Here is a 57,399-nt window from a genome sequence, read left to right on the forward strand (position 1 = left end):
TTTCGGGGGCTGCGCCGGTGGTATGGCTGACCAGGGGCCCCGCCGGCGCGGGCGCCCCGATATCGCGCCCGCGCGACGGTGGGGACGGCAGGGCGGATGTGTTACCCATGTTTGACAGGACTACAAATCCTCTGGCCTCGTGTAGGCCAGAGGATACGAAGACGGGATTTCTGATGAGACCTGAGACCCGCGCCGCGGGCTGTCTAGTGCTTTCAGCCTGACCCTCGTTTGCGGAAGACGATCAGGTATGCGAGAATTCCAACGAGCACAATTCCGCCTAGCTGCCACAGCAGATTTTGCATGCTCACCTCCTAGGCCGTAGCCTTGATAGTGTAGTTCAGCATCCCACCGGCCAGGACGATATCTACCTCCCGAGCGGTAAGATCATGCCTGACCACGAACTCCGTCTCTTTGGTGACATTGCTTACGACAACCTGCTGTCCCCCTCGGATCTGCTCGGCTACGCGCTCAATTCGCAGGTGATCCCCCTGGTCGATACCATCATAATCCCGCTCATTCGCAAAGATCAACGGCAGGATCCCAAAGTTGATCAGGTTGGCGCGGTGGATGCGGGCGAACGAGGTGACGATGGCCCCTTTCAGGCCCAAGTACATCGGCGCCAGTGCCGCGTGTTCTCTGCTCGAGCCCTGGCCATAGTTGCTGCCCCCGACCACGAAGCCGCCGCCCTTCTCCTTTGCGCGCCTGGCGAACTCCGGATCGACCCGGCTGAAGGCATACTCCGAGATGGCCGGGATATTGCTGCGGAGCGGCAGGATCTTGGAGCCCGCCGGGAGGATATGGTCGGTGGTGATGTTGTCGCCCATCTTCAGGAGGAGTTCGCCCTCGATGGTGGAGGGGAGCTCGCCTCGGATCGGGACCGGCTTGATGTTGGGACCGCGCGTCACCTCGACCTGTTCCGGATGCGGCGATGGCGGGACGATCAGGTTGTCGTCAAGGACGAACCGCTCCGGCGGGAGAACCGACACCGGTTGGCTGACGCGCCTAGGGTGGACGATTTCGCCGGCCAGAGCAGAGGCCGCGCAGACCTCCGGGCTCGCCAGGTAGACCTTGTCGTTGGGCGCGCCGCTCCGTCCCTCGAAGTTGCGATTGAAGCTTCGGAGTGAGGCAGTGCCGCTGGCAGGGGCCTGACCCATGCCGATGCACGGGCCGCAGGCCGCCTCTAGAATCCGCCCCCCGGACGCGATCAGGTCGGTGAGCGCCCCGTTGGCGGCGATCATGGTGTAGACCTGCTTAGAACCTGGTGTGACCGTGAAGCTGATGTTTGGGTGAACCGTCTTCCCTTTCAGCATCATCGCGACCGTCATCAGATCTCGGAAAGATGAGTTGGTGCAGCTTCCGACGCAGACCTGCGAGATCTTGGTCCCCTCAACCTCAGAGACCGGGCAGACGTTGTCCGGGCTCGATGGCCGGGCCACCATCGGCTCGAGTCGGTCCAGATCGATCTCGATCACCTCGTCGTAGGTGGCATTGGGATCGGGCGCCAGGGGGACCCAACTGCCTTCCCGTCCCTGCGCCGCGAGATAACGATGGGTCTGCTCATCGCTGGGGAAGATGGAGGTGGTCGCGCCAAGCTCAGCGCCCATGTTCGTGATCGTAGCCCGCTCCGGTACGGTGAGGCACGTCACCCCGTCGCCCCCATACTCCAGGATCTTCCCCACGCCACCTTTCACGGTGAGTCGCCGCAAGACCTCCAGGATAATGTCCTTGGCCGCCCCCCAAGGGCCCAGCCGGCCGTTGAGTCGGACCAGTAGGACCTTTGGCATGGGGAGATAGAACGGCCCGCCCCCCATGGCTACGGCGACATCCAGGCCGCCCGCTCCGATGGCGATCATCCCGACGCCACCGCAGGTCGGAGTGTGGCTATCGGAGCCGAGCAGGATCTGGCCCGGCGTGCTGAACCGCTCCAGGTGGACCTGATGGCAGATGCCATTCCCTGGACGCGAGAAGTAGATGCCGTACTTGGCCGCGATGCTCTGCAGGAACCGATGGTCGTCGGCGTTCTCGAAACCGGTCTGCAGCATGTTGTGGTCCACGTAGCTGACGGATAGCTTTGTTCTGACACGCGGGATGCCCATCGCCTCGAACTGCAAATAGGCCATCGTCCCGGTGGCGTCCTGGGTCAGCGTCTGATCGATCCGGATCGCGACCTCTTTGCCAGGGATCAGCCCTCCAGCGACTCGGTGAGCCTCAAAAATCTTCTGCACCAAGTTCATGCCCATCGCTTTACCCTATCGGTCAGTGGCATAGTCCTATTCAAGAGATATGATCTTGTAGCAGCCGATACAACCAACCGTGCACACATTTCATATTCATCGTAATTGCAACCGCACACAGCGTCAACGAAAAAGGGGCGGCAATGGTATCGGTAGCGCCTTGCAGAGGAGAATGATCGCAACACTGGGCGAAGGGCAGGGCCTTGAGGCAATGCACCACTTGAGCTTTCGTCCAACGCAAACCGTATAGCGTAAAAGGGAATGTGGGTGCGCCCGTCGCCCACACCCCCCTCGACGGCCCAAGCAAGCCTCGAAAAATCCGTGAGTTGGCGCTTGGACCATAGAGCCTCTCTGATCTGGCATGGCGATTGCTTCTTCCTCAGGTAGACGGATCTCAAGTAGCACGATCGAGATCAGATCACCGAGAGCCGCCATAGTGCGGTATGATCTGTGCTCTATCACTCAAAGGAGGCGGGTCAGATGAAAAGGTTCGCGAAGCAGTTCGTTCCCGCGCTGATCGCCGTTCTACTCTTGAGCGGCCTACTCCTCGTTCCAGCCGAGCCCGTGCTGGCAAAGACGCATTTCTTCTTCGGGCTGAACATCGGGATTCCCATGGTGCCGCACGCGGTGTATCCCTATCCCGCTCCGTCGCGCGTCTATTACCCACCGGCCTACCGGGCCTATCCGCCATGCGCACAGGTCTGGACCCCGGGGTACTATGACCCCTACGGAAACTGGGTCTTCGGCTACTACCGGTATGCTTGTCCCCCATACGGCTACTGACTACGCGGTTTAGACTTGACGGCTACTGGTTGGCATGGCGCTCAACAACCCTAAGGAGGTCACATCGATGGACAAGAAAAAAGCTGTTGCGGTAGCACTGGCGGCTGCCTTCAGTCTCTCCCTCCCGCTCTTCACCATCGCGGATGCGCAAGCCCAGGCCCCCACGCCAAAGGCGAAAGTGCGCCAGGCCCCGGCGAAGAGCAAACAGGCTATTGCAGCAAAAAAGGGCCACAAAGGAACCGCCAAGAAGCAGGTAAAAAGAGCGCCGCACAGGAAGACAGCGAGAGGAAAATCCTGACAGACGACGATTCCTGTTGCCGCCGCCCCTCGTAGTCCTCCTACTGTGGAGCGTAATACCGGGCGAAGGGCAACGTTTTCAGGTGTGAGACTGGATCTCCTCGCCCTGCACCGAGGCGCGGTATGATCTGATGTAGTGCAGGGTCCGGTCTCTGGACCGTGATGGGGATGGGATGCCGCGCGAAGGGCCCTGCCGCCAAGGAGAGCAATGGGGTCCATGCAGGCGGGTGGCGATCGATCAGGCGAGCACAGGTGGATCATCCACATTGACATGGATGCCTTCTACGCTTCGGTCGAGCAGCGCGATCACCCAGTCTATCGCGGGCGTCCCGTGATCGTGGGGGCCGATCCCAAAAGCGGAAAAGGCCGCGGGGTCGTGTCCGCCGCCTCGTATGAAGCCCGCGTGTTCGGCATCCACTCGGCCATGCCGATCAGCCAGGCCTACCGGCGGTGTCCGGAGGGAGTCTTCCTTCCCGTTCGGATGTCGCGCTATCGGGCCGTCTCCGTACAGATCTTCCAGATCTTTGCCCGCTACACCGACCTCGTGGAGCCACTCAGCCTGGATGAGGCCTTCTTGGATGTGACCGGAAGTCTCCGGCTCTTCGGTCCTGCAGAGATCATCGGACGGCGGATCCAGGCGGAAATCCGGGCCGGGACGGGGCTTGGGGCCTCCGTCGGTATCGCCGCCAACAAGTTCGTCGCCAAGGTCGCCTCCGACCTACGGAAACCGAACGGCTTCGTGATCGTTCCGCCCGGACAGGAGGCTGGCTTTCTCCAGGGCCTGCCGATCGAACGGCTTTGGGGCGTTGGGCCGAAGACCGCAGGACGTCTGCGCCGGATGGGGTGTATGACCATCGGCGAGGTGGCGGCTCGATCCCAGATGGAGCTGGCGGCCACCTTCGGGCAGCTTGGCGCGCACCTGTGGGAGTTGGCCCAAGGAATCGATACGCGAGAGGTGATCCCGGAGGAGTCCGCCCAGTCGGTGGGAGCCGAAACCACATTTGCTGAGGATACGGCTGATCCCGTCCGGATCCGTCAGACGCTGTTGGCCTTATCGGAGCGGGTGGCTCGACGACTGCGTGTGGATGCTCTCCAGGCCGGTGTCCTTACTCTGAAACTGCGGGATGAGACCTTCCGCACCCAGACCAGGTCGGTCTCGCTCTCAGAGCCGACCGATCAATCGCAGGACCTCTATTGGACGGCGATGATGCTGTTGGAGCGGCTTCCCTCCTCGGGCCGCAAGGTGCGGCTCCTGGGGGTGACGGCCTCAAAGCTGTCTGATCGCGCGGGATCAGGACAGCAGCTCTCGTTGGAGCTCGATCCTGCCGGCGCCAAGCAGCGCCGGTTGACGGAGGCCGTGGATCGTATCCAGGCGCGATTTGGGAAGAAGGCGATCCGTCCAGCCAGCCTGCTTTCCTCTTCGTGACCGTAGGTTCTTGTATAGACTTTAGTCATGGCCCTTGTCGTCCGTTCTCAGGGAGCCGTCATTCGAGTCGTCAGATTCGCCATAGCCGAAGGCTTCCTTGGTGGTGTGGCGACGCGGGGAGGCGATGTTTAAGTAGCTCCGCATGGTGTCCTCCATGATACTGGTGCGGAGGTTGTCGTTGCGACTGAACAGACACTCACCACGCAAGACGTAGAGGCGAAAGGAAATCGGCGCCGTATTAAGGGTGCGGACATCGACTGGGAGTTTGATCTTGCCGCTCAGATGGGCCGACAGATTCGCGGCCATGGCGTTGTTGAAGTGGCTGCTGGAGAGGTAGACGCCGATATCTACGTTGTGGAATACTTCAGATTTGAGAAATGAGCCGTAAACGTAGGCGAAAAGTACGTCGGGGTAATGTAGTAACTCGGCGGCGATCTGTTCCCGAATAGCGCAACGTTCAGTAGGGCTCAGTCGATGGGCCCGTTTCATCAGACTTGTCCCCGCTTCATCGCTTTTCTGCTTCCCACTCTTCCTGGCAGGCAGCGCAACGTTGGGCGAAGGGTAATGCCTGCAGGCGGGCGAGGGGGATCTCCTCGCCGCATCCGGCACAGCGGCCGTAGGTCCCGGCCTTGGTACGCTGGATGGCCGCGTCGATCTGCTGAAGCTGTTGTTGTTGCTGCGCCACCATGGCTAGGCTGATGTTGCCCTCAGGGGCCGCCGCCCAGCCGTGAGAACCTGGCGCGTCCCGCATTTGGGACTCCTCCTGCCGCTCACGGAGCGCTTGGCGGATCCGCGCAGCGAGCCGCTCACGTCGTTCGGTCAGTAACGCCAGGAGTTGTGAACTTCTACCCTCCGAGTCGGTCTCTGTCTGATTGTGCTCGTTCATCGGTAACCCTATTCGGAAAGCGCCAGCGAAAGGATTGGCTGCTGGCATTCCTTGAGCAGTCGACCGGCGAGTCCGGTATAACGCTGCTGGATCTTCTGGTTTTTTACGGCGATGGCGATCGCCTTCTTGGTGCCAACCAGGACGACCAGGCGCCTGCCTCGCGTGATGGCGGTGTAGAGGAGGTTTCGCTGAAGCATGACATAGTGCGCCGTGTGAACCGGGATGATGACCACCGGATACTCGCTGCCCTGGCTCTTGTGGATCGTGACGGCGTAGGCGAGCACCAGCTCATCCAGCTCATTGAAGTCGTATGTGACCTGGCGGTCGTCAAACCGGACGGTGACCTCGCGGTCCTCCAGATCGAGCGTGACGATCCGGCCGATGTCGCCGTTGTAGACGTCCTTGTCGTAGTTATTCCTGATCTGCATCACGCGGTCCCCACGCCGATAGAGGCGACCGGCGCGAAGCAGTTCCGGCCCTGACGGGTTCAGGAGCGCCTGCAGCGCCTGGTTCAGTTGCATGGCGCCGATCGGTCCTTTCTGCATCGGGCTCAGGATCTGCAACTCCTCCATCGGGTCCACGCGATGCCGTGTCGGCAGACCGCGTGCGGCCAGCTCCAGGATCGCCGCCTGGACCTCCAGGGCGTCTTGTTTGGCAAGCAGGTAACAGTCGCCTTGCTCCTGCGCCTCCCAATCAGTGCAGAACGGCATCTCCCCCCGATTGATCCGGTGGGCATTGACCACAATCTGGCTCTCCTTGGCCTGCCGGAAGATCTCGGACAGTCGGATGACCTGGACAAGGCCAGACGCGATGATGTCGCGCAGTACGGCGCCCGGCCCGACCGATGGGAGTTGGTCCACATCGCCCACCAGAATCAGCCCGGCAGCCGGAGGGATGGCCTTCAGGAGGGAGTTCATCAGTACCACGTCGATCATCGAGGCCTCGTCTACGATCACCAGATCGGCCTCCAGCGGTCTGTGCTGGTCCCGCTTGAATCGGCCATCCTTTGGGCTGAACTCCAGGAGGCGATGGATGGTCTTGGCCTCCCGCCCCGTGGCCTCACTCATCCGCTTCGCCGCCCGCCCAGTGGGAGAGCAGAGGAGCATTCGGCGATGCTTCTTGTCCAGGATCTGCAGGATGCACCGTAGGATGGTCGTCTTACCGGTGCCGGGACCTCCGGTGATGACCAGCAGCTTCTGCAGGAGAGCCTGACGAATTGCCTCTTGCTGCTGCGCTGCCAGGCTCAGCCTGTTCATCTGCTCTACCCAGAGGATGGCACGTTCGATGTCGATGTCCGGCGGGAGTTCGCCGCCTTCAGCCAGGGCCTGCAGGCGCCGAGCGACCCCTTCTTCCGCGGCATACAGCGAGGCGAGATAGACCGCCACCTCTTGCGGCTCTGGCGCACCTGTCTGCGTGCGGTCACGCACAGGCAGGCAGATGATCTGCTCCTCGTGTCGAAGCCGCTCAACCGCCTGGGTGACCAGATCCTTGTCCACCTCCAGAATACCGGCGCTTGCTTTCGTCAGGTCGCCGAGCGGGTAGTACACATGGCCTTCACTAGCCAGCTCGTTCAGGACATGGATCACGCCGGCCTCTACCCGGAGGGGCGAATGCAACTCGATCCCGATCGCCTGGGCGATCCGGTCGGCGGTCTTGAATCCGATTCCGTAAATGTCCTTAGCCAGCCGGTAGGGGTTTTCCTGGACAACAGCGATGGAGGATTTTCCGTAGGTCTTGAAGATCTTGGCGGCATAGGCGGAGGAGACGCCATGGCCCTGCAGGAAGATCATCACCTCCCGGATCTCTTTCTGCTCTTCCCAGGCGGTCCGGATTCGCTGAAGCCGGACCTCGCCGATCCCATCCACGGTGAGCAGGCGGGAGGGCTCCTCCTCGATGATGCGCAGGGTGTCGATGTCGAAGGCCTCCACCAGCCTTTTGGCGAAGATCGGACCGATCCCTTTGATGAGGCCTGAGCCCAGATACTTCTCGATGCCGGTGAGTGTTGCGGGGGTGATGGTCTCGAACGCCTCGACCTTGAACTGTTCGCCGTATCGGTTGTGCTGGACCCACTCGCCGGTCAGCTTGAGGGTTTCGCCCGGCGTGACGGTCGGCAGGTTCCCCACAATGGTGGCCAGGTCTCGCCGTCCGGAGACCTGGAGCCTGGCCACCACATAGTGGTTCTCTTCATTGACATAGGTGATCCGCTCCAGCGTCCCCTGGAGCGTGTCGTATGATCGCGCAGGCATCTGGGCGCCACTCCGACCTGAGAGTTTAGCCTGTCGCCTCCTCGTACCAGGCCATCTGAATCGCCTCCAACTTAGACTCCGAGGCGCCGTTAGGGTCGTCGTCGAAATCCGCGAGTTCAGTGACCCACTTCTGCAGGGTGGTGAACGGGACCTCCAGGGGATCCTGCTCAGGATGCGACTGGATCAGGGCCGTCGCGATCTCGTACGTGTCGTCCCAAAACAGGCTCATTGTCCTTCGTCCACCTCTATAAGGTTACTTTCGGTGCGTTGGCGAACCGTGCCGTCACAGCCGACCAGTCAATGGCTCGAAAGAAGGTCTCGATGTAATCGGCTCGCTTCAGCCCGTAGTCGATCATAAACGCATGTTCGAAGACATCCATAATCATCAGGGGAATGCCCCCGGCCAGGTGCCCCGCGTCGTGCTCATTGATCCAGACATTACACGTTCGATTGGCGATCGGGTCAAGGCACAAGACCACCCAACCGATCCCCCTGATGGCGCCTGAGGCTTTAAAATCCTTTTGCCAATTGTCGTATGAACCCCAATCGGCTGCAAGCTTTTGAGCGAATCCTGAGGCCGGATCAAGTCCCTTCCCACCTTTCACCATATTCCCAAAATAGTACTCATGCAAGCGCATTCCATTGAATTCCCAGCCAAATCGCCGCTTCAGCTCTGCGTACTCCGCAACGGCTATCTTGCCCTCTTTGAGCATTTGACCCAGCGCGTCGGCCAGCTTATTGGTATTGGTCACATACCCCTGATAGAGCGTAAAATGATTCTTCAAGATCTGATCACTCAATCCGTCAATCCCCAGCAACTGCTCATAATTCCTTGCCTCATAAGCCATCGGCTACTCCTCCTCTGACGAACTGATAAGGGTTGACCTGAAATCCAGTGCCTTTGCGGATTCCCGCTTCAAGTGTGCGGGGACAAGCTTTGCGAAAATGACGTTCGTTGTTGCGACTGACGACCTACGCACAGAAGGGAGCATAGACACGCAGGGTGGGAATGTCAAGATTCAAGGATGAGTCAGTCCCGCCTAGTCGACGAGCGGACGATGGAAGGCGCAGGCGAAGTGTCGCCTGTGGAGCCGTCTCCGTATTGACGGATGCAGGCCAGAAAGCGCTGGCCGAGATCCTGGAGCTTGCGCAGGCCGACCCCCTTGATCTGCAGGAAGGCTTCCTCGGTGGTGGGTCGCTCTCGCGCCATCTCACGCAGGCTGGCGTCACTGAAGATGAGATAGGGTGGGATACCTCGCTCTTCGGCCATGGTCCGACGGAGGGCGCGGAGCGTCTCGAACAGATCCTCATCACCCGTTCGGCCAAGGCCCGGCGGCACGGCCTGACGCGCAGGTCGGGACGGCGTCTCGCGCGCGGGGCGGGCGACCGTGCGGAGAAGCGGCGCTGCATCTTCTCCCCGGAGGGCCCGATGGCCCCGTGCGGTGACGTCGAGCGTCGGGTACTCTCCCTCGCCGCGCGCCAGATACTCCTGTCCCTCGAGCTGCTCAATCCAGTTCCGCACCGTCGCCTTCGGGTACTGTCGCAGGACGCCGTAGGTGTCCAGCCGGTTGTGGCGCATCCTTGCGATCCGGGCCGTTTCGGCCCCACGCAGGACGTCCGCCACGTAGTCGGCGCCGAACCGTTCCCCCATCTCTGTGACGCAGGCGAGGATCTGTCGCGCCAGCGCCGCCGAGCCGTCCTCGACGGCCACCTCGCCGAGGCAGATGTCGCAAGCTCCGCACGTGTCCGCGCGGTATGCCTGGCCGAAGTAGTTCACGAGAAAGCGGTGTCGACAGGCGCCGCCCTGGCAGTAGTCATACATCTCCCCGAGCTTCGGCAGGGCGCCAGGCGACGGCAGCCCCTCCGCCATCAAGATGGACCGCCACAGACCGAAGTCGCCGCCGGAGTAGAGCAGCAGGCACTCCGACGGCAGGCCGTCGCGCCCGGCCCGGCCCGCCTCCTGCTGGTAGTGCTCGATGGACTTGGGCATTCCGGCGTGGATGACGTAGCGCACGTCGGACCGGTCAATGCCCATCCCGAACGCTACCGTGGCCACTATGACATCCGCCCGTTCTGTGATGAAGTTATCCTGAGCGCGCCGTCGTTCGGCATCGGCCAACCCGGCGTGATATGCCACTGCCCGGTATCCCCGCCGTCGCAGCGCGTCGGCGAGCTGATCTACCTCCGCCCGGCGGATGCAGTAGATGATCCCGGCTGTTCCCCGGTGCCGCTCCAACGCTTCTGTGACCTGCCGCAATCGATCCGTGCGCCGGCGCACCCGGTAGATCAGGTTCGGACGGTCGAAGCTCCCGACCAGGATCTCGGGCTCCCGCAGCGCCAACTCCGTGGCGATGTCCGCCCGAACACGCGGCGTGGCCGTGGCCGTAAAGGCATGGATGGCCACGTCCGGAAAGGCCTCCCGCACTACTCTGAGTTGCCGATACTCCGGCCGGAAGTCGTGCCCCCATTGGCTGATGCAGTGCGCTTCGTCGATCGCGAAGAACGCCACCCCGGCTTGCCTCAGCAACCTCAAGCAGGGCGGAAGCGTCAGCCGCTCAGGGGCCACGTACAGGAGGTGGTACCGCCCGCGGGCCACATTGGCCTCCACCAACCGTCGCTCGTCGGTCGTCAGGCTGCTGTTCAGGAAGGCGGCCGGCACCCCCGCGGTGGTGAGCCCGTCCACCTGGTCCTTCATGAGGGCGATGAGGGGCGACACCACCACGGCCAGCTTCCCCATCGCCGCCGCCGGCGCCTGATAGCAGAGCGACTTCCCACCCCCCGTCGGGAGGATGACGATGGAGTCTCGCCCCGCCAATACCGCCCCTATGGCCTCTTCCTGCAATGGGAGGAGCGTGTCGTAGCCCCACACGCGCTTTACGGTTCGCCTGATGTTCTCCACGCGTACCCCCACTCCTTGCCTTCGACCGGGAACCCGCGCCCAGGCAACTACCCGAGGCGTTCGGGATACTTATTCAACAAGCGGCAAAACTCCTTATTATAAGTCAGATGGTTATACCAAAATCCTTTTTAGAATGACAGGCCAATGAACGGGTTGCGCTGTCAATCCATTCTTGAGGGGCGCTTCAGGTTGACGGGAGGGGACCTTTATGTCTACCATAAGAGTGGTCCAACTGTGCCATGGGCCAGAGACGGAAATCAACATAGGCGTAAAGCCTCAGAGGAAGGAATATATGCTCACGATCACTGAATCGGCAAAAAAGAAGATCCTCGAGCTTATGGAGGCCGAGGGGCAGCCAGGCGTGGGGGTGCGTGTCGTGGTGACAGGGGGAGGCCCTGGGAGCTTTCACTATGGGCTTGGGTTCATGGCCGAGAAGGACAAAGGGGCCGACGATACTGTGATCGACGCTGACGGATTCAAGGTCTATGTCGATGCCGAGAGCGCGCCCAAGCTTCAGGGCGCCACGGTGGACTTCATCGAGGGGGTCTACGAAAGCGGCTTCAAGATCGACAACCCGAACTCCGGGTGGAAAGACCCTATAGCGGCGGCCGTCCAGCGGGTAATAGATATCCGAATCAATCCGGGCGTGGCGGCTCACGGCGGATCCGTGACGCTCCTCGACGTCAAGGATGGTATCGCCTACATCACCTTTGGGGGTGGGTGCCACGGCTGCGGGATGGCCGACATGACATTGAAGCAGGGGGTCGCTGTAGCGATCCAGGAGGCGGTTCCCGAGATCCGCCAGGTCCTCGACACAACCGACCATGCGGGTGGCACCAACCCATACTACAAGGGGTCTCAGCGAGGGGCTCCCCCCTGGTCTGACGAGCAGGTAGACCCGTTCACTCAGTACTAACCGAGCTTACCTGATATCTGGTGAAGCGGCGATCTTGTCGGCCAGCACTGTTTTAATGTCGTTCATCATGACCTGTGGCACCAGGGAGCCTGTGCTGTAGATGTTGCGAACATTCCCCGCCTGATCCACCAGGAATACCTTAAGGACGTGACGGTATCGGCCGGTAAAGTGCCCGCGCTCGTCGTAGACCTTCGCCCGATCCTGCCCATAACTCTTCAGCGTCGTCCTGAGAACTTGCTCCGAGGGGGCCGTCAGCAGATGCCAGAGCGATGACTCCGCCCCAAAGACGCGAGCGTACTTGGCGAGCTGAGCAGGCGTATCGCGTTCAGCATCCAGGCTGATGGATAGCAACACCGCCTGATCTTGAAGACCCTCCTGCAGGAGTTTCGCCTGGAGTTCTCGGAGCGCCATGCCGGCCAGTGGACAGCCAAGCCGGTCGGAGCAGGCCGTGTAGATGAAGCTGACGACCGCCACCTTGCCATGCATGAGGGACGCAGTGTTGACGCGGCGGCCGGCGGTATCGATCAGGACGACTGGCGAGACGCGCGTGATGACCGGAAGGTCATAGGTTCCGGCAACGGGCGGGGTAAACCTGGGCGAGAATACGCCCTGAATGTATGTTTCCTCAAATCCCACGCTCTCGTGGGCATTGGCCCATGCGAAATCTGCTAGAAGGGTAACCGCCGCCAACGCTGCACCGATCAGGACAGCACCCATGCCTACTCCGGTCCGCGCAGCCCCTTGCTTCCAAAGTTCATCAGGTGAGCCCGGCCCACCGCGTTGAAGTCGGTGGTGAATGCGGGCGTGAGCTTCCCATCGCGCCAGGCATAGGCCTTGAGCCAGTAGTCTCCCGGCTTATCCCATTTTGAGAGGAGCGAGTTGGTGACGTAGAGGCGCGTGCCATCCCATGATTCGGATACCATATTCGCCATTTCGCCCAGCTTCACCTGCTCGATCAGCTTGGCTTCGAAGGGATTGGAGATGTCGTACACGCGAAGCGTACCGGCCATAAATGAGGTGACGTAGATCTTGCTGTCATCTGGGGCGATGCTGATATCGACGGGAAGGTTCTCGCCGAGATCGGCGATCGCCTTGGTCGCCCAGGTTCCGTCCTCTTGCTGGTAGATGAGGACAAGTTGGTGAGCGAGGGCCGTTGCTGTAAAGGCGTAATAATGGTTCGGCATCAGCGCCCAGCGCAACTCCAGCGGCGCGCCGGGGACTTGCAAGATCTGCAGCGGCTTGCGGGCGTGGAAGTCCCAGACCACCACCGAATCGCCGAAAGTTTTCATCGCCTCCGCATCCTTGACCAGCTCACCGAGGGGCCGCATGTAGTTCTTCTTGCCGGTGAAGGAGGAGGTGAGCATGCGATTCAGGTTCACATTGACCCGCACGTCATAGCCATAGGGCGCCTCCTTCGGCATCCAGATCGTCCGGATGAAGCGTCCCTCGTTGGAGTATTCCGCCAGCCCCGTCCTGCCTGAGCTATCGTTCGCGTTCGAGAGGGCCGTGATGAGCATCCGCCCCGGCAGGGCATAGAACGTGTGGGGACCGACGAGGCCGCCCGTGTCCTTCACGAAGCTCTTGATTGTCTTGACTAACTTGGGCTTGGCCGGGTTCGATGCCACATCGAAGATGAAGATATAGCTATCGTCCAGACCTCCGGCCCACAGATACCGCCGGTCGTCAGTGAACCCGGCATGGTGAGCCTCATGTTGCCCCGGCACGGGGGCCCGGTGGATGATCTGCCCGTAGGTCTTGGACTTGGGGTTCGCGTCAACAGTCACCAGGCTGTCGTTTCCGTCGGCCACTCCCTTGATCCCCAGCGTCCAGACATAGATATAGTCCTCCTGCCCGGTCACCTTAGGGAGGAAGGGCGACTGGCAGGTCTCATCGGCTAGAGCATGGCCACTCATCAGCATAATGGCCACAAGCCACAGCATTCCTATCAGGCGATATAGCGTTTTCATGCTCGTGCCCCTCTTTTGGCTTTTTGGATTGTCGCAACCCAAGCGTATTCTTTCATACCCCCCCAACTCGGGTCAAGCCACGCTCCCACCAACGCTACCGTAGGCAACCTCACTAATCATCATTTTTACAACTCCTTGATGCTTCGAGTGTCAATCTTAACGGCCTTTTGATTTGACCTGACCCTCTCTCAGCTCTAGGTTGATGATAGAGGGTAGGAATCCGAGGAAGAGTAGGCGGAGGGACGAATGCGAAATCCTTGGCCCATAACGAAGGAAGAGACTGAATCCAACGTATTCGAGCGTGTCGCAGAGTACCGACCGCCCTTCTCGTGGCGCACGCGGCTCTTTGGCCGCCCGCTTTCCAGTGCGGACGCGCCTCACCAGACCATCGGCAAGACGATCGGTCTGGCCGTGTTCGCCTCCGACGCGCTGTCATCGACGGCCTATGCCACTGAGGAGATTCTACTTGTGCTGGCCGCGGTGGGTGCAGCCGCCTTCGTCTACGCCTTTCCGATCGCAATCGCGATTGTGGCGTTACTGACGATCCTCACCCTCTCGTATGAGCAGACCATCCACGCCTATCCGGGCGGCGGGGGCGCGTATATCGTCGCGCGGGACAATCTGGGCGAGCTTCCTGCCCAGACGGCGGGCGCGGCGCTCCTGACCGATTACATCCTCACGGTATCCGTCTCTGTCGCGTCGGGTGTGGCCCAGCTTACCTCTGCCTACCCGTCCCTCTTCCCCTATCGGGTCATCCTGTCCGTCGTGCTGGTCCTGCTCATCATGGTGATCAACCTGCGGGGCGTCAAGGAATCCGGCGTGACCTTCTCTATCCCCACCTACTTCTTCCTCGGGATGATGTTCTTGACCGTCGGGATCGGCTTCTACCGCTACATGACGGGAAGCCTTGGCGCAGTCGTCAATCCGCCGCCCCTGCGAGCCCCTGAGATGGCCTCGGTGTCACTCTTCTTGATCCTTCATGCCTTCTCGAATGGCACGACCGCTGTGACAGGGACGGAGGCCATCTCAAACGGCATCACCGCATTTAAGGAGCCCAAGAGCCACAACGCAGGTATCACGCTGATCTGGATGTCGGCGATTCTGGGCACGCTGTTCCTGGGCATCACCTACCTTGCGGTCAAAATGGGTACCATCCCATCAGAGGCAGAGACCGTGATCTCGCAACTGGCCCGCACAGTATTCCAGGGGCAGGGGCCGCTCTACCTGGCTGCCATCTCAGCCACTACCCTCATCCTTGTTATGGCCGCCAATACCGCATTTGCGGACTTCCCTCGACTCAGCGCTCTGCATGCCGGCGATGGGTTCCTGCCCCGCCAGCTCACCTACCGGGGAAGCCGTCTCGTCTACTCGCGGGGTATCATCGCCCTCGCGCTGATTGCCTCGGCACTGATCGTACTCTTCCAGGCGAGTGTCACCGCCCTGATCCCCCTCTATGCGATCGGGGTGTTTCTCTCATTCACGCTCTCGCAGGCCGGCATGGCGTGTCGGTGGTGGAAGGCCGGTCACCTCGCCCCCGGCGTGGAAGTTCAGGAGCCGGGCTCGGTACTTCGGCATGAACCGCGCTGGGCGCTGAAGATGGGGATCAACGGGTTCGGCTCGATCTGTGCGGCCATCGTGATGGTGGTCTTTGCCGCCACGAAGTTTCGCGACGGGGCGTGGATCGTCGTCCTTCTTGTGCCTGCGATGGTCGTGGTCTTCTTCGCCATCCACCACCATTACCGGGATCTGGCTGCCCACCTGTCGTTGGAGGATTTCGGCCCGCCCCAGCGCATGTCGCGGCATCGGGTAATCATGCCCATCAGCGGTGTCCATCGTGGGACCGTTGCCGCGCTCCGCTACGCCCGATCGCTCTCCGACGACATTACGGTGGTCTACGTCTCCATGGATCCGGCTGAAGCCGAGCGGGTGCGCAATAAGTGGGAATGGTGGGGCGAGGGGGTCCGCCTCATCGTCCTGCATTCCCCCTACCGGCTGTTCCTCGAACCTCTGGTTGGCTACATCGAGGAGATTGCGGCTCAGCGCCAACCCAATGAGACTATTACCATTGTCGTGCCGCAGTTCGTACCCCGCCGCAGGTGGCATAACCTCATGCATACTCAAGCAGCCATGTGGTTGCGGATGGCCTTACTCTTTAAACGCGGGGTTGTGGTGACCAACGTCCCCTACCAACTCGAGTAATCATGACGAGTCATACTTCAGCCTCCGGCGAAGCGTGTGCTATGCTTGGTTAGTTAGGCAGTTCCGAATAGCCGTACCATCGTGTAAGGCACATGTGACCACGACATCATGCAACAAGAGGGGCTGTCGATCTCGTCCGTCACCGTAGCAGCTCGTCCGCACAACCCGGATTGGGCTGCCTACGGCCGGGCCACGGCCGTCGTCGCGCTCTGCACGGCGGTGGCGTGGCTGATGTTCCCGTATTTCGAAGCCTCTAATCTGATCATGGTGTATCTGCTCGGGGTAACCGGTGTCGCCGCCCGCTCCGGCCCCGGCCCCTCGGCCCTCGCGTCGGTCCTGAGCGTGGCGGCCTTCGATTTTTTCTTCGTGCCCCCCTATCTTACCTTTGTGGTGGCCGATGCCCAATACCTCGTCACCTTCGGTGTCATGTTGGTGGTCGCGCTTGTCATCAGCGGCCTGACCGTGCGTATCCGCGCCCAGGCAGAGACCGCGCGGCAGCGCGAGCGGCGGACGGCCGCGCTGTACGCGCTGAGCCGGGAACTGGCGAGCACACGAGGAGTCGAACACGTGCTGCGGGCCGCCACACGACACATCGCTGAGGTTTTCGGCGGCCATATCGCAATTCTGCTCCCCGACCCGAGCGGCCACCTCAGCCTTCAGATCGGTCTTCCTGCCCAGTTCGGGATGACCCCCTCGGAGCTTGGGGTGGCCCAGTGGGTGTACGAACATGGGCAGATGGCCGGATGTGGAACGGCCACCCTCCCCGGGGCAAAGGCCCTGTACCTCCCGCTGATTGCGTCGCATGGGACCCTTGGCGTGCTGGGGCTTCAGCCGGCGGTTCCGCACTCGCTTGAAGCCCCTGAGCAACTCCATCAGCTTGAGACGTTTGCCAACCAGACCGCCTTGGCGCTCGAGCGCACGCAGCTCGCCGAGGCCGCGCAAGAAGCACAGATACGCGCAGAGACGGAGCGGCTGCGCAGCTCGCTCCTGAGTTCGGTGTCCCACGATCTCAGGACGCCCCTTGCCACCATCACCGGCGCCGCGAGCAGCCTGCTGGAGAGTGAGGAAAAGTTCGACGCGCCGACGCAGCGAGAACTGCTCGAATCGCTGTCCGAGGAGGCCGACCGCCTCAATCGCCTGGTGAACAACCTGCTCGAGATGACGCGGCTTGAGTCTGGAACCCTGCAGGTCCGAAAAGAGTGGTACCCGCTGGAGGAGGTCGTCGGCGCCGCGCTGGGCCGCCTGGCGAAGCTCTTGCGCGACCGCCCCGTGACCACTTCGTTGCCGGCTGATCTGCCCCTCGTCCCGATCGACGACGTCCTGCTCGAGCAGGTGCTGATCAATCTGCTGGACAACGCGGTCAAGCATACCCCTGACGGAAGCCCTCTGGAGATCACGGCGTGGGCGCACGATGCAACGGTCACCGTGGAGGTCGCTGATCGGGGGCCAGGCCTGCCGTCCGGCGACGAGAAGCGGGTCTTCGACAAGTTCTATCGCGGGTCCGGCTCCACCTCGCGTGGCGCCGGTCTTGGGCTGGCGATCTGCCGGGGGATTGTGGAGGCGCATGGCGGTCGCATCTGGGCTGAGAACCGACCGGAGGGCGGTGTGGCGTTCTGCTTTACTATCCCTCTGACCGGCACACCCCCGGAACTGGAGGGGATCGATGCCTGATATTCCGGACAGTCTGGCGGCGGCGGCCCAGGAGGAGAGACCGGATACTCCGACGTGTGGCCCGGCCGTCGTACTCATTGAGGACGAACGGCCGATACGACGCTTTCTCCGCGCTACATTGATGAGTCAGGGGTACCGCCTGTTTGAGGCGGCCACGGGTGAAGAGGGCTTGGCGGAGGCGGCTGCGCGCCCACCCGACGTCGTCATCCTCGACCTCGGTCTGCCCGACATCGACGGTCTCGAGGTCATCCGTCGGCTTCGCGAGTGGACCGCCGTGCCGATTATCGTGCTGTCGGCGCGGGGGCAAGAACGCGACAAGATCGCTGCGCTGGATGCGGGTGCGGACGACTATGTAAGCAAGCCGTTTGGTGTGGGCGAGTTGCTCGCTCGCATGCGGGTGGTCTTACGACACGCAGCGCGTAGCTCCACAGAGACTGCCGAGTCAACGTTCTGCGTGGGCGATCTGCATGTGGATCTGGCGGTGAGAAGGGTTACGGTCGAGGGGAGGGAGGTCCACCTGACCCCAATCGAGTACAGGTTGCTGACGACGCTCATTCGCTATGCGGGAAAGGTGGTAACCCAGCAGCAGTTGTTGAAGGAGGTCTGGGGCCCCCAGTCCACCGAGCAGGCCCACTACCTCCGGGTCTACGTCGCCCAGCTCAGACGGAAGCTCGAAGCCGACCCGGCGCGTCCACGCTATCTGCTGACCGAACCCGGCGTAGGCTACCGCTTGGCATCGGAATAGCCGCAGGAGGCTAGTCCCGTTCGCTGCCCAGGCCACCCAGGGCTAACGTGGCGAAGGTCTCGGCGAGTCCCGCTGTCAATCGGGTCAGCTCCGGATAGGCCAGCTTCTCGGGAGTGTCTTGGCTCGTATGGTAGTACGGGTAGCGGTAAAAGGCGGTGTCGGTGACCATGAAGGCAGGGTAGCCTTGCCGCCAGAACGACCAGTGATCGCTCCAGGCGACCCCCGGGATAAAGAAAAAGGTCGCCACGTGCTCGAGCGGAAAGTCGGAGGTTTGGCGGAAGGCCTCTGCCGCGCGGCGCATAAGGGCGCGCGAGCGAAAGTTGGAAACGAAGCTGATAAAGTTGGCTCGGTTCGGATAGAAGAAGCGGAACAGGGGTGGGTAGCGTTGGCTGCCAGTCTTGTCACAGTAGCAGCCGATCGTTTCCAGCGAGACCATCAAGCGAATGACATCGCCGCGAGCACGGGCGGCCTTGGCATAGACGACGCTCCCCTGCCGCCGTGTAAAGAAGAATGGCGGCTCCTCATTGACGAAGGCCACGAAGCGAACCGTCAGCGCCGGCGTGATGTCGGTGAACAGTCGGGACAGCTCCAACAAGGCGGCGACACCGCTGGCATTGTCATTGGCACCCGGGCTCCCCATCACCGAATCGTAGTGGGCGCCGATGAGCAGGATCTCACCCGGTCGAGCGCTCCCAGGCCGCGAGACCTCCAGGTTGGCCCACTGCGTGCCGGAGAGATCGTACCAGTGCGGGATGACCTGGTAGCCCTGGCAGTGCCACTCGGCCTCGATGTAGTCGGCGGCGGCCCGCAGCGCCTCCGGTCGGGACACGTTGCGCTCGCCGATCTCGCCGGCGAGACGTTCGACGTGGGCTCGAAGGCGCTGAGAGGAGACGTCTCCTGTGATGCATGCGGTTTTGACGGCTGGTTTTAGCGTGTGCGGCATGGTATCATCCAGCGATGTCAGATCGCGCTGGTCTCGATCCTGATCGATATAGGCTGATCGTGACATTTCCCATTCTCGGATAATTTTACACTAGAGGGTGGGTATTCTGATTGAAAACCTTTCACAGAAAGGGGGAGAGCATGAGGTACGTGACTGCGCTGGGTTTGGCTTTGCTGCTTCTTGCACACAGCACGGCGAGCTGGGCTGCGTCAGGGACGCAAGAAAGTACGCTGTCGCAAATCGGGACAGGGGTGGGAAGCGGGCTAGGGACAGTGGTCTATTTTCCGTTTAAGGCGGTCTTCTGCCTGGGCGGGGGAATCGCAAGCGGCTTTACATTGATCTTTGCCGGCCGCGACAACGCTGACAAGGTAGCCGGTGCTGCCTGCCGTGGGACTTGGGCCATCACACCCGATATCATCAATGGGAAGGAACCGGTAAAGTTTGTGGGTGATCCCTCTGCGCGATAGTCGAGAGCGCGCCAACCTCTTGAATTTTCCCCTTGGAGCAACGCGGCAATCGTGTTATAGTGACTTGAAATTGCAGTTGCAAGATCGATCGAGGCCGTGACGCGGCTCGATCCAGTGTCGAGCTGGGACCTTCAGAGCCTGCACGGCGACTTCTCCGGTGATCCCGCCGTTAGCCCCACTCAATCCGACCGGACAAACAACGCGGGTGTGCTGTGCCCATCAATGGACAGGCGCGCCCAAAAGCAGCATTAGGAGGATTATGTCGTTTTCGTCATTCTCACTCAACGCGAACCTGTTGAAAGCCGTCCAGAACATGGGGTTTGATCGCCCCACACCGATCCAGCGCCTCGCCGTTCCGCCCCTTCTGGAGGGCCGGGACGTCATGGCCAGCGCCGTGACAGGGAGCGGCAAGACCGCGGCGTTCCTGCTGCCTATCCTCCATCGCCTTATGGAGAAGCCCAGGGGAACCACGAGGGCGCTGATCCTGGCGCCTACCCGTGAGCTGGCGGCGCAGATTTCGGAGCACCTCCACGATCTTGCAGCGCACACGCCCCTGAAGGGGGCCGCGGTCTACGGGGGCGTCTCCATGGGGCCCCAGGAAGCGGCGTTTCGCCGAGGCGTGGACGTCCTGATCGCTACCCCAGGCCGGCTCCTCGACCACTGCCAGTACCCGTATGCGCGCCTCGCCGGCATTGAGCACCTCGTGCTCGATGAGGCGGACCGCATGCTCGATATGGGCTTTCTGCCCGACATCCGCCGCATCCTCCACCACGTCCCCAAGCAACGGCAGACGCTGCTGTTTTCGGCGACCTTGCCGGCGCCGATCGTGGAACTTGCCAAGGACATGCTGCAGAATCCAGTCTCTCTGAATATCGAGCGGAAATCTGCGCCGGCGGCGGGGATCACCCATGTGGCCTACCCTGTCCCGCATGAGCTGAAGTCCGTTCTCTTCCTGGAACTGGTAAAGAACAGCGCGTCCAAGCACGTACTGGCCTTTACCCGAACCAAGCACCGGGCCAACCGGCTTGCCGACTTCCTCGAAAAGCACGGCGTCACCTGCGAAAGGATCCATGGGAACCGCAGCCAGGCGCAGAGGACCGACGCCCTGGCCAGCTTCAAGAGGGGACGGTGTCGCGTCCTCGTCGCGACAGACATCGCCGCTCGCGGTATCGACGTGGAAGCATTAGGCCTCGTCGTGAATTTCGACGTTCCGCAGCTCCCAGAGGATTATATCCACCGGGTCGGGCGCACGGGACGGGTGGATGCCACGGGTGATGCCTACACCCTTGTCTCGCCGAACGAAGAGGACAACCTTCGTATGATCGAGCGCGCCATCGGCACACGCCTGCCGCGTCAGAAGGTTCAGGGGTTCAATTACGCACATGCTCCCGCGGAGCGCTTTGAGGTTCCCCTCGTCGAACGCATCGCCGCCATCCGCGCCCGAAAAGCGGAGGAGCGGGTCCGAGCGAAGGCGAATGCTGCGCGCCGGGCCACGCCAGGGATCACGGTGGGTCCCGCCGGAAACGGGACAGCGGGGCAGAACCCCAGGAGCAATCGCTCAGCCAGCCCAAGCCGCTGGGCCGGAAAGCCGGTCACAGGGAAGTCCTTCAGCAGGCCAGTGAGTGGACGCGCGAACGGGCAGGCCGGCTGGCGAAGCAATGGCTCCGCCACAGAGCCACGGAGCGCTCGTAGGGCGTAGCACACATCTATGCGGGCCGGAATGGGCTTGGTGGCTGGCGCCACCAAGCCAGTTTCCTTCCGCTCCTCGCTCCAGGCAACGTAATTCCCCCCTCAGCCCCACCCACACCCGACTGTCTCAGGTTGAGCGCTGTAAACCACTTCGTCTCTCGCTTGCACCCTTGATGAGCCAGCCCTCCCAAGATACTCAGTCACCACAAGAAGGTGTTGGGTTCTGTCCTCATTCATCTCACTGCCTCCGGGTCCCCGGAGACTCGTTTGACAGGGTGAGCTGATTTCATATACTCTCGTAGCACCTCGTGGTCAGGAATGGACACTCTTCACAAGTGCGAGGCAGGATCGGACATGACTTCTGAAGAAGGCTGGGTCGGTATCGAGGAGCTGGCCGCCAACTGGCGAGCGCGAATTGACCAGCGGCTCACCGCCGATGAGGGCACGCTTTTTAGCCGGAGGTAAGAGTTAGAGATGGTAAAAGCGCCAACAATCTATCCCTGGAAGGTGACGCCCGAAAAAGTCGAGGCGGCTATCCGAAAAATCGTAGAAGTCGCTCGGCCCGTGAAGCTCATTCTGTTCGGCTCCTATGTACGGGGTGAGACGAACATCAACAGCGACGTGGACATCCTCGTGATCGTTCCGGACACTGTCGCCAATCCAAGGGAAGAGAGCATCCGACTCCAAAGCGAACTGCGAGACATCCTCATGCCTATGGACATCCTGGTCGTGCCCGAATCTCAGTGGGAAGCGTTCAAGGAGATCCCGGGGCTGATTTATCGAGAAGCCTGGACCACGGGGAGGGTAATGTATGAATCCTGAGGGTCTCAAGCGAGTTCCCGGTTCACCGGAGGAATGGCTGGAGTATGCCGAAAGCGATTTGAGGCTCGCCCAGATGGCCAGTCAAGATTCTGGTATTCGCCGGGAGCAAGTATGCTTTCATACCCAGCAGGCAGCAGAGAAATCGATCAAGGCTGTGCTCTTACTCCACAGGATTAATTTTCCTCTGACACACAACATCGAACAACTCCTCTCGCTGGCTGAGAGCAGTGGTGTTGTATTGGCAGATGAAGTGCGAAATGCAGGACTGTTGACTCCGTACGCCGTGGAGACCAGGTATCCTGGGCCCTGGATCGAGATCGGCGACTCCGAAGTGCAAGAGGCCCTGCGGGCAGCGGAACGGACAGTTGCGTGGGCGCGGATCACCATTGCGCAGTTCGGGAAGAGGGGAACATGACGATACAAGCGCTTCGTCCCTGGACCGACCTCGTGAAACTGCACCCCGATGTCGAAGGGGGCGCGCTCATGGAGGCGGTCCTCGCGTCCCTCGCCGGGAAAGCGGGCTACAACCGCGTGCTCAAGCCTCGCACCCCGTTCGGCAGAGGCAGGTCCCATACCCTGGCGTCGCTTGGGCTCGCCCCGCGCGTCTGTTTTCGGCGGACGGCGGACCGCCCGGCTGGCGTGACCATTGCTTCGCTCACGCACTTCCCCTACATTTTGCCTCAGCCCCGTCCCTCCCACCAAAGTAGTCAGGGCTCCCCGCTCTTTGCCTCGCCTTCGGCACCCGCTTAACTGCCGTCCTCCACAGAGGGACCCCCTTTCCCCTTGTGCAACACACAGCTTACTAAGCTCCCCCTATCCTTGTCACCGTTGACTAAAGCGAGTATACTTCCGTTTCAATGCCTAGAATATTCGACAATATCGAGCAATCGCTCCTGCCGGCGCTGCAACAGACCATTGAGGTAGCCGATCGCGCCGACTTCTGCGTGGGGTACTTTAACCTTCGCGGATGGAAGCAGCTCGACTCGTACATTGAGCAATGGTCCGGGGGAGAAGGCCATTGCTGCCGCCTTCTGGTGGGGATGCACCGTCCGCCACAAGATACCTTACGCGAAGCGATGAGCATCGTGAAGCGCGACGGGGCGATCGATAACCAGACGGCCTTGCGTCTCAAGAAAACCCTTGCTCAAGAATTTCGCGAACAGTTAGCCCTGGGTATTCCAACCAACGAGGATGAAGCCGGTCTGCGACGCCTGGCCGCTCAGATCAAAGCGAAGAAAGTCGTTGTGAAGCTCTTCCTCAAGCACCCACTCCATGCCAAGCTCTATTTGTTGTTCCGGCCTGATCCCATCAATCCGACTGTCGGATACCTCGGCAGCAGCAACCTGACCTTCGCGGGGCTCTCTCAGCAAGGCGAATTGAACGTGGACGTGCTCGACCATGATGCCTGCAACAAGTTGGCCGCGTGGTTCGAGGACCGTTGGAACGATCACTGGTGCTTGGACATCTCGGATGAGCTGGCACGCATCATCGAAGAAAGCTGGGCGCGCGAGACACCAATCCCTCCCTATCAGATCTACGTCAAGATGGCCTATCACTTGTCGCAGGAGGCCCGCGCTGGGCTCTCCGAGTTTCGCATCCCCCGAGATTTTGGTCAGAAGTTGTTCGAGTTTCAGACAGCGGCGGTAAAGATCGCCGCGCATCACCTGAACAAGCGTGGGGGTGTACTGATCGGGGACGTGGTGGGTCTTGGCAAAACACTGATGGCAACTGCCCTGGCGCGTATCTTCGAGGACGATCAATACCTGGAGACGCTGATCATCTGCCCGAAAAACCTGGTTCCAATGTGGGAGGACTACCGTGCCCAGTATCGCTTGCGGGCGAAAGTGCTCTCAATCAGCCGGGCCACGCGCGAGTTGCCTCACCTTCGGCGATACCGTCTCTTGCTGATTGATGAGAGCCATAACCTACGCAACCGCGAAGGCAAACGTTACCGCGCGATCCAGGAGTACATCCAGGAGAACGAAAGCAAATGCATCCTGCTGTCCGCCACGCCATACAATAAGACCTATCTTGACCTCTCCAGCCAACTACGCCTGTTCGTGCAGGAAGACAAAGACTTGGGAATTCGCCCCGAGCGGAAGCTTCGCGAGGTCGGCGAAACCGAGTTCATCCGCAAGCACCAGTGCCCGGTACGCTCCCTGGCGGCCTTCGAGAAGAGCGAGCATGCCGATGACTGGCGGGAGCTGATGCGCCTGTATATGGTGCGCCGCACGCGCAGCTTCATTCAGGACAATTACGCGCACACTGACCCCGCCAACGGGCGCAAGTACCTAACCTTTGAAGACGGCAGCCGGTCGTACTTTCCCAAGCGCCTGCCGAAGACCGTCACGTTCAGGATTGACGAAACGAACCTCGCCGATCAGTACGCCCGGCTCTATGCCGACAACGTGGTGGAGGCCATCAATGCGCTCAACCTTCCCCGGTATGGTCTGGGGAACTATGTGTCTGCCTCGCCGCATCGGCCGCCGACGCAGGCCGAAGCGAAGTTACTGCAAGACCTCTCCCGCGCGGGCAAGCGCCTCATGGGGTTCTGCCGGACGAACTTGTTCAAGCGACTGGAAAGCAGCGGTCAGGCCTTCTTGCAATCCATCGAGCGACATATCCTGCGCAATTTCGTGTACCTGCATGCCATCGAAACCGGTCAGCCCGTGCCCATCGGTACGCAGGACTCGGAGATGCTCGATACACGATTCTCCGATGAAGACAGCGAAGGTGGCCTGTTTGACGACGATGAGAACGGCGAGGGGCTTCTGTCGCCAGAGGCCGCTTCGCTACGGACCGAGGCGGGGTTCAAGAGCCGTGCAAAAGAGATTTACGCCGAGTACGCCGCGCAATACAGGCGGCGTTTCAAATGGCTGTCGCCAGGTCTTTTCGTCAAGACACTGGAAAACGATTTACGCGGTGATGCGGAGGCCCTGCTCAAGCTCTTACAGGCGTGCGGTGAGTGGAACGCGGGCAAAGACGCTAAGCTCGACGCCCTGCTCACTCTTCTGACCAGGAAGCACCCGAACGAGAAGGTCATTGTCTTTACCCAGTTCGCCGACACCGTCCGCTATCTGGCTGGCCAATTAGAGGCGCGTGGCATCGCGAAACTCTCCGGAGTGACCGGCGACTCGCCGGACCCGACCGCGCTGGCATGGTGTTTCAGCCCGGATAGTAATAATAAGCTGACCCATATCAAGCCGGGTGAGGAACTTCGAATCCTGGTGGCGACAGATGTCCTCAGTGAGGGGCAAAACCTGCAAGATTGCGCCGTCGTCGTCAACTACGACCTGCCGTGGGCGATCATCCGGCTTGTGCAGCGCGCGGGGCGCGTAGACCGCATCGGGCAGAAGGCCGAGAACATTCTGTGTTACTCGTTTCTCCCGGCCGACGGCGTGGAGCGCATTATCCGGCTTCGCGCGCGCGTCCGCCGGCGCTTGCGGGAAAACGCCGAGGTTGTCGGTACGGATGAGGCGTTTTTTGAAGATGACCGCAACGACCAGACGGTGCTGGACCTCTACAACGAGAAATCCGGTATTCTCGATGGCGACGCCGAAACAGAGGTGGATCTGGCGTCCTACGCCTACCAAATCTGGAAGAACGCCGTCACTGCCGACTCAAGCCTGCAAAAAATCATTCCGGAACTGCCGCCTGTTGTTTACTCCACGCGGGCGCACCAGCCGAATGAGACACAACCCGAAGGCGTGCTCGTCTATCTACGGACCGCCGAAGGGAATGACGCGCTGGCCTGGATTGACAAGCAGGGGGGCGGTGTCACCGAATCGCAGTTTGCGATCCTCCAAGCGGCGGCTTGCGCGCCAGACACAACGGCGCTGCCGCGTCAGAATAACCACCACGAACTGGTCCAGACAGGCGTCGAGCTGATCGTGAAAGAGGAAAAGTCCGTCGGCGGCCAGTTGGGCCGGCCGTCGGGCGCGCGCTTCCGCACGTACGATCGGCTCAAGCATTACGCCGAGCAGGTCAAGGGCACGCTGTTTGAGTCGCAGGAACTCCATAAGGCCATCGATGACATCTACCGCTACCCCCTGCGTCAATCCGCCGTGGATACACTCAACCGCCAACTGCGCAGCGGCATTTCCGATGAAGCCCTCGCCCAATTGGTCATCGCCTTGCGCGACGAAGGACGCCTGTGCCAGATTCACGAGGAAGAGCAGGCGCAGGATCCGCGCATCATCTGTTCGATGGGTCTGACGGTTCCCCCAAACTGAGCGCTGAGCATGCCGCTCGACGTCACGCGTACTCGCCAGTATCTGAGCCGCTTCGATTTCAAGACGCTGTTCCTCGAAGAGTTGGGCTGGGACTCGCACACCGCCTCGGTTGATGCGGTCAGTGACGGCCAGACCTTTGCGCTGACCGCCATCGCTCAGAAGCGCGGCATGGTGGCCTTCATCTGCTCACCGAACGGGCCGTCCGGCATCCCCGAATATCCCACGCGGCGCAAGATCGAACGGCAGGTCGCAAAATCCGTCCAGGAACATCTCATCATCTACACCGACCCTGCTCAGACCACGCAAATCTGGCAGTGGGTCAAACGCGAGGTCGGCAAGCCGACCGCCTGCCGGGAGCATACCTACCACCGCGCGCAGCCAGGCGATGCGCTCATTCAGAAGCTGCAAGTGATCGCGTTCAGCCTGGACGAAGAGGAGCGTCTGAGTCTGGTGGACGTCACCAGCCGGACGCGAACCGCGTTCGATGTCGAGCGCGTCACTAAACGCTTCTATGACGTCTTCCAGAAAGAGCACGCGGCCTTCCTGAAGTTCCTGAAGGGCATTCCCGACGAGGAACTCCAACGCTGGTACGTCTCCGTCATGCTCAACCGCTTGATGTTCGTCTACTTCATCCAGAAGAAGCACTTCCTGGATGGCAATCCGGACTATCTGCGTAGCAAGCTGGCGGAAAGCCTGGCACGGGGGAAAGACCGCTTTTATCGGGAGTTCTTGTGCCCGCTCTTCTTCGAGGGCTTCGCGAAGAAAGACTCTGAACGATCGACAGCGACGAACCGGCTCCTAGGCAAGGTGCCGTACCTCAACGGCGGCCTGTTCCTGCGCCACCAGATCGAGGAGCAGCACGGCAAGGACATCCAGATCGCCGATGCCGCCTTCGAGAAATTGTTCAGCTTCTTCGAGCAATACCACTGGCACCTGGACGAACGGCCTCTTCGTCGGGACGACGAAATCAATCCCGATGTGCTGGGCTACATCTTTGAGAAGTACATCAACCAGAAGCAGATGGGTGCGTACTACACGAAGGAGGACATCACCGGCTACATCAGCCAGAACACCGTCGTCCCGTTTCTGTTCGATACCGCCAGACAGAAGTGCAAGATCGCCTTCGAAGGAGAGTCGTCCATCTGGCGGCTGTTGCAGGCTGATCCCGATCGCTACTTCTATGGGGCGGTGAAAAAGGGTGCCGAGTTACCATTACCTCCGGACATCGCGGCGGGGTTGAGCGATGTATTAAAGCGCACCGGGTGGAACAGGCCCGCGTCTGCCGGTTACGCCCTGCCCACGGAAATCTGGCGTGAGGTTGTGGCAAGGCGCACGCGGTACGAGGACGTCAAGGGCAAACTGGCCAACGGGGAGATCCGCGACATCAACGACCTCATCACCTACAACCTGGACATCCGACAGTTTGCGCAGGACGTGATCGAAAACTGTGAAGGCCCGGAACTACTCAGGGCCTTCTATCACGCGATCGAGAAGGTCACGGTGCTGGATCCCACCTGCGGGTCAGGGGCCTTCCTCTTTGCGGCGCTCAATATCCTCGAACCCCTCTATGAGGCATGCTTGGATCGGATGGAGGTCTTTTTGGATGAATTGGAGCGATCCGGCGTGAAGCACCGGCCCGAGAAGTTCAGCGACTTCCGCAAACTCCTCGATCGCGTCGCGTCTCACCCGAACCCCCGCTACTTCATCCTGAAGTCCATCATTGTCAACAATCTCTATGGTGTGGACATCATGGAAGAGGCGGTGGAGATCTGCAAGCTCCGCCTGTTCCTCAAGCTCGTTGCGCAGATCGAGCGGGTCGAGCACATCGAGCCGCTGCCCGACATCGACTTCAACATCCGTGCAGGCAACACGCTCGTGGGCTACGCCAATCTGGAAGAGATCAAGAAGTCCATGGAGGGGGATTGGGTCAAGCTGCAGTCGTTGCCGGCCATTGAAGAGAACGCCGAGATCGCCGATCGGGCCTTCCAGCAGTTTCACGAGATGCAGACCGAACACGGTATGGAGGCCAAAGACTTCGCCGACGCCAAGTTGGAACTCTGGAGACGGCTGAAGGTGCTGGAGGATGAACTCAACCGCTACCTTGCCCAGGAATACGGCGTCCCTCCTCCCTCGGAGGGAGAGGGTCGGGGTGAGGGGAAAAGGAAGTCCCCTGCATACGAGAAGTGGCTTGCTTCTCATAAGCCGTTCCACTGGTTCATCGAGTTCTACCGAATCATGAAAAGCGGCGGATTCGACGTGGTCATCGGCAACCCGCCATATGTGGAGTACCGATTGGTTAAGGACATATACAAGTTATCATCGGATCAATATAAATCAGAAAACGCAGGTAACTTGTATGCGTTCTGTATGGAAAGATCATGTGTATTACTTGGCAAAACCGGTTGGTTTGGGATGATTGTGCCCGCAGCCGTTCTTGGTCTGGATGAGACGCTCTGTCTTCGTGACGTGCTTCTTAGAAAGTTCCCTATGAATTTTTGCAGCACATACGCTATCAGGCCTTCTAAATTGTTCGACGGAGTTGACCAGAGACTCTGTATTTATCTCGGCATGGACGGAAAAGAATGTGCTCCTATCGTCTGGACAACCAAGTATCGTCATTGGAATTCAGAAGAACGCCCTGCGCTCTTTGCAAGGCTTGAATATGTAAGAACGCTCACTCATCACCGACTCAAGAGGATACCGCAGGTAGGAAGTCATGAGGCGGTCAGCATATTGGCCAAGCTAGAAGCCAGGAGCGAAAAAGTTGTCCTGAGCTATTATTCCAATGGTCCTTCTGGGTACGATATGCACTATCACCGTAGCCCCAGATACTGGATCAGGGCAATGGACTTTGAGCAGTATTTCAAGAGTCCGACTAGAACCCGTTCTATTCATCACTTCCGTGACCTGCATTTTAAGGATAAGCGCGAAGCAAGGGTTGTCGGTGCTGCCTTGAATAGCTCGCTGTTCTTCTACTGGTTTGTGTCGGTGGGCAACGGACGGAACATCACGGGCACTGATGTCGAGCAATTCCCATTGGGTAATTTGAGCGAGGACATCGTCAACGAACTTCCCAGGCTATTCGACAAGCTCATGAAGGACTATAAGGTGCATTCCTTCATCAGAGTACGGCAAGACTGTGAATTTCAGGAGTTTCGCCCAAGCATGTCCAAACCAATCATCGATGAGATCGACCGCGCGCTGGCGAAGCACTACGGCTTCACGGATGAGGAGCTGGACTTCATCATCAACTACGACATCAAGTACCGCATGGGTGGGAGCGACAATGACGGTGATGAATGAGTTCACAGACCCGGAATGATGACCTATGCCCATGCTTGATGACCTACATGCGGACGACAACCTTCACCGCGCATGGGGTTGGCTTCGCCGCAATTCTGACGCCTCGTACAAGCACTACTTCCGCGACCTCTACGCAATCTACGCGATCGCGGATATCCGATTATTGAGGCGACTACAGGACCGTCTGCGGCGCGGCATCTACGAGCCGACCCGGGCCTGTAAGCTTTTCTTCCCCAAGCCATCCGGTATCCTCCGTCCGTATTCGCTCCTGACCATCGAAGACCAAATCGTCTATCAGGCGGCCATCAATCTCGTCGCTGAGCGGCTTTTCCAAAAGGTCAAGCACCGCTACAACAAGGAAGTGTTCGGCCACCTCTATGCTGGCAAGACGAGCTCGTGGTTCTATCGAAAATGGAGTGACGGCTACAAGGCGTTTAATGATGCTGCCCGGGTGGCCTTCGTCGACGGCTTTCGATTCGCGGCCAGTTTCGACTTTACGGCTTGTTACGACAGCTTGGATCATGGCGTCCTGCGGCACATGCTTCACAAAATTGGCTGCGACAAGGACTTCGCCGAGGTGTTAACGAAATGGCTCAGCGTCTGGACCGCTACGGACCACGGGATCTACCATAATCACGGCATCCCGCAGGGACCGCTCAGCTCCGGATTGCTATCTGAGGTGGTTCTTCGCCACTTTGACGACCGCCGCAAGTTCGAGGGCAAGGTCCGCTACTTCCGCTACGTGGATGACATTCGCTTGTTCGCAAAGTCCGAGGGCGACCTCCGGCGGTTGCTGGTACGGCTAGATATCCTGAGCAAGGACATCGGGCTCTTTCCACAGTCCAACAAGATCAGCATTCACGAGGTCAAGGACATTGAGGCCGAGGTCAAGTCCATCAGCAACCCGACGGAAAGCTCGATTCGCAGCAGAATCGTCAACCAGGATCGCCTGCGCAAGCGGCTAGTCAGCCTGACGCCGCACTTTCGCGTGAAGGATTCGACTCGGTTCAAGTATCTGCTGGCTCATGCGCAGCCCAATGCGAAGCTCACCGCCCGTCTTTGGCGAATATTCGAGAATCAACCCGAGTTTTACGTGCAGTTCGCTCGCTATCTGGAGCGCTACCGCCGACTGCCACGCCGCACGGCTCAACGTCTCCTAAAGGAAATCGAACGGCAGGAGCTGTATCCGGCCATACGTGCCGCTCTGCTCGCTGCTGCCGATGGTCGCCTCGCGGACCAACATGCGCGATCCTTGGCAACACTTGTCAAAAGTACAATTTGGAAGCCTAGAGACATGCCGGCTGATCTGTTCGCGGCTGCGGGACGGATGCTCCTCACCGGTGGGCGGCTGACGCTCGCCCAATTGCGGTACGCATGCCAGCGAGAGAAACCTTGGTGGGGACGCGCGCAGATCGTGCTTGCTTTGAACCCGACGAATGTCACTCATGAGGCGCTGGCGGGAATTCTCAATGACGCCTTGCGTGACAAACATAGCGACGTGGCGCTCGCCGCGGCTTTTGGCGCAGCGATGAACGGCGTCGTCCTGAAGTCGCCCCGGAAAACGATCGAGCCAACGGCAGCAGAGGTGCTGAAGGAACTGGGCGTAATTGCTCGTACGCCGCCGCCTCCGTGTGGAATCGATTCGAGCCTGCGGAGAATGCTCGGAACGGTTCCAGCCATCAAGTGGAAGACCGTCTTCGGCGGGAACTATCGACATGTGGAGAAGCATATCGTTCATGCGCGAGCACTCGCCGACACGAACGTCAGCGCGTGGGTGAACGCCATGGACGTATTCAACGACTGGTTGCTGGTCGCACTCTACGCGCACGACGGATCGCTCGGCAGCTATACGTCGGGACAAATCGGATCAATCTTACATAGCAAACGACTGAAGAAAACGTACCCCGCGCTTCACGCGCTGGTTGTAGGTATACACAAAAAACGGCTGGAAAGTCTCTTATCGCACGCCAAGACCAAGAGCAGCGGCAGGCCCACAAGGCCCATCAAGTGGGGGTATCTCAAGACCGGGAAAGCGCTACTTCGAAAGGCTCTTGAGGAGCAGGCGAAAAAGTGGTGACGACGGTCGGACCAGTAGGGGGCAAGCGGGGCAAGGGGGCTCAATGGGAATTGTATAAACCTCCCGCTGAAGGATGAATGTCCCCCATGTCTATACAAATCCTGATGCCGTGCATGCTCGCAACTTGAAGAAGAATGGGGAGTTATGATTCATATAGATCGGAGTCAATCCGAATTGGTTACAGAATATGGTTATACAATTCCTGCATCATGGCTCCTATCATGGAGGTAAATTGTATTTACCCAATAGGTAAATATATTTATTGACATGGAAACAGAATGGAGATAACCTTTAGCTCTAGGAAATTGCAAAAAGTCTGCAACTCAGAAAAAGAGATGCGGGCCAGGTTCGGTAAGCCATTGGCCGAAAGGCTCCAGCAGCGGTTGGCCGAACTCAAGGCAGCGGACACGCTTGAAGATATCCGGCGATTGCCCTCAGCTCGCTGCCACGAATTATCACAGAACCGAAAAGGGCAACTTGCTGTCGATGTGGTGCATCCCAAACGACTCATCTTCGAGCCGGACCACAATCCGGTGCCTCACAAAACGGATGGTGGTCTTGATTGGTCTCATGTCACGAAAATTCGAGTGATCGAAATCATTGACTACCATTGAAGAACTCATGACCAGAAAATCTACAGCAAAACGATACGTTTTTGAGCCAGAGTACGCTGTACCTCCGGGCCGAACGTTACAGGAGACCATTGATGCTCTGGGGATGGGGCAACGGGATCTGGCCACACGGGCTGGACTCTCGGCCAAACATATCAATCAGATTATCCGAGGAGTCGCCACCATTTCTCATGAAACGGCGATTCGGCTGGAACAGGTTACCGGTGTGTCGGCGCGGATGTGGAACAACCTTGAGGTCAACTACCGAGAACAATTAGCCAAGTTGGAAGAAAAAAAGCGTCTTGAACATGACTTGGCTTGGTTAAAGAAGATTCCCACTGGCGAATTGATCAAGCGCGGGAAGATTGAAAAACAGACAGACCGGGTGCTTATGCTGAAAGCGGTATTAGGCTTTTTCGGGGTTGCCGATGTGGAGGCGTGGAACAAAATTTGGTTGAGCCCTACCGTTGCCTACCGCAAGTCGGCGGTATTTCAGGGAAAACCCGAGGCCATGGCAACATGGTTGCGATTAGGGGAACTGGCGGCAAGAGCGGTCCCGTGTGCCCCGTTCGACAAGTCAAGATTCCGCTCCGTTCTTCACGAGATACGAGCCATCACGCTAGAAAAACCGGAGGTTTCTGTACCCAAAATGAAGGGGCTCTGCGCAGACGCTGGAGTTGCCATGGTGTTGGTCCCGGAGATTAGGAACGCCCCCGTAAGCGGGGCGACACGATGGCTGACTCCAGAAAAGGCCATGCTCCAACTGAGCCTTCGTTATAAGACCAATGACCAATTCTGGTTTACCTTCTTTCATGAGGCAGGGCACATACTGTGTGGTGGGAAAAAGGAGGTCTTCATTGACCTTAATCATGCGACAGGAAAAGGGGAAATGGAGGCCGATAGCTTTGCCGCGGATCATCTGATCCCACCTCGTAGTGCAAGCGAATTGAACGGGTTGAAGAGTACGTGGGCTATTGAAGCCTTCGCCGAGTCCATTGGTATTGCACCGGGCATCGTGGTAGGACGGCTCCAACATGAAGGGATGATTGGTCACGACCAGTTCAATGGGCTGAAGATGCGGTATCAGTGGGCGCAGCAATAGTGTCTTAGTGGACAAGGCCACAGGGGGCTATTGACCTTGCTTGCCACTTCTTGGATTCATCCGGACGATTCTGCCTACCCTCCCGTTCTTCCCAGCCTTCTTGGCAACGATGCACCATCTCGCGTCACCGTGCTGGGTGATCTCAACATTCTGAATCAGAAATCGCTGGCGCTATTCTGCTCGGTGAAATGCCCCGGCAATCTCATCTTGCAAACCTACGACCTTGCGCAGCGCTTGCGGCAATCCGGCGTTACCGTGATCGGCGGGTTTCATTCACCGATGGAGCGCGAGTGCCTGACGATCCTACTGCGCGGCACGCAGCCGGTCATTGCGTGTCCGGCCCGAAGCCTTTCCGGCATGCGAATCCCGGCCGTGTACAAGCAGCCGCTCGAACAAGGCAGGATGCTGCTCCTGTCGCCCTTTGCCGATACAGTACGCCGTGCGACTGTAGAAACGGCCATGCTCCGGAACCGCGTTGTTGCCGCAGTCGCCGGCGCGATCTTCGTGGCCCATGCGGAACTCCAGAGCAAAACCGAGCAGTTCTGCCGCGAGGTGCTTGCATGGCGGAAGCCGCTCTATACATTGGCCGACAACGCGAACGGCCACCTGCTCACGATGGGCGCTCAACCGTTACGTCTTAATGATCTGTCTCTGTTGCTCAGATGAAATGCATCGGGAGTCTTTTCAGGCTGCTTCACAGGCGCCGTTGGCGTACTCGGAGCTCAACCGTTCGACAGGTTCATGGTTTCCGCCTACCTGCGCACGCCATAAAAATACTTGACACTGGGTCTTGGGTAATTAGTATATATGGTGCAAAATGTACGAATCGGTCAAATTGATATATTTAACTTTAGCAGAATGGCAGACCTACTTATGTAGCGTTAGCTTAACAGTAAAAGGGGAGGAGTGTTGTAGCCATGAGGACGGTAAGCGCGACAGAAGCGAAGAGTAAGTTGTCCGATTTATTGTCAAGCACCGAATATAACCAGGAACGAATCATCATTGAGCGCAGCGGCCGGCCGGCCGCTGTCCTCATTAGTGTGGGGGACCTTGCGTTCCTTGAGGAGGTGGAGGATCGCCTTGCATCCTATGAAATTGAAAAAGCGCTCAAGAAGACCAAGCGCTCCCGCCCCATTGAGCAGGTGATTGTTGATTATGAGAAGAAGCATAAGATCCAGCTCATAGATTTGAAGGGTGCGGGTGATGGGCCGGACAAGTAATTACTACGATATGAATCTCCATGAAGAGGCCGAAAAGCACGTTATACGGTACCCGCCAAAGCAGTTCAAGCAAGTTATCACAAAGGTTTTTAGCCTGAGAAAAAATCCACGGCCTCAAGATGCCAAGGAACTCAAAGGCTATCCAGGTGCCTTTCGGGTGGATCAAGGTGAATACCGAGTCATTTATCTCGTAGACGATGATCAGCGCCTGATCACGGTGATGAAAATCGGCAAGCGGAACGACGAAGAAGTGTACCGCCATCTTGAGAGCCTCAAGCAAGCCTTCCTCGCAGGTACCTTGAAGCGGCGATAGGCCGCCTGATTCTTCCCTTATGGATATCGTGTCACACGGGCTGTGGGGTGGGATCGCCTTCGGACGGGCAAACCGACGGAGTTTCGGTCTGGCGTTTGGGTTTGGTATTCTCCCGGATCTGGTGCCGTTCGGCCCCTTTCACGTCGGTGTTCTTCTCGGGCTTGCTCAGCGGCCGCATTTTGGTCACGAACCCCCTGATCCGTCCCTCTTCCCGGCTTATGTCCATCGCGCGTACAGTGTCACGCACAGTCTGGTCGTCTTCCTTTTAGCGTTCGCGCTCTTGTGGGTGGTATTCCGGATGCCGATCTGGGAGTCTTTTGCCTGGGGGTTCCATATTCTCCTGGATATCTTCACGCATTCCACCCGATTTTTTCCCACACCGTTTCTCTGGCCGATTTCGGATTTCAAGGTCAACGGCTGGCATTGGGGCCGGTCTGAGATCTTCATCCCCAACGTGGTTTTGCTTGTACTGCTCTATGTCTGGTTCTTGTATCGCCGGCGGAGGGTAGGGGATTCGAACGAGCCGACTGGATCGGGACAGGCAGCGCGACGGTGCCAAACAAGGGAGAATCAGGGGATATCATGAACCACTGGAAGTTGGTGGAGGGTAGGGGATTCGAACCCCTGGCCTCGGCGTTGCGAACGCCGCGCTCTCCCAACTGAGCTAACCCCCCATTAAGAGCAGCGTTCAGCGATCAGCTTTCAGCGTGTGTGGGGCTTCCTTGGTGAACGACTGATCGCTAGGACTGAAGGCGTCAATAAATTAGCGGAAAGCGACCGGTTTGTCCAGTGACCTTTTTGGGCAGGACGTGAAGTCAGTTGGTTACCTCGCCTGGCCTGCTACCCGCATCAGATCCTCGGTCGTGTAAATCGCCTCTAACTCATACCCGTTTTTCTGCAACTCCTCGCGGCCGCCCTCCTGCCGGTCTACAAGTGCCAGCACCTTGACGATCTGAAAGCCGGCATGCAACGCGCCGTCGATCGCCTTGAGGGTCGAGGCGCCTGTCGTGACGACATCTTCAATGATCACAACCCTCGTGCCTAGCCGCTCGAACCCCTCGACCCATTTTTGAGCTCCATGTCCTTTCGGCTCCTTTCGGACACTGAAGGCCTGGATCGGCGTTCCTTGAAGCGCGCTGTGATAGGCGATGGCGTAGGCAATCGGATCGGCGCCGAGGGTGAGTCCTCCGACGGCGGCGATCTGCTCCCCATCGCTTTGTTTCATAGCTTTGATCCGCTCGAAGAAGAGCCGGCCGAGGAGCGGCATCGCCTCTGACATGAACGTCGTCTGCTTGCAGTTGATGTAGTAACGGCTCTTCCGGCCGGAGGCCAGGGTGAAGACAGGCTCGGCGCTGTATTGGAAGGAGTGCTGAACCAGCAATCTCAGGAGTTGGTCTCTTGAGGTATCCACGGGGGTGAGAATACACGAGGAGGATGAAGTTGTCTAGATCGTACAGCGAGGGTGAGCCTGCTTTTCCAGGTATTGCTGATGGTATTCCTCCGCCCGGTAAAAGGTCGAGGCTGGTGTGATCTCGGTCACGATCGGCTGGTGGTGCTTTCCGCTGAGTTCCAGTGTCCGTTTGGACGCGAGCGCGACAGCCTGCTGGTCGGCATCGTGAAAGAAGATCACGGACCGGTACTGCGCGCCGTGGTCCGGCCCCTGACGATTCAGGGTGGTTGGATCATGGATCGACCAGAAGAGAACGAGGAGTTCGTTGTAGGAAACCTGCGAAGGGTCATACTCTATCTCGACAACCTCCGCATGGCCGGTCGTACCGGAGCAGACATCATGGTAGGTCGGGTTCTCGAAGGCGCCGCCCATGTAGCCGACGGCCGTCGAGACGACACCCGACACTCGACAGAATTCGGCTTCGACACCCCAGAAGCAGCCCGCCCCAAACGTAGCCTTTTTCATCGGTTCGTGAGGATTACTCAATGACTTGGACGCCTTTCCAGAAGGCGACGCGGCCGGCAATCTGCTTCGCGGCTGCCTTTGGCGAAGGGTAGTACCAGGCCGCATCGGGATTGACCGCATCGCCGACAATGAGGTCGTAGTAGCTGGCTTCGCCTTTCCAGTGACAGGTTGTATGGGTGGTACTCTCGCGGAGATAGTCGGGTCTGATCGAGGACAGGGGAAAGTAGTAGTTGCCCTCGACGATCACGGTGTTGTCGCTCTCGGCAATGATCGCTCCGTTCCAGATGGCCTTCATGCTCCTGACTCCCTGGCCGTCCCTTCGACATCGATCGGGACAGGTGCTCGCATCGTGGGCTACTTTTTCAGGTCGGACAAGAAAATCTTCAGGATGTCGATAGGGAGCGGAAAGACGATGGTGGAGTTTTTCTCTGTGGCGATCTCGGTGAGCGTCTGCAAGTAGCGAAGCTGGATGGTGACAGGCTCGGTCGCCATGATCCTGCCCGCCTGCGCCAGCTTTTCGGAGGCGATCAGCTCACCCTCGGCGTGGATGATCTTCGCCCGCTTCTCCCGCTCGGCCTCCGCCTGCTTGGCCATGGCTCGCTGCATCTCGTGCGGGAGGTCCACGAGCTTGATCTCTACCACGGTCACCTTGATCCCCCATGGATCGGTGTGCTGGTCAATAATCTGTTGAAGCCGCTGATTGAGCCGCTCTCTCTCGGCCAGCAGTTCGTCCAGCTCGGACTGTCCCAGGACGCTCCGCAGGGTCGTCTGCGCGATCTGCGAGGTGGCGAAGAGGTAATTCTCGACCTGGACGATGGCTCGCTGCGGGTCGATCACCCGGAAGTAGATCACCGCGTTCACCTTGACCGACACGTTGTCCTTGGTAATGACGTCCTGGGAGGGGACGTCCATGGCCACCGTCCGCAGGCTGACCTTCGTCATCCGATCGATCATGGGGATCAGAAGAATCAGACCTGGCCCATTGCCGGTGCCGCCCACATTCACGATCGCCTTCGCGAGGCGGCCCAGACGGAAGATCACGGCCCGTTCGTATTCAGGGAGTATACGGACCGAGCTGGCAAGGACGAAAAGTGCCAGGATGAGGAGAGAGAGTATCGGGATCAAGCCGAAAGCAGTCGAGAGAATCTCCACGGGATTCATGCCTGCCCTCCCTGTCGCTGTTGCGTTGATATCGCATCGGCTTCAACGGCTACCACCTCGTTCTCTTTGCTGACGAATAGCATGAGCCCCTGTACCGCCAGGACTCTGACCTTGTCGCCGGGCTCAGCCCCATCCTCGCAGTGAGCCGACCAGAGCTCGCCTCCCACCAGGACGCTTCCCTCCGGTTTGAGCGACGTCCTGACCGTGCCGATCTGCCCGATGAGGCCCTCTGCGCCGGTAGTAGTCTTTTGGCGTTGGGCCCGCAGCGCCATGGTGACGACAAAACCGAAGAATGCTGCCGTGGCCGCGGTGGTCAACAGGATAGCGCTGAGCGAGATCCGCATGAACGGCTCGGGACTTTTAATCAGCATCATGGAGCCGAGGATCATGGCCGCAATACCGCCCACGGCAAGTATCCCATGGGAGACCACCTTCACCTCAGCGATGAACAGGATGATCGCCAACAGGATGAGGAGCAGCCCGGCGTAGCTGATGGGCAGGGTCTGAAAGGCGTAAAAGGCCAGAATCAGGCAGATACCTCCGAGCACTCCCGGCAGGATGGCGCCGGGGGTCGAGAGTTCGAAGTAGAGCCCGGCCAGGCCCAACATTAACAACATGTAGGCAATGTTCGGATCGGAGATCACCTTCAGGACCTTGTCCCGGAGACCCATCTCGAGCCGCGTGACCTCGATCCCTTTGGTGTGGAGCGTAACCTTGCCGCGGGCCGTCGTGACCTCCCGGCCATCCACCGCCACAAGCAGGTCATCCAGCTTGTCCGCCACGAGGTCGATGATCTTCAGCTTGAGCGCCTCTTTCTCTGTCGCCGAGACACTCTTGCGCACGGCATCCTCGGCCCACTGGACGTTCCGGCCGCGCTGCTCGGCGATGGTCCGGATATAGGCGGCGGCATCGTTGGTGACCTTCTTGCTCATCTCTTTGTCCATCTCGCCCCCCATATTGACCGGGTGGGCGGCGCCGATATTGGTTCCCGGCGCCATGGCGGCCACGTGGGCGGCCAGGGTGATGAAGACGCCGGCGGATGCGGCGCGTGCGCCGCTGGGCGAGACATAGACCACGATCGGGCGCTCCGCCGCCAACATCTCCTTGATGATGGAGCGCATCGAAAGATCAAGGCCGCCCGGGGTGTCCAGCTCAATGACCAACGCCTGGGCCACCTCGCGGTCGGCCTGCTTGATCGCGCGAATAATGTAGTCGGCCGTACTGGGCGCGATGACCCCTTCCAGTTTGATCGCCAGCACGGGCCGGACAGCAGGCTCCGACCTGGAATAGGTGACGACAGGCCACGTCAGCGCGATACCTATCAGTCCAAACCAGACAACGAGCCGTTTAATCATTCGCGTCAGGAGCGACCACGGCTCTTAGCTTGCTGCCACAGCCGCTCCATCTCCTCCAGGCCGACCTCACTGAGACAGCGACCATCCTGCCGGAGTGCTTCCTCGATATATCGGAACCTAGTGGTGAATCGTGTAGTGCTTTTGCGAAGCGCCTCCTCTGCGCTCAGGTTTAAGAACCTGGCAAGGTTGACCAGGCTGAACAGGACGTCTCCCAATTCCGCTTCAACTTCCTCCGGCGCCGCAGATCCGATGGCCTCCTTGAGTTCGCCAAGCTCCTCTTCGACCTTTGCCATCACCCCCGAGATCTCAGGCCAATCAAATCCGACCCTTGCGGCCTTGTCCTGCAGCCGCTGGGCACGGAGGAGGCCGGGCAGCTCTCTGGGGACGCCGTCCAGGGCCGATACGGGGATGGCGGCCGCAGTATTGCGTTCCTTGCGCTTCAGTTCCTCCCATTGCTCCAGGACCTCACGAGCCGTAGACGCCGTGGCGTCGCCAAAGACATGGGGGTGGCGGCGCACCATCTTGTCGGCTGTCGCCGCCAGGACCTGCCCTATGGTAAACTCACGCCGCTCGGCCGCGAGCTGGGCGTGAAACACCACCTGCAAGAGCAGGTCGCCAAGCTCCTCCATGATCTGCTTAGGGTCCCCCTCGTCGATTGCCTCTACTACTTCGTAAGCCTCCTCGATCAGGAACGGCTTCAGGGTCTCCCGCGTCTGCTCCCGATCCCATGGGCATCCGTTATCCGCCCGGAGCCGCTCCATGATTTGCACTAACGCCTCAAGCTGCTCTCCGCTTGCTTCCGCCATTCGGCCTCCTCGAAGTTGTAAGATCGCTGTTTTTTCTACAATAAGTATAGTCTCCGCCGGCGTTCCGGGCAAAGTGAATCTCCCCCGGGTAGTCGGGTATCACGACAAATGCTTTGACAAGGGGGGAGACGAACAGCTACCTTACGATTTCACCGACTACCCCACGAGGCGACGACAATGGACCCTTTCTATATCGGCCTGGCCTTTGGTAGTGCCGCTGCTGCCGCAAATGTGGTGGGCGGGCTCCTGGTTACGATCAAACGGCGATGGGATGAGGCGCTGCTCAAGTACTTCATTGCCCTTGGGGCCGGCTTCATGCTGGGGGCCGCCTTCCTCGGCATGATTCCGGAGAGCATGCGTCTCACAGACCACGCCCCCCTGCTCATTCTGGCCGGGTATCTCCTGATCCATTTTGCTGAACACATCCTGGCCTCGCATTTTCACTTCGGTGAGGAGACCCACGTGGAGGCCGTCTTGGCGCCCTCGATAAGCCTCTTCGCCCTCGCGGGCCTGTTGATACACACCTTCTTCGATGGGGTATCGATCGCGTCGGGATTCCATGTCAGCGTGGGATTAGGATTCTTAATCTTTGTCGCCGTTGCTCTTCATAAGATTCCCGAGGGGTTCACGGTCGGTTCGATCATGCTGGCTGCGGGCAGGTCTCGCGGGATGGCGATGGCCTCGTCGATTGCGCTGGGTCTCTCGACTATGGTTGGCGTCGTCTTTGCGTCTTACCTCAAGGGGTTGCTGGGATATCGGTTGGCCATATCAGCAGGTGTCATGATCTATGTGGCGGCGTCTGACCTGATGCCTGAGGTGAACCGGGAGAAGGGGATCCTCATGGCGCTCATGGTGTTTGTCGGCGTTCTGCTGTTCTACCTGACCGAGCGGCTGCTCTCGAGTTTCGGCTTCTGAGGCCGGGCGGGCCGATTGTGCTTGCATCCGGCGGTCGGGTTTGCTATAGAAAAGGGACGTGGCGACCGACCACGGACCAGGAGGCGGTGTGGGGAAGAAAGGGCTGATTGCGATTGTGCTTATAAGCCTTTTCCTGCTGACGGCAGGGCCGGTGCGGGGGGAGGTCTATTATCAGATCGGCGAGAACGGGATCGCCCACTTTACCAATGCGCCCACGACACCGCAGTACAGGCTGCTCCAACCTGGGGTATTGTCTTCCACTGTCAAGCTTACGGCTGCGAACATGCCGGAGCTGATCGACGCCTTCGCCGCCGAGTACGAGCTTGACCCTGCCCTGGTTCGGGCCGTGATTCAGGTGGAGTCGAACTTTAATCGCAAGGCCGTCTCACCCAAGGGGGCGCAGGGGTTGATGCAACTCATGCCGGCCACTATCTGGCGTCTTTCAGTAGGTGACGCCTACGATCCTCACGAAAATATCGGAGCCGGCGTTCGGTATCTCCGCCAGCTTCTCAATCAGTTTCAGGGCGATCTGACGCTGGCGTTAGCGGCCTACAATGCCGGCGAGAATGCGGTCCTTCGGTACAAGGGAGTACCTCCCTACCAGGAGACTCGTGATTACGTGGCCAAGGTTATGAGCCTGTACCGGCGCGGGCAACGGGAGCGTTCTGCAAACGGCATGACCAAGGCGGTCGCACAGGTTGCCGCCGCACAGCCGCCGCCCCCTGCGCCGCCCCCGTCCATCTACAAGGCGGAGGCGTCTGATACTATCCTGTACTCCAATATCCCGCCGATCGTCCATTCCCCGTAGTGCCGTGTTTCACGCATGCCCTTACAATCCGTTCGTGGTGAGCCCTTCGACTGGGTTCAGGACAGGCTTGTCGAACCCATGAACGGAACCCATTGAAATACTTCACTCTTCGACAGGCTCAGGGCGAACGGAATGTGGAAAGAAGCGTTGGATATACTACACTAGGGGCCTGACGCGCCGTCGTCACCCACTGGTGTCATTGTAGACTTCTACTCTGGTATCGTTTGACCGTTGTTCTCGCCCTTGTTTCAATATTTGAGCTGAGACGTTAAACAGCAGAGGGAAAAAGCTTGACACGATGCTTTGCGCAAATTAGATTATGGGCTTTGTGGCTAAGCAACGATAGGTCGTTTTGAGCGGCAACCGTAACTGAAAATGGTGGAAAGGAGAAGGAGGAATGTCGATGCGTGACATCATGGTTGGTGAGTCATTGGCGGGTGACGGTAATGAGGTAGCGCACATTGATCTGATGATCGGTCCCAAGAACGGTCCGGTCGGCACCGTCTTCGCACAGCGTCTTGCTCAGCAGAGTGCGGGCCACAGCGCCCTTCTGGCGGTCGTAGCGCCGAATTTGCTGGCGAAGCCTGCGACGGTTATGTTCAACAAGGTGACAATCAAGGGAGCGAAGCAGGCGGTTCAGATGTTCGGCCCAGCCCAGGCGGCCGTGGCGAAGGCCGTAGTCGATAGCGTCGCAGAGGGCGTGATCCCCGCGAAGGATGCTGAAGATCTCGCGGTTGTTGTCGGCGTCTTCATCCACTGGGAGGCCAATGACAATAAGAAGATCTTCGACTACAACTATCAGGCGACTAAGGAGTCGATCGCGCGGGCATTGGCCGAGCAGCCCTCGATGAGCGAGATCTTGGCGCAGAAGGATAAGGTCAAGCATCCATTCGCCTAGTCGGATCGATACGAGGTAAGATTACAGAGTAGGATCACCTATATCGAAGGGGGCTGCCGGGCGAGCGTTGAGGGTCTGATCGACCCCTTGCCCGTCGGCCCCTTTGATTTGTTTTGTTGAGTGAGGACCTATGGCGACCGAGCGAAAGCATCTGCTCTATTTTTTGACGACGGAAACCCAACCGAGTCCGTTTGACATCAACATGGCGTATGATGCAGGTTTCCACGCCGTGATTCCATATGGTGGTGTGAATGAGGAGTCTGCAGTCCTGCTGGTGCAGGATATTATCTTTTCTCGAGGACCGAAAGGCGCCAAGTTCAGTGCGCTCTTCATCGGGGGTAACGACATAGACTCGGCCGAGCGGGTCCGTCAAGCCGCCGCAAAGAGTATGTTTCCCCCTTTCCAGGTGTCGATGATGATCGATCCCAAGGGGTCCTATACCACGGCCGTCGCGCTGGTCGCCAAGGCGGAGAAGGCGCTGGGCGGATTGCGCGGCAAACAGGTAGCTATCCCTGGCGGAACAGGCCCGGTGGGTATTGTGGCAGCGACCCTCTGCGTGAAGCTGGGAGCCGAAGTCATTATCGGCTCCAGGCAACTGAGCGGTGTAGAGCGTCTGGCTCAGCGGCTCTCAGCGCAGACGGGAGGCTCCGTCAAGGGCGCCGCAATGGCGACGGACGAGGACAAGATCTCGCACCTGCGTAGCGCTGATGTGATCCTGACGACCGGCAAGGCGGGCATCCAGATGATTTCCGAGGCGGTCCTGAACGCGCTCCCGTCGGGGAAGCTCGTGGCCGACGTCAATGCTGTTCCTCCGACCGGCATCCATAACTTGGCGCCGAATGACGATCTCAAAGAGGTTGTGCCTGGTATCAGGGGCATCGGGGCGCTGGCGGTTGGGGTTCTGAAATATGATGTCGAGATCGAGATGCTCGAAACGATCCGGACCTCGGAAAAGTTTGTCGTGCTTGACGAGAATCAGGCGTTGGAGATTGCCCAGAGGCGTCTTTCCGTTCGATAGGAGTGAGGATCAGGTGGCTGAGACACAGTTTATATTGATCACCGGCCGATCGACCAAGCAGGGAAGTTCAGCCCATCTCGGTAAGGACGCCCAGGAGTACCGAGACGAGGTCTCGACCTTGCAGATGAACCTCAAGGATATCGAAGCGATAGGATTACAGGATGGGGTTCAAGCGCGGGTCACATCGAACTACGGTTCGATCGTGGTCAAATTGAAAAAAACCGATATCCCGCAGGGAATCGTCTTTATTCCTTATGGAGAATTGAGTAACGCCCTGATCGGTCCGGACACCCAGGCTACAGGGATGCCGGATTCAAAGGGGATCACGGTGGAGGTTGGACGCCATGAGTGAGAGCGTTGCCGTGAAAGAACCGGCTGCGAAAGAACCGTATGTGATGACGGGCGTCGTCTGCCCCTTCTGCGGCGTGACGTGTGACGATCTGGAGGTCAAGGTCGAGGACGGAAAGATCACGGAGGTCAAAAACGCCTGTGTCCTGGGTAAAGCCACCTTTCTCCATCATCTGGAGGGGTTGTCGACCCCGAGGATTCATGGAAAACCGGCGACCGTTGATGAGTGCATCGATGCGGCGGCAGAGATTCTCGCGAAGGCCAAATACCCCCTCATCTATGGACTCGACTCGACCGAGCTGGGCGCGCAGCGGGCGTCGATCGAACTGGCCGATCTGATCGGCGCGAATATCGACCACACCTCATCGGTCTGCCACGCGCCGAGCTATCAGGCGGTGATGACCGTCGGCATCCCGACCTGCACGTCGGGAGAGACGAAGAACCGGGCCGATCTGGTGATCTTCTGGGGATGTAATCCGGCCGAGGCGCATCCACGGCATGCCACCCGGTACTCGGTGACCGTGAAGGGGATGTTCATCCCCAAGGGGAAGAAGGACCGAACGGTCATTCAGGTTGATGTCAGGCCGACGCCGACCACACGAATTGCCGACGCCTTCATCCAGATGAAACCGAACTCCGACTACGAGGTTATCTCTGCCCTTAGGGCTCTTGTGAAGGGCCACGAACTGGACCAGACTGAGGTTGGAGGCATAGCAGTTGATGAATTGAAAGCCTTGGTAGAAAAGATGAAGAGCTGTAAGTTCGGGATCGTCTACTGGGGTATGGGCCTAACCCAGACCAGGGGTAAATATATGAATCTCGTCGCGCTGCTTAAACTCGCTCAAGATCTTAACGAGTTTACAAAATTTTCGTGCGCAGCGATGCGGGGTCATGGCAATGTGGTGGGAATGGCTCAGGTGCTGACATGGCAAACCGGTTTTCCCTTCCACGTCAACATGAGTCGCGGCTATCCTCGATTCAACCCAGGGGAATTTTCTGTCGTCGATATGTTGGCCCGTAAAGAGATCGATGCCGCATTGGTGATTGCCGGCGACGCTATCGGAAATTTTCCAGGGAGCATGGCGGAGCATCTGAAATCGATTCCGCTGATTGCCATCGATCCCAAGGAGAGCGATACGACCAGAGTAGCTGACATCGTGATTCCGTCAGCGCAGGGCGCCATTGCCTCCGGAGGAATGGCGTACAGGATGGACCATATCCCCCTGATGTTCAAAAAGGTGGTTGAGTCACCCTACCCATCGGATCGGGAGATCCTCGACCGTATCATCGCGAAGATCAAGGCGATGAAGAGTCGCGGCAATGGCGCTCCCGCCCCGGCCGGTAGAGGCTGAGGATAATCGACATGGGACGCTCATTACGAATTGTCGGCGGTGAGGTCTACGACCCGGCCAACGGGATCGATGGGACTATTAAAGAGATCTGTGTTGAGGATGGAAAGATCGTAGAGTCCTGTACCGGGCCCGCTGAGGTCATTGACGCCAGCAATCTGGTCATTATGCCTGGTGGTGTCGATATTCATACCCACATCGGCAGTCCTGCGGTCAACGCGGCTCGCGGGTTCAGACCTGAGGATCACCAGCGGATGCATTTCCACTCAAAGCCTGCTGCCGGTATCAGGTCAGGCGTAGGCTCTACGGTCCCCTCCACCTTTGCGACCGGCTACCTGTATGCTCAGATGGGCTATACTACGGTGATGGAAGGCGCAAACGCGCCCATCGGCGTTCGGCATACCCATGAGGAGCTGATCGATATCCCGATCGTGGATAAGGGGCTGTATATCGAATTGGGGAGTAACGAGTTTATCCTGAAGTTCATCAAGGCCGGCGAGATGGAGAAGGTCAAGCGATATGTCGCCTGGCTTCTCAAGTCGTTGAAGGCATATGGCGTGAAGCTGGTCAACCCCGGCGGTGTAGAGGCATGGAAGTACGGGAAGGATGTGAAAAACCTGGACGATAAGGTCCACTACTTCGATGTCACGCCGCGCCAGATCCTGAAGGCGCTCGCCTGGGCCAACGAAAGCCTCGGGTTGCCCCACTCGATCCACCTGCACGCCAATAGCCTGGGCACACCCAACAACTACCTGACGACCTTGGACACGATGCGGACGCTCGAGGGCTCAAGGCTCCATGTGGCGCACGCTCAGTTTCACAGTTACGGCGGAGAGAACTGGGGCGGTTTCTGCTCAAAGGCGGCCGAGATTGCGGAGTACATCAACACTCATCCCAATATCACGACGGACATCGGCCAGATTGTCTTCGGCGACGCCACCACCATCACGGCGGACGGCCCGTGGCAGTACCGGCTGTACAAGCTCAGCAAGAATAAATGGTACAACCAGGACGTCGAGATCGAGACGGGGTGCGGTATCGTCCCGTACACCTATCGAGAAAATAACTATGTGAACGCCCTGCAATGGGCTATCGGACTGGAGCTCTTCCTCCTGATTCGTGATCCGTGGCGGGTATTCCTCTCTACCGACCATCCCAACGGCGGTCCCTTCTACCTCTATCCATGGATCATCAAGCTGCTCATGGACAAACCGTTCCGGGATGAGATGCTGAAGCGTGTTCATAAGCGTGTGATGCCCGAGACCATCCTGTCGTCCCTTGACCGTGAGTATACCTTGAATGAGATCGCCATCATCTCCAGGGCCGGTCCAGCGAGAGCATTGGGGCTCACGCATAAGGGTCACCTGGGGGTTGGAGCGGATGCCGACATTACGATCTATTCCAAAGATAGCGATAAGGAACAGATGTTCGAGCATCCCGTCTATGTCATCAAGGACGGCGAGACGGTCCTTCGAGATGGTGAGATCGTACACAGTCCCGCTGGGAAGACTCTGTTTGTCATCCCGCCTGACGTCGGCGAGATGGACCCAACCTTTAAGACCGAATTCGAAAACTACTACACGATTCGGTATCAGAATTTCCCAATCGATATCGAGGACATCCCGAATCGAGAGGCGATCCCGGTGGGAGCGCCTCGATGACATTGTTATTGATCTGACGGAGACGCGATGGAGATCAACGGCGTTTACATCGATGAGACGTACGCAGAGGCATTCGGTGCCTATGCCGGCCGGGTGCTGATTACCGCGTGCAGCAAGGCGTGGGCCCAGGAGGCGGCACGAAGCATGACGGGCTTCGGGACCTCGGTGATCGGCTGTGGTTGCGAGGTTGCCATTGAGGGGATCGAGCCGGCGGACACGCCGGACGACCGGCCTGGCGTGAGTGTGTTGCTGTTTGCCATGTCAAAAAAGGCGGTTCAGGAGCAGCTCATCAACCGGATCGGCCAGTGCGTGATGACCGCTCCCTCCTCGGCCTGCTACAACGCCCTGGAGGCGGAAGATCGCCTGTCGATAGGGGGCAAGCTCAAGTTCTTTGGCGACGGATTTCAGATCAGTAAGCGGTTTGACCCACGGATAACCGGAAATGGGAGCAGTCCGCGACGCTTCTGGCGGATTCCTGTGATGGACGGCGAGTTCATCGTTGAAGACCGTTTCGGGGTGAAAAAGGGAGTAGCCGGAGGCAACTTCTTACTGCTGGGGCGCGAACTGCCTGGGACCCTGCAGGCTGCGGAGCGGGCGATCGAGGCGATGCGAAAGGTGCCGGGTGTCATCATGCCGTTTCCTGGTGGCGTTGTGAGATCCGGCAGCAAAGTCGGTTCGCGCTACAAGTTCCTGAATGCCTCAAGCAACACAGCCTTCTGTCCATCACTACGGCGAGCGGTCAAGAGCGAACTGCCGGAAGGGGTTGGGGCGGTCCTTGAGATCGTCATCGATGGCCTGATGCCGGAGGCGGTTGGAGAGGCCATGCGGGTCGGCATTCGAGCCGCGTGCGGTCCGGGTATCGTGAAGATCTCCGCCGGAAACTACGGTGGAAAGTTGGGAAAACATCACTTTCACCTCCATCAGCTATTGGCTGAGGGCTGATCGCTGACGGCTCACTTGTGAAAAGAGGGTAGCATGTCACCAGTCGTGCTTCGTATGAAAGAGGCCCCAAAGAATATTCCGCTTGAAGCCGAGGTGATTTCCCCAGATCTGTTCGTGCAGCATAGCCAGGCAGAGATTGCGGCTATGCCCGTTGCATTGGGGAACGAGACCTACCGGCTTGGCGACTTCTTCGAGGTGGAGGGGGAGCGGTCGGATGAGATCGTGGTAGAGGGCTGCGCGGGGCGGGTCAAGTGGATAGGCTCAGGGATGACGCGCGGTCGGGTGATCGTTCACGGCGATGTCGGGATGCACGCCGGATCGTATATGCGAGGCGGCGAGATCCGCGTCGAGGGAAATGCCGACGACTTTCTCGGTGTCGAAATGGAAGGCGGACTGATCCGGGTCAAGGGCAATGCACGGCATCGGGTTGGGGCTGCCTATCGGGGGAGCAAGTACGGTATGCAGGGCGGGACGATTCTGGTCGACGGAAACGTCGGGCACGAAGTGGGCGCCTATATGCGGAGAGGTCTTATCGTCATTAAGGGAAACGCCGAGGATTTCTTGGGGGCCATGATGATGACCGGAACGATCTGCCTCTTCGGCCAGGCAGGCATCAGAACAGGAGGCGGCATGCAGAAGGGAACCATTGTCTGTATGCGTCCCATCGATCTCCTGCCGACCTTCGCGTACGACTGCACCTATGCGCCGGTCTTTCTCCAAATTTTGTTTAAGGAACTGAAGCAACTGGGGGTGGAGTGCCCCGCTCAGGCGAATGGCCTCGTTCGGCGCTATCACGGGGACCTGGCCGATGTCGGCAAGGGCGAAATCCTGATCGCCGCATAAGGAGGACGCTGCCTTGCTTAGTCTGAATCACCGGGCCGGCGAGATACTTGATCGGATGGCGGAGCAGGTTGAGGCGCTTGGAATCTCAGTCTCGACGCTCACGAATGGCTCCAGACTTGTCGATTTCGGGGTGAAGGCGCCAGGGGGCCTGCTCGCGGGAAAAGGTCTGGCGGAGATCTGCCTCGGTGGACTCGGGGAGGTATCGTTCCTCCCGCTTGACTACGGCGACTTCTCGCTGACCGGCGTCAGTGTGGCGATCGATGGCCCGGTATTGCCTTGCCTCGGTTCGCAGTACGCCGGCTGGAAGATTCATCGTGGGAAGTTCTTTGCGATGGGTTCCGGTCCGGCCAGAGCGTTGGCCAGGACCGAGGAGCTGTTCGAGACGATTCGCATTCAGGATACGGCCGACTCGGCGGTCCTCGTTCTGGAGAGCGGCCGCCTGCCCAACGAGGAGGTGGCCGATTACGTCGCGGAGAAGTGTGGCGTCAAGTCGGACCGAGTCTCCCTGGCGGTTGCTTCAACTCGCAGTGTGGCCGGGGCGGTGCAGATTGCCGCGCGCTCTGTCGAGACCGCCATGCACAAGCTCCTGGAGTTGGACTTCGATGTGACCAAGGCGCTCAGCGGCTTCGGCGTCTGTCCTATTGCGACGCCTGCAGCAGACGATCTGACCGCGATCGGACGGACCAACGATTGTGTCCTGTACGGCTGCGAGGTCTTCTTGACGATCTCGGCTACCGATGCCGAGATCGAGGCTATGATTGATAAAATCCCTTCCTGTTCGTCGCGAGACTACGGACAGTTGTTCGGTGACCTCTTCAAGCGGTATGATGGGGATTTCTACAAAATCGACCCGTTCCTCTTCAGCCCGGCCAAGATTACCATCACCAACGCCGCCAGTGGCCGCACCTATCGGGCCGGGCGCTTCAATGCCGAACTGCTTCAGGCTTCTCTCATTTCTTAAGTCTCCCACTTCCCTCCATCTCGTTGATTCTGAGCCCTGTCCATGAAGATCGGAATCCTGGCCGACAGAAACGGGTGGCACGTCGAGGTCCTCGCCAAGGCGCTGACGCGACGCGGCTGTCGGGCCGACTTTCTCCCGATTACACGGCTGGTGGCGCGTGTCCCCGGCGGTCCGCTTGTCACGGTCATTGGCCAACCCCTCGACTCGTACGATGCGTTGCTGATCAGAACGATTCCGGAAGGGTCGCTGGAGCAGATTATCTTCAGGATGAATGCGCTGCACCGGCTGGAAGCGGCTGGGGTCAGAATCGTGAATCGGCCGAGCCCGCTGGAACGAACCGTCGATAAGTATTATACGTCCAGTCTGCTCGCGTCACGCGGCCTGCCGACCCCACGGACGGTGGTGGCTGAGGGATTCGACGAGGCGATGGAGGCGTTCCGCGAACTTGGTGACGTGGTGGTGAAGCCGCTCTTCGGCGCTGGAGGGAGAGGGATGGTGCGGATCAGTGACGCCGATGTCGCCTATCGAGTCCTTCGCGCCCTCGTGCTGACTCGGAGCATCTTCTACGTCCAGGAGTTTGTTCCACATGGCGATTACGACCTCAGAGGTCTGGTGGTAGGGGATCGAGTGGTTGCGGCCATGCGTCGCCGGTCGGATGGGTGGCGGCACAACGTCTCTCAGGGCGCGCAGCCGGAGCCGATCGTCATGGATGAGGAAGCGACGAGGCTCTGTCTCGAGGCCAGTCGGCTGCTTGAGACCGATTATGCCGGGATCGATCTGTTGAAGACTGATAAGGGGTACACAGTGGTCGAGGTCAACAGTATCCCGGGCTGGTCCGGCCTCCAGCGAACAACGGAGATCGATCTCGCACAAGAGATCGCAGACCATCTGCTGAGTTTGCTGGAACGCCGACCGGCATAGGGGTACGCAGTGAATCCCCTATCCCCTATCCCCTATCCCCTAAACCCTGATAAGGTATCCCTTGTTGCTCAGTTCGCCTGTCTCCTGGAGGTGAGCGCCGACAAGCCTGGAAACGTCACTCCGTTTGCCGACTTCGCCGATACTCGCTACACCGACTTTCTGGCCAGTTCCATCATCCTGGGGCTGACGTTGCGGAAGGCCGCAACGGTCGCCACCGGCTCGCTGGTCCTCAACGCGGTTCGAGAAACCAAACGGCTGGTCGGCCGGAACACCAACCTTGGGATCGCGCTCCTGTTCGCTCCACTGACAAAAGCGGCCGTGCGTAGAGGGCACCGCCCGCTTCGGTCACGCCTTCGCAGCATACTGACTTCCCTGACGCCGATCGACGGCCAAAGGGTCTACGAGGCGATTCGCCTCGCGGCCCCAGGCGGGCTTGGGGACGCGGACCAGTTCGATGTCAGCGCGACGCATGGCAGGGTTCCGCTCCTTGAAGTGATGCGCGCCGCGGCCGATCGCGATTCGATTGCGCGCGAGTATGTCACCGACTTCGAGATCACCTTTACCATTGGTGCTCCGGCGCTTGAGCGCTATCTCCAGGAGTCGGACGATCAGGAGCCAGCAGTCATTCAGACCTATCTGACACTTCTCTCTCGCGTGCCGGATTCCCTCATTGCGCGCAAATGCGGGACACGCGAGGCCGGCAGAATCTCACGGGAAGCGGGAAAGATTCTGGCTGTCGGTGGAGCGTTCACGCAGGAGGGGCGACGGAAGCTTCAGCAGTGGGACCGAGCCCTGCGGCGAGATGGCAACCGTCTCAATCCGGGAACAACCGCGGATCTGACCGCCTCGGCTCTCTTTGTTGTGATGCTGGAAAAGGGGATCGAGTTCGTACTGGGATCGGGAGCTGCGCAGGCTCCTTAGTGTAATGCCGCCGGGACAAAGATCAGGGCAGGAACCTGCTAGGCAGGTCTGAGGCGTCCCCGGCTAAGGGCCTGGAGCCCGAAGAAGTCAATCAGGTGGTTGGCAACAGCTTTTCTCTGCTTATCCACCGTGATCACATGGTAGCAGTCATCGAGCAAGATCAGGAGCTTCTGTATCGAGGCAATACCATTGTACACCAGCTCACCATTACGAGGACCGGTCATGTCGTCCTCACGGGCCTGGAGGATCGCGGTGGGCGCCGTCACTTCACTCAAACGACCACGGACCCGCGTGATGAGCCGGTCGATATTGTTCAAGGTCTTCAACGGAAAGATCGGATACCCCGTCGAGGCTGCCTGGGTGGGACCGATCACCGAATCAGCAGCGTGGTTCGTCCATCGAGTCCACGCATTCCTGATCCATCCGCGCAGGAGCCCGACGGAACAATACGCCGATCGCATGTGGGCCTGAAGCCGTTCATCCTTGATTCCAAAGGGTGGACCGTCCGCGTGGAAGAGGAGATAGCGCAAGGGGGGCACCTTCATGACAAAGGGCAAGACCGCTCTGATCCGAGGTATATTCCATCCATCGTAAATAAAGGTGGGCGACAGGATTCCAAGCCCATCAACATTCACGGTCAGTGAGGATTCCAAGGCTAGGAGCGCTCCCGCGCTGAGACCGGCCACATAGAGGCGGTCGTACCGTTCGCGCGCGAAGGCCAGTTGCGCCTGTACGTGCGTGATCCAGTCCTTCTCGGACGTTCTCAGCAGATCCCTGATCCGCGCACAGTGGCCCGGGAGGGTCGTGGTGTAGACGTCGCATCCATGACGCGCCAACCGCCGTCCAAGATAGCTCATCTCAACCGGAGTCCCTGTGACGCCGTGAATCAGATACACCAAAGACTGTGAGTCGGTTTGATAGGCAATATCGGTCGGTTGGCGGCCGACCATCTCATCAAGAGGTCCGGACCGCGTAAGCAAATGTTGCTTCATAACTCTCCCGCGCAGTGAGTGAACAGCCAGTCCAGCAGTTCGATGGCCAGATCGATCTCGCCCTTGGTGATATCCAGGCACGGTGCAAGGGTGAAGACGTTCTTATAATATCCCCCGACGTCCAGCACTAACCCCATTGGGCCACGAGATGTTGGAATTCCTCCGGCCAGACCCGACTCGAAGATCCGGTCTGTGAGGGCCTTGTTGGGGGTAAACCCATCGGCCTGTGTGACCTCGATACGAAGAGCCAAGCCTAAGCCGGCGACGTCTCCGATAACGGCATGTCGTTTCTTAAGGTCTTCGAGCTGCTGCAGAAAATAGGCTCCCGACTCGGCCACCGTCCGTTCATAATCCTGCTGCTCGATCCATTGCAGTGTCGCCAAGGCTGCCGCCGTACCCAGTGTATTGGACGAGAAGGTGGAATGCGTCGACCCCGGCGGGAAGGCCTGGGGAGAGATGAGGCGCTCCTCGGCCCATAGCCCGGAGATGGGATTCAGACCATTGGTCAATGCCTTCCCAAAGACGACGATGTTCGGCTTGACGCCGAAGTGCTCGATTCCCCAAAACTTCCCAGTCCTGAAAAATCCCATCTGGATTTCGTCATCCACCAGGAGAATCTTCCGCTCATCCAGGATGGTCTTAAGCCGCCGGAAATAATCCGGAGGCGGTACGACATAGCCTCCGGTGCCCTGCACCGGCTCCACATAGAATGCGATAAACTCAGGCTCTTCAGCCTTCGCATCCCAGAATGAGTTGAACTCCGTCTCGAACAGCCGCTCAACCTGATCGGTGCAGTAATAGTTGCAGCTCTCCAGCTTCATACCGTACGGACACCGGAAGCAGTACGGGAACGGCACGAAATGCGCTCGGTTGGAGAAATGGCCGAAGCGGCGGCGGTATCGATAGCTGGAGGTGATCTCGGAGGTTCCGAGAGTCCGACCGTGGTATCCGCCCATAAAGGCCATAAAAAGGGACTTGCCGGTCGCATTGCGCACGAGTTTCATCGAGTCCTCGATGGCCTGGGAGCCCCCTACATTGAACTGTATGCGCCCTCCCATTCCGAATGCTCGGTGGCATTCGGTCGCCAATCTTTCGGCAACCAGGACCTTTTCTTCATGAAGATACTGGCAAGCTAATTGAGGCAATTGCTCGAGCTGCGCTGTCACCGCCCCCACGATCTGCTTGTTGCGATAGCCGAAGTTGACCGCCGAGTACCACATCTGGAGGTCGAGGTATGGCTTGTCGTCGCGGTCGTAGAGGAAGCTGCCTTCACACCCTTGAAAGAACTTCGGCACGGGCGAGTAGTGCACCGTATCGCCATGCGAGCAGTACTGCGCTTCCTTTTCGCGGAGCACCTCTTCGCTGAGTCGAATATCATTCACGCGATTCATGCGAAACAGCCCACCTTTCGAAAGAGACGTTCAGTGACGTCGGTAAGTGTCTCGAACGGTTCATAGGCGACTCCCTGGAGGTCGCACCACTCCCGTAGCCCTGCCTTCGCGTAGACCTTTTGTGCCATGGTCGAGATGCAACGGTCGGATCGTCCGTCTCCGATATAGGTTGTCTCCCTGAGCGAGAGACCAAAAAGGTTGGCGACGGCGCACTTACACGTCCCGGCCCCAACCATGCAGTCGAGTGATGCATACGGGAAACCGAGCGAGGGGGGCCCGTTCCCATCCCAGACCAGCCGATTGGAGACGACTGGGATGGAGGACAGACCGTGCCGATGCAGGACCGCCTCGATAAACTGATCGATACCGTCGCTGACGATCACCAGCGGGATACCATGTTGTGCGCACCGTTGCTGGAGCGTTACGATGCCCTCGTCGATGGGGATATCGGCCGCAAACTGCATCAGCGTTGCCCGATCTGCTCGAATCAACTCTACCTGGCGGGCCAGACACTCTCGGCTGGTGATCTCACCCCGCTCCCATCGACGCTCCCAGTCACGGAATGCCGGCAGGGCAAAGGTTTCGAGGATGGCGTCCGTCACATCCGTTTTGGTGATGGTCCCGTCGAAATCGCAGAGGACTTGAAAAGCCGGCAGCTCGCTCGGTATACGCAGTGTATGGACACTCGCTGCCGACTTCTCGAGTTGAGGATGACAGATTGCTGAAAGAACGACCTGATTCACCATAGGATGATAGCATAATCAGCAAGAAATATACCAGTATAAATTCTACACTCCGACCTGCCGCCTTCCTTCAAAAAACAGCGTGTTGCCAAGGTGTTAGCACCAACCCGACGTAGATCGATTATAAATGCCCAGCGACACGTACGCCCCGTTGGTCTGGCAGTCGAGACGGGTTAGTCCTATAAAACAAGTAGTTTCGATACATTGTGGCGTTCTTGCGAGTGAGGCGAATTGGTAGATCGATTTGGCGACGTTACTCCTCAGCGAGGTCGAGTCCAAAGCGCTCGGCCATCCGATAGAGCGTTCGTCGATCGATTCCGAGAAGCTTGGCTGCTTCAGTTTTGTTGCCATGCGTCTCATCAAGGACCCTGATAAGGTACCGCTTTTCCAGCTCTTGCAGGGTGACGAGGTCTGAGAATTCCGGTGCAGGCGCAGCAGGGACCGATTTGCGAAGAGTGACGGGGAGGTCGTCCGGCAGGATGATCTCGTGGCTGGTCACAACCACTGCCGATTCGATGGTATGTGCGAGTTCCCGGACGTTTCCTGGCCAATTCGCCTGCTGGAGCACCAGCATCGCCTCCGGCGAAATCCCCATCACACGTTTCTGATTGGCGGCCGCGCACGTATGCATGAAGTGATAGGCCAGCATCGGGATGTCTTCCCGGCGTTCCCGAAGTGGCGGCAAGGTAATGGTGACCACATTGAGACGGTAGTAGAGGTCCTCGCGGAACTGCTCCTTCTTGACCATGGACCACAGGTCACGATGGGTGGAGGTAAGCACACGAACATCCACAGGGATCGACTGGTTGCCACCGACCCGACGGATTTCTTGTTCCTGCAGGACCCGTAACAGCTTTGCTTGCAAGGCCGGGCTCATGTCCCCCACCTCGTCCAGGAGAATCGTCCCGCCGTCGGCCTCCTCAAAGAACCCCCGTTTCGTGGTCAATGCGCCGGTAAAGGCGCCCTTTTCGTGGCCAAACAACTCGCTTTCCAGCAGACTCTCGGTGAGGGCTGCGCAGTTCACCGCCACGAAGGGCGCATCCACCCTGGGGCCGTTATAATGAATCGCTCGCGCAATCAGTTCCTTGCCTGTACCGCTCTCGCCCTGCAGCAGAACGGTGCTGCGTCCGCTTGCCACCCTGGCTACCAGCTTGTAGACATCGATCATCGCCTGGCTGCTTCCGATGATATTGGAAAATTGATACCGGTCGAGAAACTCCTGGCGATAACGCATGTTCTCGTTCAGTAACCGGCGCTGATCGAGGGCTCGGCGAATGGTGAGCAGGACCTCGTCTTTCTTGAACGGCTTGCTGACATAATCATAGGCCCCGCTTTTGATCGCCTTGATAGCTGACTCTATGGTGCCGAAGGCGGTGAGGAGGATGATTGGGGTGTCCGGACTGAACTCCCGAAATCTCTTGAGCACGGCCATCCCGTCCATGTTCGCCATCTGAATGTCGGTCAACACCAGATCCACGGGGAGTCGTTGGCCCTTTTCTACCGCCTCAGCCCCCCCGCCGGCCGTCTCCACCGTGTAGCCGGCTTTGATTAAGACCTCGGCCAACACTGCACAGGCTGTGGCATCGTCATCCACCACGAGGATTCGAGACGGCTTAGGCATAGTTCTCCCCGCGCGTGTAGATCGGCAAGGTAATCTCCGCGGTCGTTCCTAATCCGGGCTGGCTCTCCACGGTAAGGGTCCCGCCATGAGCCGTGATGATATCCCTGGAGATCGCCAGCCCCAGACCGCTTCCCTGGCTGATCTCCTTGGTTGTGAAGAACGGCTCGAAGATGAACCGTTGGTGTTCCTCGGCGATGCCTTGGCCGTTATCCTGGACCGTGATTACCGCGAGACCATCTGGACTTCTCCCATCCGGTAGCAGGAAGGCCTTGTCGACCTCGATCTTGAAGTCGCGCCGGGCGGTCCGAAGTATCAACCTCCCCCCCGGCGACATGGCTTCGATGGCGTTGACGACGAGGTTCAGCAGCACCTGTTCGAGTTGGGTCTTATCGCACAACACCGAAGGTAAGCCCGCCGGGAACTCGGTCTCTACCCGTATCCCCTTTGCTGCGAGCATCGGGTGAGTGAGTTTCATTACCTCTTGAATAACCCCATCCAGCAGTACAGGGGCCAAGGTCGGCTGGGGATTACGCATGGACGCCAGGAGATCCTGAATGAGCAGCACCACACGGTCGACTTGCGATTGGATGATGCCGATACGACTCTTCATCTCTGCTGTTGTTCCGGGTTCATCTTCCAGTATCTGAAGATGCATAGAGACTGAATGGAGCGGCGTGCCGACTTCATGCGCGACCGAGGCCACTAACTTCCCCATCGCCGCCATTTGCTCAACTCGCTTCAACCGTTGCTCGGTTGCGAAGAGCCGGCGGTACGCTGCCGTG

Annotated in this window: 55 protein-coding genes and 1 tRNA gene (1 of these 56 only partly in view); 33 read left to right on the plus strand and 23 right to left on the minus strand. The window is 59.1% G+C overall.

All coding sequences use genetic code 11. From position 1 onward, the window contains the following. Positions 1–311: 311 nt before the first annotated feature. Positions 312–2,240 (minus strand): aconitate hydratase, encoded by a 1,929-nt coding sequence (locus tag PHV01_RS01925; protein WP_337289459.1) that lies wholly within the window; start codon positions 2,238–2,240, stop codon positions 312–314. 474 nt (positions 2,241–2,714) lie between these two features. Between PHV01_RS01925 and PHV01_RS01930 the strand changes: the two genes are divergently transcribed. From PHV01_RS01930 to dinB, 3 genes are all read left to right on the plus strand, one after another. Beyond that, positions 2,715–3,017: a hypothetical protein gene (locus PHV01_RS01930; protein WP_337289460.1), complete on the plus strand. Its 303-nt coding sequence runs from the start codon at positions 2,715–2,717 to the stop codon at positions 3,015–3,017. Between the two features lie 67 nt (positions 3,018–3,084). Beyond that, entirely contained in the window at positions 3,085–3,315 is a 231-nt protein-coding gene (locus PHV01_RS01935; RefSeq protein WP_337289461.1) for a hypothetical protein, read from the plus strand. Positions 3,316–3,522: 207 nt separating this feature from the next. Next, a complete protein-coding gene (gene dinB / locus PHV01_RS01940; RefSeq protein ID WP_337289462.1) occupies positions 3,523–4,740 on the plus strand; it encodes a DNA polymerase IV in 1,218 nt (405 codons plus the stop codon). A 21-nt stretch (positions 4,741–4,761) separates the two neighbouring features. On the opposite strand, the gene PHV01_RS01945 is transcribed toward dinB, so the two are convergent. The 6 genes from PHV01_RS01945 to recQ form a co-directional block, all read right to left on the minus strand. Further along, positions 4,762–5,229: a nucleotidyltransferase domain-containing protein gene (locus PHV01_RS01945; RefSeq protein ID WP_337289463.1), complete on the minus strand. Its 468-nt coding sequence runs from the start codon at positions 5,227–5,229 to the stop codon at positions 4,762–4,764. Positions 5,230–5,245: 16 nt separating this feature from the next. After that, on the minus strand, positions 5,246–5,626 hold the full coding sequence (locus PHV01_RS01950; protein WP_337289464.1) for a TraR/DksA family transcriptional regulator: 381 nt from the start codon (positions 5,624–5,626) through the stop codon (positions 5,246–5,248). A gap of 8 nt (positions 5,627–5,634) precedes the next feature. Further along, a complete protein-coding gene (locus PHV01_RS01955; protein ID WP_337289465.1) occupies positions 5,635–7,872 on the minus strand; it encodes an ATP-dependent RecD-like DNA helicase in 2,238 nt (745 codons plus the stop codon). A 25-nt stretch (positions 7,873–7,897) separates the two neighbouring features. After that, complete coding sequence (gene iscX, locus PHV01_RS01960; protein WP_337289589.1) at positions 7,898–8,095, minus strand: Fe-S cluster assembly protein IscX; 198 nt, start codon at positions 8,093–8,095, stop codon at positions 7,898–7,900. 22 nt (positions 8,096–8,117) lie between these two features. Beyond that, positions 8,118–8,720 (minus strand): Fe-Mn family superoxide dismutase, encoded by a 603-nt coding sequence (locus PHV01_RS01965; protein ID WP_337289466.1) that lies wholly within the window; start codon positions 8,718–8,720, stop codon positions 8,118–8,120. Positions 8,721–8,902: 182 nt separating this feature from the next. Beyond that, a complete protein-coding gene (recQ, locus tag PHV01_RS01970; protein WP_337289467.1) occupies positions 8,903–10,771 on the minus strand; it encodes a DNA helicase RecQ in 1,869 nt (622 codons plus the stop codon). Positions 10,772–11,063: 292 nt separating this feature from the next. Here recQ and PHV01_RS01975 point away from each other — a divergent pair, with 292 nt between their 5' ends. Continuing rightward, complete coding sequence (locus PHV01_RS01975) at positions 11,064–11,687, plus strand: iron-sulfur cluster assembly accessory protein (RefSeq protein ID WP_337289468.1); 624 nt, start codon at positions 11,064–11,066, stop codon at positions 11,685–11,687. A gap of 6 nt (positions 11,688–11,693) precedes the next feature. On the opposite strand, the gene PHV01_RS01980 is transcribed toward PHV01_RS01975, so the two are convergent. Both PHV01_RS01980 and PHV01_RS01985 read right to left on the minus strand, forming a co-directional pair. Then, on the minus strand, positions 11,694–12,404 hold the full coding sequence (locus tag PHV01_RS01980; RefSeq protein ID WP_337289469.1) for an SCO family protein: 711 nt from the start codon (positions 12,402–12,404) through the stop codon (positions 11,694–11,696). Positions 12,405–12,406: 2 nt separating this feature from the next. Then, positions 12,407–13,654, minus strand: a complete 1,248-nt coding sequence (locus PHV01_RS01985) for a selenium-binding protein SBP56-related protein (RefSeq protein ID WP_337289470.1) — start codon at positions 13,652–13,654, stop codon at positions 12,407–12,409. 246 nt (positions 13,655–13,900) lie between these two features. Here PHV01_RS01985 and PHV01_RS01990 point away from each other — a divergent pair, with 246 nt between their 5' ends. From PHV01_RS01990 to PHV01_RS02000, 3 genes are all read left to right on the plus strand, one after another. Next, positions 13,901–15,853: an APC family permease gene (locus PHV01_RS01990; RefSeq protein WP_337289471.1), complete on the plus strand. Its 1,953-nt coding sequence runs from the start codon at positions 13,901–13,903 to the stop codon at positions 15,851–15,853. 108 nt (positions 15,854–15,961) lie between these two features. Then, complete coding sequence (locus PHV01_RS01995) at positions 15,962–17,524, plus strand: DUF4118 domain-containing protein (RefSeq protein WP_337289472.1); 1,563 nt, start codon at positions 15,962–15,964, stop codon at positions 17,522–17,524. Continuing rightward, positions 17,517–18,269, plus strand: coding sequence for a response regulator (locus PHV01_RS02000; protein WP_337289473.1), 753 nt, complete (start codon positions 17,517–17,519; stop codon positions 18,267–18,269). Before PHV01_RS01995 ends, PHV01_RS02000 begins: the two co-directional genes overlap by 8 nt. Positions 18,270–18,279: 10 nt before the next feature. On the opposite strand, the gene PHV01_RS02005 is transcribed toward PHV01_RS02000, so the two are convergent. Continuing rightward, entirely contained in the window at positions 18,280–19,278 is a 999-nt protein-coding gene (locus tag PHV01_RS02005) for a M28 family metallopeptidase (protein ID WP_337289474.1), read from the minus strand. Positions 19,279–19,352: 74 nt separating this feature from the next. Between PHV01_RS02005 and PHV01_RS02010 the strand changes: the two genes are divergently transcribed. From PHV01_RS02010 to PHV01_RS02030, 5 genes are all read left to right on the plus strand, one after another. After that, entirely contained in the window at positions 19,353–19,679 is a 327-nt protein-coding gene (locus PHV01_RS02010; RefSeq protein WP_337289475.1) for a hypothetical protein, read from the plus strand. A 259-nt stretch (positions 19,680–19,938) separates the two neighbouring features. Next, positions 19,939–21,378 (plus strand): DEAD/DEAH box helicase, encoded by a 1,440-nt coding sequence (locus tag PHV01_RS02015; RefSeq protein WP_337289476.1) that lies wholly within the window; start codon positions 19,939–19,941, stop codon positions 21,376–21,378. A gap of 464 nt (positions 21,379–21,842) precedes the next feature. Next, positions 21,843–22,190: a nucleotidyltransferase domain-containing protein gene (locus tag PHV01_RS02020; protein WP_337289477.1), complete on the plus strand. Its 348-nt coding sequence runs from the start codon at positions 21,843–21,845 to the stop codon at positions 22,188–22,190. Further along, on the plus strand, positions 22,180–22,605 hold the full coding sequence (locus PHV01_RS02025; RefSeq protein WP_337289478.1) for a HEPN domain-containing protein: 426 nt from the start codon (positions 22,180–22,182) through the stop codon (positions 22,603–22,605). Before PHV01_RS02020 ends, PHV01_RS02025 begins: the two co-directional genes overlap by 11 nt. Continuing rightward, positions 22,602–22,940, plus strand: a complete 339-nt coding sequence (locus PHV01_RS02030; RefSeq protein WP_337289479.1) for a hypothetical protein — start codon at positions 22,602–22,604, stop codon at positions 22,938–22,940. Before PHV01_RS02025 ends, PHV01_RS02030 begins: the two co-directional genes overlap by 4 nt. A 104-nt stretch (positions 22,941–23,044) precedes the next feature. On the opposite strand, the gene PHV01_RS02035 is transcribed toward PHV01_RS02030, so the two are convergent. Continuing rightward, positions 23,045–23,248 carry a hypothetical protein gene (locus PHV01_RS02035; RefSeq protein WP_337289480.1) on the minus strand — a complete coding sequence of 68 codons (204 nt, stop codon included), beginning with the start codon at positions 23,246–23,248 and terminating at the stop codon, positions 23,045–23,047. Between the two features lie 18 nt (positions 23,249–23,266). Here PHV01_RS02035 and PHV01_RS02040 point away from each other — a divergent pair, with 18 nt between their 5' ends. The 9 genes from PHV01_RS02040 (at position 23,267) to PHV01_RS02080 (ending at position 35,634) form a co-directional block, all read left to right on the plus strand. Continuing rightward, complete coding sequence (locus PHV01_RS02040; RefSeq protein ID WP_337289481.1) at positions 23,267–26,422, plus strand: helicase-related protein; 3,156 nt, start codon at positions 23,267–23,269, stop codon at positions 26,420–26,422. 9 nt (positions 26,423–26,431) lie between these two features. After that, a complete protein-coding gene (locus PHV01_RS02045; RefSeq protein ID WP_337289482.1) occupies positions 26,432–29,725 on the plus strand; it encodes a DNA methyltransferase in 3,294 nt (1,097 codons plus the stop codon). Positions 29,726–29,750: 25 nt separating this feature from the next. Then, positions 29,751–31,802, plus strand: coding sequence for a reverse transcriptase domain-containing protein (locus PHV01_RS02050; protein ID WP_337289483.1), 2,052 nt, complete (start codon positions 29,751–29,753; stop codon positions 31,800–31,802). A gap of 278 nt (positions 31,803–32,080) precedes the next feature. Further along, positions 32,081–32,416, plus strand: coding sequence for a killer suppression protein (locus PHV01_RS02055; RefSeq protein WP_337289484.1), 336 nt, complete (start codon positions 32,081–32,083; stop codon positions 32,414–32,416). A gap of 7 nt (positions 32,417–32,423) precedes the next feature. Then, positions 32,424–33,515, plus strand: a complete 1,092-nt coding sequence (locus PHV01_RS02060) for a HigA family addiction module antitoxin (protein WP_337289485.1) — start codon at positions 32,424–32,426, stop codon at positions 33,513–33,515. Positions 33,516–33,551: 36 nt separating this feature from the next. Beyond that, positions 33,552–34,181: a DNA-processing protein DprA gene (locus tag PHV01_RS02065; RefSeq protein ID WP_337289486.1), complete on the plus strand. Its 630-nt coding sequence runs from the start codon at positions 33,552–33,554 to the stop codon at positions 34,179–34,181. A 251-nt stretch (positions 34,182–34,432) separates the two neighbouring features. Continuing rightward, positions 34,433–34,735: a type II toxin-antitoxin system Phd/YefM family antitoxin gene (locus tag PHV01_RS02070; protein ID WP_337289487.1), complete on the plus strand. Its 303-nt coding sequence runs from the start codon at positions 34,433–34,435 to the stop codon at positions 34,733–34,735. Next, positions 34,719–35,048 (plus strand): type II toxin-antitoxin system RelE/ParE family toxin, encoded by a 330-nt coding sequence (locus tag PHV01_RS02075; RefSeq protein ID WP_337289488.1) that lies wholly within the window; start codon positions 34,719–34,721, stop codon positions 35,046–35,048. The genes PHV01_RS02070 and PHV01_RS02075 overlap by 17 nt, the downstream gene beginning before the upstream one ends. Before the next feature lie 19 nt (positions 35,049–35,067). Next, positions 35,068–35,634, plus strand: coding sequence for a metal-dependent hydrolase (locus tag PHV01_RS02080; RefSeq protein ID WP_337289489.1), 567 nt, complete (start codon positions 35,068–35,070; stop codon positions 35,632–35,634). Between the two features lie 12 nt (positions 35,635–35,646). On the opposite strand, the gene PHV01_RS02085 is transcribed toward PHV01_RS02080, so the two are convergent. The 7 genes from PHV01_RS02085 to mazG all read right to left on the minus strand — a co-directional run bounded on the left by PHV01_RS02085 (position 35,647) and on the right by mazG (position 40,285). Then, a tRNA-Ala gene (locus PHV01_RS02085) sits at positions 35,647–35,722 on the minus strand. A gap of 149 nt (positions 35,723–35,871) precedes the next feature. After that, entirely contained in the window at positions 35,872–36,459 is a 588-nt protein-coding gene (pyrE, locus tag PHV01_RS02090) for an orotate phosphoribosyltransferase (RefSeq protein ID WP_337289490.1), read from the minus strand. Positions 36,460–36,492: 33 nt separating this feature from the next. Next, the gene (gene msrA / locus PHV01_RS02095) at positions 36,493–36,963 is read right to left on the minus strand and encodes a peptide-methionine (S)-S-oxide reductase MsrA (RefSeq protein ID WP_337289590.1); all 471 of its coding nucleotides are present in this window, start codon (positions 36,961–36,963) and stop codon (positions 36,493–36,495) included. 13 nt (positions 36,964–36,976) lie between these two features. Next, a complete protein-coding gene (locus PHV01_RS02100) occupies positions 36,977–37,258 on the minus strand; it encodes a DUF427 domain-containing protein (RefSeq protein ID WP_337289491.1) in 282 nt (93 codons plus the stop codon). A gap of 59 nt (positions 37,259–37,317) precedes the next feature. Further along, positions 37,318–38,124, minus strand: a complete 807-nt coding sequence (locus tag PHV01_RS02105; RefSeq protein ID WP_337289492.1) for a slipin family protein — start codon at positions 38,122–38,124, stop codon at positions 37,318–37,320. Then, a complete protein-coding gene (locus PHV01_RS02110; RefSeq protein WP_337289493.1) occupies positions 38,121–39,479 on the minus strand; it encodes a nodulation protein NfeD in 1,359 nt (452 codons plus the stop codon). The genes PHV01_RS02105 and PHV01_RS02110 overlap by 4 nt, the downstream gene beginning before the upstream one ends. Before the next feature lie 5 nt (positions 39,480–39,484). Then, complete coding sequence (gene mazG, locus PHV01_RS02115; RefSeq protein WP_337289494.1) at positions 39,485–40,285, minus strand: nucleoside triphosphate pyrophosphohydrolase; 801 nt, start codon at positions 40,283–40,285, stop codon at positions 39,485–39,487. Between the two features lie 177 nt (positions 40,286–40,462). Between mazG and PHV01_RS02120 the strand changes: the two genes are divergently transcribed. The 12 genes from PHV01_RS02120 to PHV01_RS02175 all read left to right on the plus strand — a co-directional run bounded on the left by PHV01_RS02120 (position 40,463) and on the right by PHV01_RS02175 (position 51,870). Continuing rightward, the gene (locus PHV01_RS02120; protein WP_337289495.1) at positions 40,463–41,200 is read left to right on the plus strand and encodes a ZIP family metal transporter; all 738 of its coding nucleotides are present in this window, start codon (positions 40,463–40,465) and stop codon (positions 41,198–41,200) included. Between the two features lie 88 nt (positions 41,201–41,288). Further along, positions 41,289–42,008, plus strand: a complete 720-nt coding sequence (locus PHV01_RS02125; RefSeq protein WP_337289496.1) for a lytic transglycosylase domain-containing protein — start codon at positions 41,289–41,291, stop codon at positions 42,006–42,008. A gap of 397 nt (positions 42,009–42,405) precedes the next feature. Further along, positions 42,406–42,906 (plus strand): formaldehyde-activating enzyme, encoded by a 501-nt coding sequence (gene fae, locus PHV01_RS02130; RefSeq protein ID WP_337289497.1) that lies wholly within the window; start codon positions 42,406–42,408, stop codon positions 42,904–42,906. A 130-nt stretch (positions 42,907–43,036) separates the two neighbouring features. After that, the gene (locus PHV01_RS02135) at positions 43,037–43,924 is read left to right on the plus strand and encodes an NAD(P)-dependent methylenetetrahydromethanopterin dehydrogenase (protein WP_337289498.1); all 888 of its coding nucleotides are present in this window, start codon (positions 43,037–43,039) and stop codon (positions 43,922–43,924) included. 13 nt (positions 43,925–43,937) lie between these two features. Further along, a complete protein-coding gene (locus tag PHV01_RS02140) occupies positions 43,938–44,276 on the plus strand; it encodes a molybdopterin dinucleotide binding domain-containing protein (protein ID WP_337289499.1) in 339 nt (112 codons plus the stop codon). After that, complete coding sequence (locus tag PHV01_RS02145; protein WP_337289500.1) at positions 44,269–45,624, plus strand: formylmethanofuran dehydrogenase subunit B; 1,356 nt, start codon at positions 44,269–44,271, stop codon at positions 45,622–45,624. The genes PHV01_RS02140 and PHV01_RS02145 overlap by 8 nt, the downstream gene beginning before the upstream one ends. Positions 45,625–45,635: 11 nt before the next feature. After that, on the plus strand, positions 45,636–47,282 hold the full coding sequence (locus tag PHV01_RS02150) for a formylmethanofuran dehydrogenase subunit A (protein WP_337289501.1): 1,647 nt from the start codon (positions 45,636–45,638) through the stop codon (positions 47,280–47,282). Between the two features lie 27 nt (positions 47,283–47,309). After that, positions 47,310–48,224: a formylmethanofuran--tetrahydromethanopterin N-formyltransferase gene (fhcD, locus tag PHV01_RS02155; protein WP_337289502.1), complete on the plus strand. Its 915-nt coding sequence runs from the start codon at positions 47,310–47,312 to the stop codon at positions 48,222–48,224. Between the two features lie 33 nt (positions 48,225–48,257). Beyond that, positions 48,258–49,067, plus strand: coding sequence for a formylmethanofuran dehydrogenase subunit C (locus PHV01_RS02160; protein WP_337289503.1), 810 nt, complete (start codon positions 48,258–48,260; stop codon positions 49,065–49,067). A gap of 13 nt (positions 49,068–49,080) precedes the next feature. Beyond that, a complete protein-coding gene (gene mch / locus PHV01_RS02165; RefSeq protein WP_337289504.1) occupies positions 49,081–50,028 on the plus strand; it encodes a methenyltetrahydromethanopterin cyclohydrolase in 948 nt (315 codons plus the stop codon). A 42-nt stretch (positions 50,029–50,070) separates the two neighbouring features. Next, positions 50,071–50,949 (plus strand): RimK family alpha-L-glutamate ligase, encoded by an 879-nt coding sequence (locus tag PHV01_RS02170; RefSeq protein ID WP_337289505.1) that lies wholly within the window; start codon positions 50,071–50,073, stop codon positions 50,947–50,949. Between the two features lie 9 nt (positions 50,950–50,958). Next, positions 50,959–51,870, plus strand: a complete 912-nt coding sequence (locus PHV01_RS02175) for a triphosphoribosyl-dephospho-CoA synthase (RefSeq protein ID WP_337289506.1) — start codon at positions 50,959–50,961, stop codon at positions 51,868–51,870. 38 nt (positions 51,871–51,908) lie between these two features. On the opposite strand, the gene PHV01_RS02180 is transcribed toward PHV01_RS02175, so the two are convergent. The 5 genes from PHV01_RS02180 to PHV01_RS02200 all read right to left on the minus strand — a co-directional run. Next, positions 51,909–52,862: an alpha/beta fold hydrolase gene (locus PHV01_RS02180; protein ID WP_337289507.1), complete on the minus strand. Its 954-nt coding sequence runs from the start codon at positions 52,860–52,862 to the stop codon at positions 51,909–51,911. After that, positions 52,859–54,253 carry an aminotransferase class III-fold pyridoxal phosphate-dependent enzyme gene (locus PHV01_RS02185; protein WP_337289508.1) on the minus strand — a complete coding sequence of 465 codons (1,395 nt, stop codon included), beginning with the start codon at positions 54,251–54,253 and terminating at the stop codon, positions 52,859–52,861. Before PHV01_RS02185 ends, PHV01_RS02180 begins: the two co-directional genes overlap by 4 nt. Next, positions 54,250–54,999, minus strand: coding sequence for an MtnX-like HAD-IB family phosphatase (locus PHV01_RS02190; RefSeq protein WP_337289509.1), 750 nt, complete (start codon positions 54,997–54,999; stop codon positions 54,250–54,252). The genes PHV01_RS02185 and PHV01_RS02190 overlap by 4 nt, the downstream gene beginning before the upstream one ends. 250 nt (positions 55,000–55,249) lie before the next feature. After that, positions 55,250–56,617 carry a sigma-54 dependent transcriptional regulator gene (locus PHV01_RS02195; RefSeq protein WP_337289510.1) on the minus strand — a complete coding sequence of 456 codons (1,368 nt, stop codon included), beginning with the start codon at positions 56,615–56,617 and terminating at the stop codon, positions 55,250–55,252. Beyond that, on the minus strand, positions 56,610–57,399 hold the 3' portion of the coding sequence (locus tag PHV01_RS02200) for an ATP-binding protein (protein ID WP_337289511.1). The gene runs 380 nt beyond the window's last position; 790 of the gene's 1,170 nt are visible here — the last part of the coding sequence; its start codon lies beyond the right edge, outside the window — the gene reads right to left on this strand; its stop codon occupies positions 56,610–56,612. Before PHV01_RS02200 ends, PHV01_RS02195 begins: the two co-directional genes overlap by 8 nt.

Origin of the sequence: Candidatus Methylomirabilis sp. (assembly GCF_028716865.1) — a bacterium.
In the GTDB taxonomy this organism is placed as follows: Bacteria; Methylomirabilota; Methylomirabilia; order Methylomirabilales; family Methylomirabilaceae; genus Methylomirabilis.

Bases quoted from the DNA above. Each gene is read 5' to 3' on its own strand.
- PHV01_RS01925 (WP_337289459.1), bottom strand. From the start codon at position 2,240: ATGGGCATGAACTTGGTGCAGAAGATTTTTGAGGCTCACCGAGTCGCT.
- PHV01_RS01930 (WP_337289460.1), top strand. From the start codon at position 2,715: ATGAAAAGGTTCGCGAAGCAGTTCGTTCCCGCGCTGATCGCCGTTCTA.
- PHV01_RS01935 (WP_337289461.1), top strand. From the start codon at position 3,085: ATGGACAAGAAAAAAGCTGTTGCGGTAGCACTGGCGGCTGCCTTCAGT.
- dinB (WP_337289462.1), top strand. From the start codon at position 3,523: ATGGGGTCCATGCAGGCGGGTGGCGATCGATCAGGCGAGCACAGGTGG.
- PHV01_RS01945 (WP_337289463.1), bottom strand. From the start codon at position 5,229: ATGAAACGGGCCCATCGACTGAGCCCTACTGAACGTTGCGCTATTCGG.
- PHV01_RS01950 (WP_337289464.1), bottom strand. From the start codon at position 5,626: ATGAACGAGCACAATCAGACAGAGACCGACTCGGAGGGTAGAAGTTCA.
- PHV01_RS01955 (WP_337289465.1), bottom strand. From the start codon at position 7,872: ATGCCTGCGCGATCATACGACACGCTCCAGGGGACGCTGGAGCGGATC.
- PHV01_RS01965 (WP_337289466.1), bottom strand. From the start codon at position 8,720: ATGGCTTATGAGGCAAGGAATTATGAGCAGTTGCTGGGGATTGACGGA.
- PHV01_RS01975 (WP_337289468.1), top strand. From the start codon at position 11,064: ATGCTCACGATCACTGAATCGGCAAAAAAGAAGATCCTCGAGCTTATG.
- PHV01_RS01980 (WP_337289469.1), bottom strand. From the start codon at position 12,404: ATGGGTGCTGTCCTGATCGGTGCAGCGTTGGCGGCGGTTACCCTTCTA.
- PHV01_RS01985 (WP_337289470.1), bottom strand. From the start codon at position 13,654: ATGAAAACGCTATATCGCCTGATAGGAATGCTGTGGCTTGTGGCCATT.
- PHV01_RS01990 (WP_337289471.1), top strand. From the start codon at position 13,901: ATGCGAAATCCTTGGCCCATAACGAAGGAAGAGACTGAATCCAACGTA.
- PHV01_RS01995 (WP_337289472.1), top strand. From the start codon at position 15,962: ATGCAACAAGAGGGGCTGTCGATCTCGTCCGTCACCGTAGCAGCTCGT.
- PHV01_RS02000 (WP_337289473.1), top strand. From the start codon at position 17,517: ATGCCTGATATTCCGGACAGTCTGGCGGCGGCGGCCCAGGAGGAGAGA.
- PHV01_RS02005 (WP_337289474.1), bottom strand. From the start codon at position 19,278: ATGTCACGATCAGCCTATATCGATCAGGATCGAGACCAGCGCGATCTG.
- PHV01_RS02010 (WP_337289475.1), top strand. From the start codon at position 19,353: ATGAGGTACGTGACTGCGCTGGGTTTGGCTTTGCTGCTTCTTGCACAC.
- PHV01_RS02015 (WP_337289476.1), top strand. From the start codon at position 19,939: ATGTCGTTTTCGTCATTCTCACTCAACGCGAACCTGTTGAAAGCCGTC.
- PHV01_RS02020 (WP_337289477.1), top strand. From the start codon at position 21,843: ATGGTAAAAGCGCCAACAATCTATCCCTGGAAGGTGACGCCCGAAAAA.
- PHV01_RS02025 (WP_337289478.1), top strand. From the start codon at position 22,180: ATGAATCCTGAGGGTCTCAAGCGAGTTCCCGGTTCACCGGAGGAATGG.
- PHV01_RS02030 (WP_337289479.1), top strand. From the start codon at position 22,602: ATGACGATACAAGCGCTTCGTCCCTGGACCGACCTCGTGAAACTGCAC.
- PHV01_RS02040 (WP_337289481.1), top strand. From the start codon at position 23,267: ATGAGCATCGTGAAGCGCGACGGGGCGATCGATAACCAGACGGCCTTG.
- PHV01_RS02045 (WP_337289482.1), top strand. From the start codon at position 26,432: ATGCCGCTCGACGTCACGCGTACTCGCCAGTATCTGAGCCGCTTCGAT.
- PHV01_RS02050 (WP_337289483.1), top strand. From the start codon at position 29,751: ATGCCCATGCTTGATGACCTACATGCGGACGACAACCTTCACCGCGCA.
- PHV01_RS02055 (WP_337289484.1), top strand. From the start codon at position 32,081: ATGGAGATAACCTTTAGCTCTAGGAAATTGCAAAAAGTCTGCAACTCA.
- PHV01_RS02060 (WP_337289485.1), top strand. From the start codon at position 32,424: ATGACCAGAAAATCTACAGCAAAACGATACGTTTTTGAGCCAGAGTAC.
- PHV01_RS02070 (WP_337289487.1), top strand. From the start codon at position 34,433: ATGAGGACGGTAAGCGCGACAGAAGCGAAGAGTAAGTTGTCCGATTTA.
- PHV01_RS02075 (WP_337289488.1), top strand. From the start codon at position 34,719: ATGGGCCGGACAAGTAATTACTACGATATGAATCTCCATGAAGAGGCC.
- PHV01_RS02080 (WP_337289489.1), top strand. From the start codon at position 35,068: ATGGATATCGTGTCACACGGGCTGTGGGGTGGGATCGCCTTCGGACGG.
- msrA (WP_337289590.1), bottom strand. From the start codon at position 36,963: ATGAAAAAGGCTACGTTTGGGGCGGGCTGCTTCTGGGGTGTCGAAGCC.
- PHV01_RS02100 (WP_337289491.1), bottom strand. From the start codon at position 37,258: ATGAAGGCCATCTGGAACGGAGCGATCATTGCCGAGAGCGACAACACC.
- PHV01_RS02105 (WP_337289492.1), bottom strand. From the start codon at position 38,124: ATGAATCCCGTGGAGATTCTCTCGACTGCTTTCGGCTTGATCCCGATA.
- PHV01_RS02110 (WP_337289493.1), bottom strand. From the start codon at position 39,479: ATGATTAAACGGCTCGTTGTCTGGTTTGGACTGATAGGTATCGCGCTG.
- mazG (WP_337289494.1), bottom strand. From the start codon at position 40,285: ATGGCGGAAGCAAGCGGAGAGCAGCTTGAGGCGTTAGTGCAAATCATG.
- PHV01_RS02120 (WP_337289495.1), top strand. From the start codon at position 40,463: ATGGACCCTTTCTATATCGGCCTGGCCTTTGGTAGTGCCGCTGCTGCC.
- fae (WP_337289497.1), top strand. From the start codon at position 42,406: ATGTCGATGCGTGACATCATGGTTGGTGAGTCATTGGCGGGTGACGGT.
- PHV01_RS02135 (WP_337289498.1), top strand. From the start codon at position 43,037: ATGGCGACCGAGCGAAAGCATCTGCTCTATTTTTTGACGACGGAAACC.
- PHV01_RS02145 (WP_337289500.1), top strand. From the start codon at position 44,269: ATGAGTGAGAGCGTTGCCGTGAAAGAACCGGCTGCGAAAGAACCGTAT.
- PHV01_RS02150 (WP_337289501.1), top strand. From the start codon at position 45,636: ATGGGACGCTCATTACGAATTGTCGGCGGTGAGGTCTACGACCCGGCC.
- fhcD (WP_337289502.1), top strand. From the start codon at position 47,310: ATGGAGATCAACGGCGTTTACATCGATGAGACGTACGCAGAGGCATTC.
- PHV01_RS02160 (WP_337289503.1), top strand. From the start codon at position 48,258: ATGTCACCAGTCGTGCTTCGTATGAAAGAGGCCCCAAAGAATATTCCG.
- PHV01_RS02170 (WP_337289505.1), top strand. From the start codon at position 50,071: ATGAAGATCGGAATCCTGGCCGACAGAAACGGGTGGCACGTCGAGGTC.
- PHV01_RS02180 (WP_337289507.1), bottom strand. From the start codon at position 52,862: ATGAAGCAACATTTGCTTACGCGGTCCGGACCTCTTGATGAGATGGTC.
- PHV01_RS02185 (WP_337289508.1), bottom strand. From the start codon at position 54,253: ATGAATCGCGTGAATGATATTCGACTCAGCGAAGAGGTGCTCCGCGAA.
- PHV01_RS02190 (WP_337289509.1), bottom strand. From the start codon at position 54,999: ATGGTGAATCAGGTCGTTCTTTCAGCAATCTGTCATCCTCAACTCGAG.
- PHV01_RS02195 (WP_337289510.1), bottom strand. From the start codon at position 56,617: ATGCCTAAGCCGTCTCGAATCCTCGTGGTGGATGACGATGCCACAGCC.